This window comes from Bacteroides sp. 3_1_23 (assembly GCF_000162555.1).
GTDB lineage: Bacteria > Bacteroidota > Bacteroidia > Bacteroidales > Bacteroidaceae > Bacteroides > Bacteroides ovatus.
Map to the genome: position 1 here is coordinate 1945581 of NZ_GG774949.1, position 57671 is coordinate 2003251.

The window sequence follows — 57671 nt, forward strand, 5'->3', positions numbered from 1 at the left end:
GTTAACATATCAACTAAATTAAGTTTAAAATTAAGTTAAGGTCTGGTGTAGAATCAATGACGCTTCGTTTTTGGGGGGAGTACATTGATTTTTTCGTTTGCAAAATTACGCTTTTCCGTTCAATCTATCGATACAATCGTCCGGTAAACTTCCAATATTATACAAAAAAAGGTTGCCAATCTTATCGACTGACAACCTCATCTTATATGGAGCGGAAAACGAGACTCGAACTCGCGACCCTAACCTTGGCAAGGTTATGCTCTACCAACTGAGCTATTTCCGCAAACTAAATTTCGTCATTCAGAAATCTGAAAGATTGGTGCCCAGAACAGGACTCGAACCTGCATGCCTCTCGACACACGCACCTGAAACGTGCGCGTCTACCAATTCCGCCACCTGGGCAAAGATTATTGTTCCAACATTTCAAAGAAACATGAGCGGAAAACGAGACTCGAACTCGCGACCCTAACCTTGGCAAGGTTATGCTCTACCAACTGAGCTATTTCCGCATTTTTTCGTTTGCGGTTGCAAAGGTAGGGATTTTCCGTAAACCTGCAAACATTCTGCCTACTTTTTTCACAGAAATCTGTTCACTTTGCACCTACCGCAAAACAATCATTTTGATTATCAACTCATTCGGTCACGATAATCTTCATAAGAAAATTGCTTGTATATTTCAGCTTTCCCCTCTTTTGTCCAGATGGCAATGGCAGGATGATGAATTCCGTTAAACATATTTGTCTTGACCATCGTATAATGAATCATATCTTCGAACACGATACGCTCTCCGATTTGCAACTCGTGATCGAAGCTCCACAGTCCCATATAATCACCGCTCAAACAAGAATTTCCTCCGAGACGATAAATATATTTTCCTTCATTTCCCATCTCTGCGCCACGCACGGCAGGTTGATATGGCATTTCCAGGCAGTCCGGCATGTGGCAAGTGAAACTAACATTCAAAATTGCCGTCTTGATGCCACGACTTTCCACAATATCCACCACTTCGGAAGCCAGCACTCCCGTCTGCCAGGTAAAGGCCGAACCGGGCTCCAGAACAATGCGTAAATGAGAATAGCGTGCTTTTAATCCTTGCAACAGCCTTATCAAATGTTCGGTATCATAGTCCTTACGAGTCATCAGGTGTCCACCACCCAGATTCAACCATTTAATCTGTGGAAACCAATGGGCAAATTTAGCTTCAAGATGTTCCAACGTACGTTCCAACTCATAAGAAGAAGATTCACAGTGACAATGACAATGAAAGCCTTCAATGCCTTGCGGTAATACATCAGGCAACAAATCGGCCGTTATCCCAAAACGTGTGCCAGGTGCACATGGATTATAAAGTTCGGTTTCCACTTCCGAATATTCAGGATTTACGCGAATACCACAAGAAATGCCACTTCCTTCTGCAACCACCATCGGATAGAAGCGTTCAAACTGCTGCATTGAGTTGAATGTGATATGACTGCTGCAACGCATGATTTCCGGGAAATCCTGTTCCGTATAAGCAGGAGAATAGGTATGCGCCTTGCTACCAAATTCTTCCAACGCCAGGCGGGCTTCATATACCGAACTGGCCGTTGAATGATTGATATATTCACGGAATATAGGGAAAGAGCGCCACATGGCGAACGACTTGAAAGCAAGAATAATTTCCACTCCCGCCCTGTCGGCTACACTTTTTATCAAACTCAAATTCTTTCTTAAAAGTTCTTCTTCCATGATGTAGCAAGGAGAAGGGAACTGGTTAAAATCTATCATATATAAAATTATTATCTGGACTAATCGCTTTACGAACGTGGGTACAAAAATACAAATTCAAAAGCAAAGAGGGATTGTTTTATTTTTAATTAAGATATTGGTTTTCGCGAACTTTTTCTTATTTTTACACCTTATATATTATAGTAAGTATTATATCATCCTAAATACCTGATTAAAAATGAATAAAGATTTAAGAAAAGTAGTGATTCTGCTGGCACATCCTAACATCAAGGAATCACAAGCAAACAAAGCATTAGTTGATGCTGTCAGTGACATGGAAGGAGTAGCAGTTTTCAATCTTTACGAGCTGTCGCAAGAAATCGCTTTCAATGTAGATGAATGGAGTAAAATCATTTCCGATGCCTCGGCTGTCATCTATCAATTTCCTTTCTATTGGATGTCTGCGCCGTCATTACTAAAGAAATGGCAAGATGAAGTCTTTACTTTTCTATCCAAGACTCCGGCTGTCGCCGGCAAATCGTTGACAGTGGTAACGACCACGGGATCCGAATACGAAGCGTATCGCAGTGGCGGCAGAAACCGCTTCACGATGGACGAGTTATTACGTCCTTATCAGGTAAGTGCCATTCATTCGGGAATGTCATGGCAAACCCCTATTGTAGTCTACGGAATGGGAACAGCAGATGCGGGAAAGAATATTGCTGAAGGAGCTAATTTGTATAAACAACGTGTGGAGATGCTTATCGGTAGCAGTAATGCAGGGAACAATTGGTAAGATTTATAAAGCGTAGCTTTAGATAGGATAAAGCTACGCTTTACAGTTGCTAAAGCATAGCTTTAGGTTTCACCAAACACTTCTTTTTCAATGTAAACACTGGCAGGAAAATAAACACTCCGATTACAGACATTATTAATCCTCCGATAGTGCCTGCTGCCAATGGAAACCAGAAGCCTTCTTTTTCCATGCCTACCATAAAAGGGACAAATCCCAAGATGGTAGAAGTCACCGTCAGAAAGATAGGAATCACTTTAGTATTCCAGGCTTTCACATAAGCCCGAAGCGGTGAAAGACGCGGGAAGCGTTTACGAACGGAATTATATTCATTCAAGATATAAATGCTCGCATTAACCGTAATACCACAAAGCAAAACAAAAGAAGCAAATCCTCCCTGGTCAAAATTCAATTTGAACCAATAGAATGTCAGAAACACGCCGATATAAGATACCGGAATCACAAAAATTATTGCCAATGGCTGTTTCAAAGAATTGAACAGTATACTCGTAATAAAAAAAATAATAGCAATCACAATCAAAAGCAAACGATATTGCTTGTTGTCCTTTCTACCCCAAGACCAGTTATTATCCTCCGATTTTGCAGTATATCCCATCGGGAGAATCTCGTTAAACTCTTCCAGATCTTTTTTCAATAGTTTATTTCCCTGTTCCGAAGAACCGATATACTCATATTGCAAACACAGCCGATACTGTTGATTCTCCTTAGCCACTTCCTGTGGCATCTGTCCTTTTTCCACAGTTGCCAATTCAGAAAGCTTATATTCCCTCTCTCCTATTTGAAAAGGATAAAACTGCATTGCCCACACATCCCTATCTTCCGACTGACACGAAGAAAGTTTTATCTTTTCCGTCCCCTCTTCCGCCATTACCGAACCTATTTCCATATTTCGCCCATATATCGGGTGAATAGCAGAAAATAACCTTCCGGCTCCAATCCCCTCCTCTGCCATCCGCTGTTTTTTCAGATTAAAGTAGAATTCCATATAATCATCTTTCCACCAGGAGAAATCAGATCCGATCGTCACTTCCCGAATCCGGCGGTGAGACAATAACTTTGCTTTTAATTTTTCAACCCAATCATACAGTGCATCGTAATTATATCCATACATTTTCACCCGGAAAGAACCCGCATTCTCACGTACATCATTACTGAACCCCTGATCTTGTAAACCATATATACTCCAATTTCCACCTCCCAGTTGAAGCGCCTTGCTAATCATATTCGCTTTCAACGTATAGGGAAAACCGCTTTTCTGGTGTTCTTTCGAAAAATAGATGTGGATAGATGACCTGCGAGCACTTTCTACAGATGTCTGGAATTGCTTAATCTCTTTAAATTCGCTCAAATAAGTTTCCATCCTCTTCATCAGTGTATTCATCTGCTCAAGTGTACTTCCATTCGGCAAATTAGCATTGGCATGAAGCACTACTTCTTCATTACGTGAAAAGTAACTCCCTTCATATACCTTTTGCACAAATAACCTTAAAGTACCTCCCAACACCTTATCTACTATCGGTTTCACCTTTTCTTTATAAGTGGTGGTCCCCAACGTTTGATTATAAGTTCTCGCCCATCTATCATCACCTTTCATCTTTTCCGGCAATCGAAATACCGGTAGTCCGAATACCAACAATAACAAAATACATACCGCCACCCTCCAACGGCAAAGTATTTGTATCAGCCACCTGTAACAACGACTGAAATAAACCGGAAGCCGACGTATTCTTGAACGTATCCACACAAAGCAACGCACCTCCCCAATTTTCCATTTAACTATTGAAAGAGAAGGTTTCTTTCTTCGTTTCAATCCTATTTTATCAATTAGAGAAGGAACAAAAAATAAAGCAACCAGCAGTGATACTCCCAGATTTATAATCACTACCGCAGCAAAATCCTGTAAATTAAGACGTATCTTCTCATCCAGAAAAAAGATGATAACCAAAGCTCCCATCGTGGTCAACGTGGCTGCAAGAATGGACATAAACGCTTTCCGATCTCTACGCCGCAAATAATGATCGCTCATTACAATTGTATTATCTATCACCAAATTTAATGAAACCGTAATACCCGCCAAAGAATACAATTGCATTTCCAATCCGAACGCATAATAAAGAATGACAGCTATTGCCATATTAACAGCCAGACTGATTACAATCAAAAAAAGATATTTAGGACTAAAGGTGATCAACAATACAAACAGGAGCAAAATCGCTACAGTCATTCCCGTACGCAAATAAATTTTCCCCAGTTCTTCCTGAATAAATTCCGTTGCGTCGTAACTGGTGTGAATCTCATATCCTGCCGGAAGTAATAGCTGGTTATCATCCATAAATGCTTTTACCTTTTCACTCAATGCCAATTGATTTGCTGTTTCCTCTGCAACAATCGACAGATAAATTGAATTCAGCCCATTAATCCGATAATAATTTTGCGGCTGCTCCTCCATACGGGAAACCTTCACCAGCTCATTCAGACCTATGATTTTACCATCTTTCATTTTTACCTTTATCCGCTCCGCATTAAACTCTCTGCCCTCCTGCTCGGGAACCAATGCCAAACGTATCCACTGTCTGCCCGAAGCACCCTGTTCCACATCATAAGTACCCAAAAATTCCTTTTGATAATGCAACCGGACAGCCTGACGAATATCATCCGTATTTATTCCAAGCGCACGCAATTGTTCCGAATCATACTCCAATCGCCATTCCATCGGAGTAGCTCCGCTAAGATTGATTTTATAAATTCCCGGAATCTGTGCAAGACGCGTTTTTATATGTTCTTCCGCATACTGCTGAATTAAGAAAGGAGTAGCGGGTGCATTGATCGTAAATGCCATAAAAGGCCCCTGATTACTCTGCCCCGGACTGTGCATCTGAATATACGGATAGCTCACCCCATCCGGTAATTCCGGCCACGTCTGACGAATAATAGTAGAAGCTTCAAAGCGGGCAACCGCTGCATCCACATGTTTATCCAAATTCACACTGACACTTCCCCATCCGTTTCCTGAAGTGGAAGAAATCCCTCGAATACCCTTCACACGGGCAAGCATTGCCTCTAACTTACTGGTAGCCGTCATTTCCACCACACGTGCTGAAGTACCGGGCATACTGAATCTCACCGTGAAGCCGGGTAAGGTCCGCGATGGATTCAATTTGACAGGCAGCAATGGAATGAGTGCTAACCCAACCAATGCCACACAGACAAAAGCCACAATCAATGTGAAAGCGGAAGCCTTAGGAGATTTTACTATTTCAGAATCTATATTTTGCATTTTCGTCATTTAACCAACTTTCCTCCATTAAAATCAAACCTGTCCGAAAGTGAAAGTTTCGCAGCAAAATCAAATAACGTAAGTCTCCGTATCTTATAATAATTCAGCCAGTAGTTCTGCAAGGCAGAGATAAAATTACGTTGTGCCTGCTGCTGCCTGTTGAGTGAAAGTGTCAGGCTGTTTATATCCGCTTTGCCGATGATAAAACGCTGTTTAGTCTCATTATAAGCAAGTATAGACAGATCCAACGCTTCTTCCGCACTGGCTATCAATTGCTGCTGGATATTAAAATCACTTACCGTCATAATCACTTCCTCCTCGATGCTAATCTCATCCTGACGTGCCGAGATCTTCACTACATTCAGATTATTTCTTGCCATATTATACTTACCCTTACGAACACCCCAGTCCAATAACGGAATAGAAACACTGACTGCCACCAAATCCTGCTGCATCGGTTTATGATACACATCTCCAAAATTATCTGCTACCTGATTAAAACCGATACTGGCATTCACACTTGCGTTAAAGCGAGATTCTTTCTTCGTCTTATCTACATTCCGTTCCGCTTCAAGTACATTCTGTTTCAGTTCCAACAATTGCGGGTTATTATTCCTGCCCCACCTCAAAGCCTCATCTACCAGAATATCCACCATCTCCGGGCGGGAAGGAAGTTCCAGTTTGATTTGCGTATTCTTATCCAGATTGAGAAAAGAAGCCAGTGAAAACATAGCCCGTTTCAGGTCACTTGCTTTATTCTGCAACGTATTCTGCGCATTCACACGATCCAGTTTCAATGTCAACAAATCAGCCTGTGAGATAGCTGCAATTCGATGGCGTTGTTGCCCGATACGATACAATGTGTCCGTAGAAGCCAAGTTTTCTTTAGCAAGATTATATTCTGCCTGCGCCATAGCCAAAGAGAAAAAATAATTCGTAGCCGTTTCCGACACCTTTTCCACATTATAGAGAAATTCCTTTTTCACACGCTCATACTTCAACGGTTCTATCCTCCGTTCCCATTTGAAGGAGTTATATCCTACCAGACTTTGCGAATATCCGATTCGTATAGGAACACTCGTAAGTTGCGTAGCACTGTTACTTCCGAAGTTACGCATATAGGCAAGATTCGATTCCAGATAAAAAGTACCTCCGGTTAAATCAAAATTCTGTTTTACACTCAATCCTCCATAAGCATAGTAAGACTGTTGCGTACGGTATACATCCAAATCCTGTCCCGAATCGTATCGTTTCGTAATATCCCGGTTATATTGTGCCGGAGTAACATCCAGCGTCAAGCTAGGCAACCGATTTGCCCGAAAAGTCCTATACTCCCAATAACCGGATAAATACATATTCTGCGTACGGAATGATTCCAGCGAACTGTCGTTAGCTAGAGAAATTGTCCTGTTCAAATCCAATACCAGGTGTTTCTGCGCTCGAAGCTGGGATTCACCACAGAGGACACAGAGGACACAAAGGAAAACAGGAATTCTTTTCTTTAATCTATTCATAACTCTCATTTTTGGACTAATACTTAATACTTATTTTCTTGTTACGGTAAATAAACCAGTAAAGTAACGGTATGATAAATAAGCTCACCGTCGTACCAATCGACATTGTTCCTATCATAGCTATAGACAACGGTTTTTGTAACTCCGAACCCATATCTGAAGAAAAAAGCAGTGGCACCATTGCGAAGATGGTAGTCAGTGAAGTCATGATAATCGGTCGCAAACGCCTGCGGCCAGCTTCATGTATCGCTTCTAATAACGGAACACCCGCTTTACGCAATTCATTGATAGCATCCAGCTTCAGAATAGAGTCATTGATTACAATACCGCAGGTAACGATCAACCCGATAGCAGACATCAAATTCAGCGTATGTCCGCAAATCCAGAGTAAAAGCAGTGCAAATGCGAGGTCAATCGGTATCTCCGCCAAAACAAGCAAAGGCTGCAAAAAGCTTTCAAACTGTGCGGCAAGAATAAAATACATCAATAACAGCGAAATAAATAAAATCACCACCAGTTCATCCAACATCTCACTGTTAGAAAAGAAACTGCCGGAGAATCCAGTATCCCAGTCTTTCATATCTTCTGCCGTTTGTTTCACCTCCTTTATCAGTTTGTTTCCGTCCTGTACGCCATAAAAATCAAAAGGAACATATTCCCCGTTACGTCCGGCAGTAATACTCTTCAAGTCCTCGGCAGGAGTAACCGTCACCAGTTCCCGGAGTGGAATGTACTCTCTGTTTCCTCTATTGTCCGGTTCAGTCTGTATTAGTGCTTCCTGTAATATTTCATTCACCGTCTTCTCACTGCCCGCAACGTTGATCGGAAGATATTGCTGGTAAGAATGCAACATAGTCACACTATTTTCTCGGAAAGCTGTTTTCAAGACTCTATAAAGTTCATTGTAAGCAACACGGTAAAGCAATAGTTTCTCCTTATTGATACTTAGGTTCAGTTGGTTCTCAAAGGCAATGCCTGTAGGAGCAATTCCCGTCCTACGGGCTAACTCCAGCTCCACATTCCGGATCGTTTCCGCTTCCGGTGCTTTTGCCTTATTACGGGTGTAAAATTCAGCTATGATATCCGGTTCTCCCGTGACAAAGAGTTTCTCAAATACAGTCTCCGGTGGAGAGAAAGAAATAACGGAAAGTGGATAACGTTCTTTCAGTTTATGGTATATCTCCTGCTGCAAAGGAATGATTGTTTCTGATGTTTCCGTTCGGAAATAAAGTTCTGCTTCGGAAGAAGAAAGTTCCCTTTCACGATTCAGAAGAAAATCCTGCCTGCCAACAGATGCCGTGTGCTCCAATACCTGTTCTTTTAAATCCCTAAAAAGCTCATCCACACGCCGCCTGTTTTCATCCACATGAATATTCTCATTCCACTCGATTCGGGCAATCAATTCATTCTCTTCTATATCAGGCATCCGCTGCTTGTCGATAAAGAAAAAGAAAAATATACAAAGCGGGATGGAGACAACACAAAACAATACACTAAACGTTTTGTGACGGAACACCCAATCTACACCGGCATCATAAAAACGGTCCAATGTGTGATCCTTTATCGGGTTATTGAATTTAAAAGAAAGCCATTTCCATTTCCGGGTATGAATACCTGTCCGATAGACCAGCAGATAAAGCACCGGAAGAAGCATAATACCAGTAAAATACGAAACCATCAATCCCACTGTAACCGAAAAAGCCTGATCATAGAAGATAGCTCCGGCAATACCACTCATAAAAATCAATGGAGCAAACACGGCAATGGTAGTCAGGGAAGAACTTAACATAGGAGTCACCACTTCACTAGTTCCTGTTATACAGGCACGACGCAATGAATAGCCCCGCTCCCGGTATTGGGATATATTTTCTGTCACAATAATCGAACTGTCAATCATCATACCCAATGCCAGAATTAATCCGGCAAGCGAAATGATATTCAGGGACATATTACACAGATAGAAGAAAACAAAACTAATCACGATAGAGACTACCATACTAAGTCCGATCACCAACGGAGATTTCACATCTCCCAAAAACAGGACAGCTACCAGACAGATAAAAAGGAAACCTAAAGTTAGATTCTGTTGCAGATTTGAGATCGTGTAATCCAACAATTCTGTCTGGTTGCGGCTAATACTAAAATCAATATCAGGATACACCTGTCTAAAATGCTCCATCGTCCTTACCAGAGACTGCTTCATCTTATCCATATTCTCGTCCGCCTGCTTGATAACAGCCAGCGTCACCGCCCTTTTCCCATTCGACACAGATACGCCTTTTTCTTTTACGGGCACGATAGTAACTTTGCAGAAGTCCTTTAGTTGGACAATGCGGTCTCCCTTACGCAGGTATATATTTTTCACATCTTCTGCGGTACGCAACAGAGTGGAGAATTTTATATTATATTCATAGTATCCGTCGCGTACTGTCATACTACCCGGCTCCACATTATTGGCAGCCAAAGCCGATTCAATATCTTCAATGGAAAACCCCATCATAGCCAGCTTATCCTCATCGGGTACAATCTGTACCTGACGCTCCACCAATCCGGTCACGTCTACCATAGCCACTTCTTCGAGCTGCTCTATCCTTCGCTTGATCACCGATTCGGCAAATTCACACAAATCAAGGAAAGACTGCTGTCCTATCGTACTATAAGCACTATCATTCTTTAAGGTCAGATTCAGGTAAAACACGGGGATATCCGTTGCGCTTGCCTTAATAACTTTCGGGCGTTCAGTATCCTTGGGAAGATAATTCATTGCAGCGTCTATTTTTTCATTGACCTCTATAAAGGCAAGATCCGTATTAGTACCGAAATCAAAAGACAGATGGATCATACCTGCTCCGTCTCTCGATTCACTATGAATATCTTTCAATGTAGACACCTGAATCAGTTGTCCCCGTAAAGGTTTCACAATCGTGTTTTCCAGTTCACGGGCAGAGGTATTGGCGGCAGACACCTGTATTGTTATCTCCGGAATGGCAATATCCGGAAGCAATGATATAGGCAAAGTATTATATGTCACTAGCCCGATTATGAAACAGGCAGTAAAAGCCATCAATACGGCAATAGGACGCTGGATTAAAAATTTTATCATGTTTTTCTATCTATCAATTAACTCCACTAATCACTCATCACTGACCCGTTAATCACTGACCTTTACTGCCGCTTCATGTGCCAGATTCAGATTTCCGGTCACAATAATCGTATCTCCTTCCAGTAACCCCTCTTCAATCCCTTTCTGTGATTTATCCGAAACAACATATTCCGTTGCATTTTCCAATCCCGTATGTACATAATTCCACATAGCCTTACCTTCTTGTAAAGTAAATACCACTTGCTTACCGGAGCGTAACACAACAGCCGTTTTAGGAATGACCAATTGTTGCCCTAAACTTCTTCTGACACTTACTCTTACATTCATACCACTGAACAGTTTTCCTTGTCCGTTTACTACAGCCTTCACCTTTACCATTCCGTTCGAATCTACCAATGGATTGATTTCAGATACGCTGCCTTCAAACGAATCTCCTCCGGCATAAGGAGTAATCATCACCTTATCACCTGTTTTAATAAAAGCCAACTCATTCTCCAACACTGTAAAATCAGCTTCCATCCCACGGGTATCAATAACCGTACAAAACACCTCGGAAGTATTAGCTAAATTATATGGTTTAGAAAACAGATTAGCCACTATCCCATCGAAAGGAGCAACCAATGTAGCATGTTCTGTTTCCCTTTTCACCAATTCATATTGAGATCTCGACTGCTCATATCCGCTCTTCACTTTCGCAAGTTTCATTGTTTCCACAGGAACTTTGCTAAAATCTTCGGAGGTATATCCCTGTCCGATCAATACATCTTTCAGTTCCAACTCGGCTTTCAACAAAGCATCTTCCGCTTGGGAAAGCTTTTGCTCCAAGCGAAATTTATCAAGTTCAGCTAAGTTCTGTCCTTTATGTACGCGGTCACCATTCTTCACATAAATACGAGCAATAACTTCACTTGTCTCAAAACGAAGATCAGCCTGTCCGAGAGCACTTACTTTACCGTTACTGACCAATTCGTGATGAAAATCACGTCTCTTTAGTATTTGAGTAGTGACTTCATTCTTAGCATCAGGAAGAACAGTGGAAACACCTTGTTCCTGTTTGTCGGCACTATTTTTTTTGTCAGAGCAAGAGGACGTTCCAGTCCAAACCAAACATAGCATCAACCATATACAATCATATTTTCTCATAATAATATCTTTATTGCTATCAATTACACATCATCTATTTAGGATAAACAAAGTCTATAGTCAAATCATCCGTATTATTTTCTGTATCCAGCATATTATCTACAAAAAGAACAATACCACTATAAGAGACACACCAACCTGTAAAATAATTATATCTATGTTTTGCCAACTTTACTTCATATACTTTTTTCATCTCATCATCAAACAACATTAAATATAAATCACGATCATTGATCAATTTCTCAATCCCCATATCAGCATCAAACTCTACTTTATCAATATGCAAACGGGCATACATTTTATATTGAGGAATATACATTACATCATAAAAATAAGGATTCTCCAACCTATGCCTTTCCAATGCAGCATAATCTTTTCCGGAAGTACATTCTGCCACAATATTAGAAGTATAGTTACTTTCTGCCATAACAGAGTTTCGTTCATTAGTAACTATATTCAAAGTATAAATGGAAGATTCAGCCGGATAATTATAGATAATATTTTCACCTACATAATTGACATTAGGAAAAGACATATAAGAATACCCTGCGCTCATATCAGGAATAATATTTGATGGCGACAAATAATAGATAGCAACATCTTTCTCTTTATTAATAAAGACTTCCTTGACCGCAAAGACCTTAGAAGACAAGTTTTGTGTTAAAAACATCAAAGATTGACGGTTCTTATTATAATATAAACGGGAAGTATGGATGGCATAATTAGTATTTATCAATAATTGCTCCTTATCATCCAGATACTCTCTCAAATCCACTATATTTTTTACAGTTCCTCTGCTGTCAACGAGAAAAACATGTTCAGAATCATCAGATACCCACACTGAATCTAATGAATGTACATATATGCCTGACAAACGAGATATAGCATGAGGACCTTTGGCGGGCAACGTTACTTGAGTTACCTGTTTTGATTCCAAATCCAGGTAATCTAATGAATGTAATCTATAATTATATCCGATAAGGATATTCACAGAATCTCCATGAACAGGAGAAGACAAATAATAAGACTTTAGCTGCAGCACATCTTGTTGAGGAAAATGTATTTCTTCCGTTTGCAGTGCAACTTCATTATTTACTATTGTTCCATCTGATCTCTTACCAGTACAGGATATCAATAGCATACAAGATAGGAAAAGCAACAAACTATTTTCTACTGTTCTCATTGTGTTCTATTTTTACGTTTTATACAACTACAAAAATAACATAACTAAAATACGATATCCTGATTATCAATAATAAATCTTCGTATAAGAATAAGATATAACCATTGTTAACTGTGCTCATTCATATTTCATCATATTTATCAGTTTATTTGTTTCAATAATTTCTTTACTTCCGCTCTCATCTCTTTTACCGCTGTCGATTGAACCTTTGGTTCTTTTGTCAGTACAACCTCAACCATACGCTTTAATTTCTCAGGTTGTTGGTTTTCCGGCTCCGCATACAGCTTTGCCAGAAGATAATACGGATAAATTCGTCCCGGAAGTCGATGCGTAGACCGAATCAGACTCTCTTCCGCTTTCTCATACTTTCCTACTGCCTGATAGTTCTTACCTATAATATTCAGAATCATTGGGTCATTACTATACTCCATGGCTTCTTTCAACACTTTTGTAGAGCTATCATATTGTTTCAATTTATGCAAACAATACCCGTATTCAAAAAGAAAGGCTCCCCGATTCTTCAATTCGGGATACAACGTCTCATATTCTTCTTTAGCTGATTGATATGCTCCGATATTATAGAGCATTTTACTACGATACCAGTTCTTACATGCATCATATTGATTGTTTTTCCAATAATATGCCCCTAATAGAATTATTATCGAAATAAAAAATAATAGCATTATCTTCGAGCGTCCAATAACACAAGCAGCCAGCAGAAAATAGAAGGTCACTGCAAATCCGGGAATCTGCATCGGATAAGAAGAAAAAGCAAATACCAACACTGCAATTATACCTCCACAAAGACCTATTCGTCCTTCCCTACTCCCCTTCCAAAGACAAAACGCAATTATTAATAAAACGACAAATAAAAAAGGAATCCCATATTCTGTTGCTACTTGAAGATATTCATTAAAAGCACATTCCGGACTACCCGCCACCAATTCTTCCGTTTCCGAATACTCTTCGTTTGCAAAATAACTCTCCTGTGCCCTGCCATAAGCTGAAACAAAATTCCCAGTTCCATGTCCTATAAGAGGACTTTCAGCAATAGCAAGAGTACTAATTTTCCACATGAACAGGCGCCCATTGGCGGAAGTTGCTTTTAACTGAAAAAGTGAGTAACCAATCACTATGAATATAATGCTTCCTGCAATACAGGCCAACACAACTTTTCTCTTATATATCTTTCTAATCTCCTTTAGTTTACTTCCCCATGAAATGTGCATTCCATACACCCATGCGCCCGATACGGCGGCGGCAATCCAAGCCGAACGACTCATTCCGGCAGGTAGCACACAAAGAATCAACAGCATCACTCCTAATGCCATGTAATACTTTCCCTGTTCTATCCATGTACGTTCCGTCTTTTCTTTCAAATTTAGCCATTCATGCAGGCAAAGCGGAAATATCATTGCCAAATATCCCGAGTAAGGTCCCGGATTATAGAAAAACCCTGTAAGTGCATATAAGGAATGATTAGAAACAGCGAAACCATATATTTGCCTCAAGCCCCATATAGCTTCAATCCCTCCCAATATAATCAATACCCACGTCACTATTGACGGAAAAGACAGATATTGTTTCTTATTCAAGCAAAGAAAAGGCAAACAACACACAGCAAAAACAACAGTCATGCGTCCCAACCATAGTTTTTGATAGGCCATTTCACCAACAGATATGTCGTTCGGAGTAGGAAAAGCTACTACACACAGGATTAACGCAACTCCTAAGAGTGCTATCAAACCCGCCATACCTTTCCTTTCAATTTTTATCAACTTTAATTTGACTTTCATGTTCTTCAATTATCTGACTACTGCCCGATAAAAAGCAATAACCGGATTATCTCCCTCTACATCATACGTTTTAAATAAATCCGGATAATCCTCAAGAGGATTTTCAGAAAAAGCATAATCGAGATACTCTGGTGTCAATATGCTGTAAAAGCAATCCTTATAAATACCGTCAATCGTATCAATTAAAGATGAATCCAGAAATTTAATCCTTTTGGCACAGTATACTTGTTTACTCTCTTCTACATTATATAAACAAGACCAAATATATCCATCCTTCACAAAACGAAAAAACAATAATCCGCCATACTCATATATATCAGTTATACCTAAGGAGTATCCTGAACGCAACAAACTCATTTCATTAGGTCTCTCTTCTATCATCGATGCTGGCAAGGGGTTCGGCAAATTAATCCGAAAACGCGGAACAACACTATCTTCATGAATCTGATAAACAATATTATCAAAATCCCTACAATAATACAACTTCGAATTATTATCATACAAATTGTGTCCTGAAGGCGAAAATGGATAGTCTTCTTTATTATTTTCATGTTTAAAGTATCGTTTCCCTATGGTAATGCCATCCTTTGACGCTAACAGGTAATAATGCAAAGAAATATCATCTTGATAGTTTCGATGTAAACGGTTATGATAAAAGAAGTATCCTCCCCAATAGGCTATTTCAGCCGGTGTAGGTTTATTAAACTTCTCACTTTTGACAAACCTACCATCCTCGGTCGAATAAAACATCAACGACTGTTTCATATTATCATAAATCACCAGTTGATGCAAACTAGCATTTACTGCAAAAGCATTTATATCCGTATATTCTCCGGGACCCTGCCCTCTAGCATTCAATTGAAATAACAATTCACCGGACATATCATAACATACAATGCCTACTACAAGATCCCATAAATAAATTCGTTCATCCGCAATCTGGATCTTTTTAATACGGCTTAACAAAGGAATCGCCGATAGTTTAACGTAAGATACCTGTTGCAATATAGTTTCCAGCTTATCATAAGTTTCTCCTGTCATTTCAACGATAACGTCCTGTGGACTAGACAGAGAGACAACTCCGGGGCCGATACTTAAAGACGTTTTATTATGAGTACACGACACAGTAAGACAAACTACCATTATTATAATAATACACTTATTCATTTTTTAATTACATTCCACAAGCTCTGGGTGTACAAGAATTAGGAGTTACACAAAATTCGCATATTCTTTCTATGCTGGCAGTATGCCACGGACCTTGCTGATAATCACATGCAATTGTCCTAGGAGCTGTCCAAGTCTTATCGCCATTCTCACGACTATTTGCCAACGCTTCAACATTAGACAGAACCAAATCAGATAATGTCTCTTTTTTAAACGAATTACAAATATTAGTACCAATCATCACTAGTAATGTAATTCCTAAAGCCATTTTTAAATAAATTTTCTTTTTCATACGTAACTAATTTTATATTAAATCTGATAGTCAATATGCCTTTATTTGATTTTCTTCATCATCCTATCCCAACGAGGTTTCTCCGTAAATTTGTCTTCTGAATACCAGATACGGGTAGCCTTGCCTACAATATATTCTTCCGGCAGCATCCCCCAATACCTTGAATCCTGCGAATTAGCCATATTATCACCAGATACAAAATAATAATTCTTTTCAAAACGATATCGAGAAATCAGACTGTCTCCCAATAACACCTGTCCGTCTTTCAGACGCAATTTCTTCTTTTGTTCCCAACCTATCAATTGCTTATACAAATGATAAGTAGTGCGGTCCATTTCTACCACATGTCCTTTCTGTGGAACAGGCAATGGTCCGAATTCACGAATATTCCACTTAAGTTGTTTGTTATATGGAAATGTACCAAAGACAATCCCGTGCTGCTTCGGATGCTGCAAATTTGCAATATACTGTTGAGCCTGATAATTCCCCACCTGTTCATTGCAACCACGTATCTTATAAAATCCTCCTCTGATTTCCAATGTGTCTCCGGGCAGAGCGATACACCGCTTCACATAATACTGCATCACGTCCATTCGAATACTATCCCAACGATTTTGCTGATAAGGAAAATTAAAAACCAATATATCATTTCTCTTAAAGTTTCCCCATCCGGGCATCCGATGAATAGTGAAGTCTTCATTATCTAAAGCAGCAAACACATTAAATAACCTAGCTCCCTTTATCATCTTATTAACCAGTATCCGATCTCCATCCTTTAGTACCGGTTCCATAGAATCCGAAGGTATTTTAAACGAGGTAAAACAAAATAGTTGTACCAAGAAGAGAATGAGCACCATGCAGAATACGAAAAATGCCAGATTCTCTAATATTGCCAAAATTTTCCTCACTTTGCTCATACGCTTTCTTTCAGTTGAATTAGTTTACGATAAGCCATAAGCCCCAACACGCATTTCACACGTTCATCATCCTCATTTAATAATCCTTCGCAAGGATAAACGTCTTTTTCCATCTTCTCTCGCAAATAATCCGCCCATAAACACAATAGATTCCAATGTGCATCAGCATAACTGAAATCCTGTTCCACTTCTACAATCACAGCCATCATCATCAACATGTCAGCAGCTACCGCCACTGCATTATCATCCAATTTTACCTGCTTATTAATAATAGGGTACAAACCTATATCATAAGGCGGATATCTCTTTACCCAATGATTATCTTCACAATATTCAAATATAGGATCCAATAGGCTTTTCATCCAGTCGATACGATTAAAATAGAGCAAAGTAGAAAAACTCTCATAAGCCTCCCTGATATTACCTAAAGTATCTCCAAAGCAAAATATTTTATTCTCTGATGATAACACAAATCTATGGGAAGATATAAAATTACGATAAGAAGGAAGCATCTGCCCTGCAAATGTTTCACCACCTACTTGAAAAGCTCTGGCACTCCACTGACAATCCTGTTTATCGCATTCTTCTTTAAGTTCCTGCCATCTATCTCCAACAGATTTCATTAATTCTTTTATTTCGCCTGTTCTATTTTTCTTCCAAAGAGGGGACAAACTTTCACCCCCATATTGTAAAGTCTGCCCTTCCTCATACCCTATTAGCAATGCACCTTTATCCTCATTCTTTGCGCTTAACTTTTGAGATAAAATAACATGACCATCCTCACTAGAGAAAGTTGATTCATTCGCCTCCATAGCTAAATATAAACTGTCGGACTTGGCAAAACGCCAATTCTGTTCACACCAACTATCCACCTTGCTCCTACCCAATAACCACTCCATATCTACATCAAACAGAATTTCCACTGTATGCTCCTTTTCATCTTTTGCATGAATCTGATAAGAAAGAAAACCTACAGGCCATCCTGTCATATCCCATTTCTCCGACAAGGAAGGTGAAACAAAATCAATCAGAAGCTCCACATCTCCACATTGAAAAACATAATGAGTCTGTGTAGCCTGCATATTCATTTGTTTCAATATTGCAGGTTTCACATCAACATAAGTCTTATTTTCCACATATAAACCAAAATCCAAAAAAGCAGTACCTTCCGCATTACCCCCATAAGCTGCTATAACATTATCACCATTAATAATTTGAGCTACTGTTTCATCCGTTAAACGATAGCATCCCGTTTGAGGAAGAAATGCTTCTTCTCCTAACAAATATTCTCCATTACAATAAAGCTTTATCTGATCATCATAAATATAACGGAGATAGACTTTGCGTTCTTTTAAAGTATCTTTGTTAGCAATGGTAATGTGCCTGCGAACATATATATTTTTCGCTCCCCATACTGTATGGGCTTGAAACTTCCCATTTTCCGAACCGAAGGCACCTTTACCCTTATTCCACAAAGAATCATTATACTCCCTTTGTTCCCATCCTCTGCCCGGAAATAAATAAGAATATTTTCCCTGCCATCCCAGGTTCTCGTTTGAAAGAGGGGCTAGAGAGGATATACGTAACGAATCTCCTCCTAAAAAACGGTAAGATTTACCATCCACCTTTAAAATACCCGTCAACGGAAACATTTTCCCCGATCTTAAGCACGGATAGGTTTTATTTAAAGTATCTTCTGTTGCCTTTATGGTAAAACCGGGAGCTATAGCCAACAACGTATGTCCGGAGAAAGAAATATCAAAAGGAGGACACACCTTCTTACCGGAATAAGAACAAGCACATATCAAGGAGATAATTCCTGAAAATAAAACTATCCTCCACATTACAACTTGTCTGATATTAAACTTTACCTCCATTGTTGTTCTCCATTTTCATAAACAAAAATTCTTTCATCCTTTCCACGAGTATGGTTTCGTAAAAGTAATAATGCATTTTCCGGAATATTCCGAAACACCAGTGAATCGGCAGTCGCCTTGATTGTCCCGGCAGATTGCCAGTCTCTTTCACAGTAGAATAATTCATATACATCACCAGGTCGAACATAATTATCCCTGTTCCGCGGAGTATAAACTATACGATCGACTTTTACTTCTTTTCCTAAATCCAATCCCGCCCATCCACCGGTGGGTTTGGAATAATCAAAAGAAGTCCATGTTTTCCCGTCAAAGACATTGGTATAGTCATGATCCCCATTCTGTTTTTCGTGTTCGGGAGTTCCTATTATCTTTCCCATTAAAGCAACAGTATCATTTTTCTCATAAAAGGCGACTGCTGAAACATTACAATGAGCTTTAGGTCGACCGATATATCTAAGATAACGGTATTCTTTATCAGACCAGCATTTTACAGTAGTATTCAAACGATCAGGTTTACTTTGTATAATAAACAGTGTATCTTCATCCGAAAAATCCGAATGATTGCTTCCGGTAAAAACACCCCCTATCATTCTGTTTCTAAAACTACTTTCTTCTTTAAGATTAAACTTAGCATACAAAACCATATCTTGCGTCTTTTTCCCGACGGAATAATAGTGAGGGGCATTAGTTTCTTTATCCAGATAAAAAGGATCAGTCAAGAAATGTAATGATCCTTTTTCATAAGTGGCAACTCTTAAAACTGCCCCTTTACGAACATATCGAAAAGCCAAATGACCGGCATCGTATTCTGTCCAATCAACCGGAATCCAACGATCTCTATTACTGGCACATAAATAAGCAATCCTCCCACTCCTTTTCTCTTTATACTGCTTTTCCAAAGGAATGACCAGATTCTTTTGGTATGAATACGCATAATCAAAAGTTACATCCTTAAACTTAGGAATATGCCAAAATGGATGTACCTTCTCTCCATATTGTGACATCTGTTCATGTAACTCTCTGTTTACACTAAATGTATATCTATATATCTTGGCAGTTCCTCCCTGCCGATACAAAGCACATTTGCGAACACGTGTCAAAAATGTCATAAAGTCGGACATATATCCTTCTCCGTTTTTATCCCATACTATTGTCCAAAGATGCCCGAAATTCGTATCATTACGTGCAGGTAAGTAGTCGATTGCACAAGGAATACCTAAAGCACGAAATAAGTAAATCTCAAAATCTGCCAATTCTCTACAACTACCGACTTTATATTGTACAAATTCAGGTCCGATATGTCCGAAAGAAAAGGGAGTTATAGAAGTAAAGAATGTCTTTTTATCCGGCAATCTCGCCATTAAATATCTGGCTGCCACTAATGGATCTTCTTTATCCAAGGTGTCAGACATCCGCAATGAATCTAACAATGAATTGTATTTCTTATAATATATCTCACGCCAATAAGTTAACGGTTCATCCCCTATTCGGTAAGGCAATAAGTACTCACAAAATGTTTCAAACGAAATATTCTTTCCCCACGGTTGCTCCTGCCAAACTTTAAATGCCCAATCAATATTATGGCACAAATATGCAGAATCCATTTCCATAATATCGCGTTTCTTTTTAGGTTCTTTCATTGCACCAAAGACTTTCTTGACTGAATCCGAAACTTGTTGCGCAGTTTTACCCTTACGTACTTTTAGCCAAGCATAATAAGACTTATAATTCTCTAATTGTTCTCCACTAGAATAAATGTAAAAAGGCATATTCTCTATTAAAAAACAAGCTGCTTTATATTTTAGACTATCAATAGGATTCTTCTTATAATAGTGAAGTACTTTTTGAAGTTCTTTTTTATTTCCACCTGCCGCCTGTAAAGCAACTTCTAAAGGGAGCATAGTTTTTTTTTCGTAGAATAAATACTTTCTTGCATATTGCCATTCTAACACAAATAACAAAACAAGGATAGATGGAATATATATACAAAGCTTCTTAAGCATAAATTAATCCTCATTTACTTAGTATTTCCTGTTCATGTTCTCTACTGACCTTTCTCATTTATCATAGGTCAAAACAACGCTAAAAAATGTATTTTTTTATTTCACATATATATTCATTAATACCGGATTACTATCATCAACCAAATTATATTTACGAGTAACAGTCTCCTCATAATTATTCAAAAAAGACTGAGCATTAATATAACTTATATAAAAATCAGAAGAAACTGCTGCAATCTTCGTAAATGCTTTTATTTGAGGGTCCAAAAGAGGGCAAAATAAATAACCTTCTTTCTCTTTTGCTTCATATTCCAAAAGTAAAGGTGCTCCATGGTTTCTCCATATTTCGGCCAGAAAATGTCCCTTACATTGATAGAATGAATTAACACCTGAAATTAGGCACTCATTAGTAGAATATTGTTCTCTTACCCCTCTTTCCTTTTTAAAGTCCTTTTCTAATTCAAGATCTGAATTATCTACAAAATCATCCGATATTATTTTCATATATTTGCTTACTTCATCATTATCTATCATATAAATATATGGAGAATATCTAGGATTAAAAAATAAATGATTCCCTGATTTATAAAAACTTTGGGCTTTAAATGGAGTATTAGCATTATCTGCAATACCTCTAGATGCTATTACCGGAACAAATTTCTCATTCGAATAAAATCCTAAACAAATACCGTCTTCAGTCTGAAATATATTGGTTCCCCATATCTTTCCCGTTTTTTCATCAACAGCTATTTCCATTACAGTTGCATTAGTTTTATATTCTGTAAACAGCTTGTAATCAGGATATTTATATTTTATTATTTTTCGTCCTACAATAGATGATATGTATATATTTAAATCTGCATCTATATCAAAGTCTGATATATCAGCATATTCTCCTGGTCCACTCCCTATATTATGAATTTTAGTAATATATGAACCATTATCGTCAAATAAAAAGATCATAGCTTGGACTTTATCAAAAATATAATATGTCTCATTCTTATACAATATCTTAGTTATACTAGATATTAATGATCTCTCATTTGTTTCTAATGGAACAAAAGTTACAGAATCAAATTCATGCAAATGATTCTTCTTACTACAATAGTCATATTCCAACAAAGTAAGATTCCTATCTTCTATTTCTTTTAAAGAATTATTACGAGGATTATTGCATGAAACCAACAATAATAAAAAAATATATACAATTATTTTTTTCATAAACGAGCTATAATTATGTTTCTTTTATTAAAAAGAACGTATTATTAGAAAGTAACAAGACGACCAATCGCCACATATTAATTAAACATCAGATACCTAGTAATAGATATCTGATGTTTAAAACCTAGTTAATTTGGACAATCTCTATTCCTCATCGTAGTAACACCCGAATAACATCTGTCACTATTAATACTAAGACAACCGATATGGCTATTATAGGTTGTAACAAGACACCCATCCTCCCAATGAGTTTCTTCATCACTAGTCCAACTATAGTCAGGAGTTCTACTACCTGACACATCAGTTTCACCTCCAGCTAGTGCATCTATATTAGCCAAGCTAAACAATGATAACGTTGAAGATTGAGAACCTAAATCTATTTTGATATTCAATACCGCCACAGTTACTATGGCTAAAACACATATTCCACTAAACAAAAATTTCTTCATTATCTATTTTTTTTAAGATTAAAACCTAATATAAAAATCATTATTCATTTCTTTGTTTTTCACATAAATAACACCTCCTTACTTAATATATAGCTTTTATTTACTTTGATTATTTACCTTACCTTGTATTACAAGTTTAACATATCTTCTTTCTATATTACAATATATTGTAACATTTTTCTTAAAATATCCTTCTTTATTAGGAGTAACTTACACTACAATATCGGTTGTTTTATTAGGTAAAACCGGTTGTTTTGACCAGTTAGGTACTGTACAACCACATGTAGTAGTTACATTATTCACCACCAAAGGGTTAGGTCCAATATTTTTAAGACTAAACTTTGCAGTAGTAGTCTTATTTATTTCCAGATTTTTAAGTTCCAAAATAGTTGTATCAACTGTCAATGATGTTATCAAAGACTTATCATATAAGTCTGTTTTTTCTACTCTTTTATTTTCATTTATTATTTGCTTATACAAACTCCATATTTGAGGATTCTCTGTAGGATTACCAATGCAAACGACCTTATTATATTTATCCAACAAAAAAGTCTGATATCTACTGTCTTTGGGAAATGTATTGAGTTTATCAAGTTGATTACATATATCCATATAGCAAGGATATTTAAATGAGTCCTTTCTAAATAAAAAGAATATTTCTTCGATATTTTTAGGATGAAAATAAAATTGAAAATTAACAAAACCTGCCATTTCGTCATTAACTTCCTTAATAATAGCATTCCATTTATACAAATGTAATTTACAACTAGTGCATCCTATTGAATCTGTGTATACTAGTATTTTATAAGGCGTAGAATTGGGAGAAATACACAAAGTATCCCTATCAATCGATTTACAAAAAACATCTTGAGGAAATATAATTTTCTTTCCTGTCCATTCTTTTACTATCTTTTCAATTTCCGTTGATAGTTGATCATTTTTACATCCACAAAATGTAAAACAAACTACTCCCAATATTAGAACTACACCCTTAACCATAATACAAAATAGTTATAACTAACATAATTTCTCATTTATAATAATATTGCAGCAAAATTGCTACTTTACCTATTTAATACTAAACATTACAATCGGCTGATCATCATTAACATCTGTCGCTATTATCGTTTTAGTATCTTCATCCACCCAAATACCATATATATAATGGTCGAGCACATATTTGCATAACGGTTCTCCTTCCAAACTAAATACATAAATATATTTTCCTCCATCAGGAAGCCTTCCGCTTTGTCTTGCGATCTCCTTAAAAGACGTTCCATGAAATACAGTATAAATGGCACTATCTGTTACTTGTACATCACTAAAACCCATAATACCTGTTGGCATACCATATCCATCTGATACTTTGAATTCAGGTTCACCATGCTCACCGATACGAATAATATGAGTACTATCTTTCAAATTATAAACTTCAACGACTTCTCCCAATTGGGTTACTGCCGCCAATATTCCATTGTTAGGATTGTAGTCAAGGAAGCTCCTCCATGCTTGAGCCAATGCCGGACGAGCATTTTCCAATGCTTTTTCATCAATAGTCGGAATAATCCCTATCTTATCTATAAGCCTCCCATTACGGTTAACTCGACATAAACGATTTTCACCGGAATAGTCAGGAATAATAAACATTGAATCATTATATATAGCAAAATCAAGTGGTCGAAGTATATCTTCATCCAATGTTACCGTTTCGTCACGAAGCAGTGAATCACCGGATGAAGAAAAGTCTAACCTAGTTAATTCACTTTTATTGGCATCCAATGTCCAGACTACATGATTCTGTAAACGAAAGTTCTCCATTGATAACATTTCTGTAGGTGAATCACCACGCTTCCCAAAAGAAGATAAATACTGGAAACCAGGATATTGGAATAAGTGTCCATAATGATCAAGACCATGTAAATCCATCACAATGGCTCTATCTCCTTCGATTCGTATCCTAAACGGATAACGAAGCAAGGCTGTATCAAGCTCAATCACTTCTCCTATTAATTCTCTCTCGTGCGGAAATCCCGAATAGAATAATACACCCTTTGCATATTCTTTATGCTTATGGTCACAAGAGATAAACAAGAAAAAAGAAAGAAACAGGAGAGTTATACTATTTTTCAAGGCTATATCCGGTAGCAACATATTCTACTTTAACTTTTGTAACCGGACAATCTACGGAACCACTGCCCCAACAATTAGTAGGCACATCTTGCTCATCAGCCGCCAAAGCTTCAATATTATCTAATAATAATGTATTTACTCGAGGTTCTTTTAATGAGTAATTTACAGAAAGAACCGCCATCATCAAAATAGAAAAGAATAATAGTTTCTTCATATATACTATAGTTTTATCGATTAATTAATGAAAACGAAAGTAAGCAATTGGATTGCAACTGCCAATAAATTAATCTATCCATTTCTATCTAACCGAATCTATCCGCTATATACACTATCATAGAGATAAGGCTTTCATTCAAAAAATGCCTATTTCATCGGAAATTATAGTTTTTATTTGTTCCTTCTCTTTTCCAAGTAGTATTTTTCCTAAAAACAGAATGTTATTCTTTTCTATTACATACAATTATTATTCCGATCTATCTTATTTAATCTTTTAATTTTTCTCTTATATTGATATGCACCTATATTATATAACATCTTATTACGATACCATTCCTTACAAGCACCATATTGATTATTTTTCCAATAATATGTTCCAAACAGAGCCATCATCGAAATAAAAATACTACGCTCAAGATGGCTTCAACTCCTGTAAGAGTTATCACATCTACCATATTCTTTTTTGTCATTCGTATCAATTTCAACTTTTTTCATGCTTAAATCCTATCTATAGTGATTATAGCTGCACCCTTCACTTCTCCCTATTCATCGGGGATAGGTGGTGAAGGGGATTCCTTCACCACCTCTTCACCAGTTTCTTCTTATAGCTAATCCGATTTTCATTATAGCTAATTCAATTATGCTCATAGCATCTTGTTTTTTCTTCCTAAGGTTTGAAACAAACATCGGGATGTTTGTGAAAAAGACGCTAGATGATTGAAACAAACTTTTAGACTTTTGTAAAGCACCGCTTTAAGCAGGTTAAAGCTATGCTTTGCAACTCCTAAAGCACAACTTTAGATTTTACAAAACAACACTTATCCGTAAAGGATGGGTGAAAGGTGGCCCTTCACCCGCTATCCCTCATGAATAAGGAGTTGTGAAGGGTGAAGGCTATATCGGTTTTTATCAATTTATGTTTCATTTTTCATTTGATTTTCTTCATAATTCTATCCCAACGATTTTTCTGATAAGGAAAATTAAAAACCAGTATATCATTTCTCTTAAAATTTCCCCATCCGGGCATCCGATGAATAGTGAAATCTTCATACGCTTTCTTTCAGCTGAATTAGTTTACGATAAGCCATAAGCCCCAACACGCATTTCACACGTTCATCATCCTCATTCAACAACCCTCCACAGGGATAAACTTCTTTCTTCATCTTCTCCCGCAAATAATCCGCCCATAAACACAACAGATTCCAATGCGCATCAGCATAACCGAAATCCTGTTCTGCTTCTACAATAGCAGTTATCATTATTAACATGTCAGCAGCCATCTCCACTGCATAATCATCAACTTTCACCTGACGATTAGCAATTGGGTAGATTCCTATATCATAAGGAGGATAACTTTTCCTCCAATAATCATTCTCGCAATATTCAAAAACCGGTTCCAAAAGGCCTTTCATCCAATCCATACGATTAAGAGACAATAAAATCGGAAAGTTACTATAAGATTCTCTCACATTGGCCAAAGTATCTCCAAAACAAAACAAATCACCACTTTGAGACATTACAAAACGATGCTCCGATATAAATTTTCGATAATCTAAAATCATCTGGCGTGCAAACGATGGGATTCTCGTTTGAAAAGCTCGCCTGTTCAACTGCCCATCCAACCTGTCACATTCCCTCATTAATTTCTTATAATTGTCACCGATAAACAACAAAGCATCCTTCAATTCTCTTTTTCCATCCTTATTCCAATAAGGATGTAGAATTTCCCCCTCATATTGCAAACCCTTCCCTTCATTAAAGCCAAAAAGTAATACACCCTGATCTTTCTTGTTTTTCCCCAGTTTCTGCGAAAGCAGCACATGCCCTTCATTATATGAATAAGCCGTTTCTTCAGCAGCTATCCCCATATACAAGCTATCAGACTTGACAATACACCAATCCTGTTCAGACAGGCTTTCTACTCTATTTTTCCCAAACATCCATTCTGTATCTATATCAAATAAAATTTCTACATCATGAATTTCTGATTTGCCAGAATGAATTTGATAAGAAATAAAACCTACCGGACATCCCATTAAACATTGTTCTAGTAACAAAGAAGGAGAAACAAAATCAAGGTATAACTCAACATCTCCACATTGATAAATGTAATGAGTTTGCGTCGCTTGTACATTCATTTGTTTCAATATTGCCATATCCACATCGTTATAGGTTTTATTTTCCATGTACAATCCAAAATCCAACAGAGCATTTTCTTTCGTATTCCACCCATGTGCGGCTATCACATTATCGCCATTATGTAACTTTGCAACTACTTCATCGGAGAGTTGTTTACATTCAATTCTATTGCTAAAATAATCTACCTGATAAATAGGTTCTCCATTACAATAGATTTCTGCATGGTCATCACATTTAGAACAAACATATAATTTATATCCTTCCAATTTCTTTTTATCATTTATGTTAAAATGTCTGCGAATATAAATATCGGCTACGGTCCATGTTGAGTGAATAGGATAAGGACGATTCTCTGCTCCCCAAGCTCCTAACCCGTTATACCACTCCTTATCATCATATTCTTTCCGCATCCAATCATCCTTTGGATGCAAATAAGAGTATCTAGCAGGCCACCCACAATTAATTGTAGAAAGAGGTACTAGTGGAAAAGGACGCAACGAATCACCTCCCATAAAACGATAAGATTTACCATCTACTTTTAAAATTCCGATCATCGGAAACTCCTTATTTCTTGATAACTTCGGATATTTTGTATGCAATGTATTTCCAACAGTTTGGATAGAAAAATCCGGTACCAATGCCATTAATGAATGATTGGACGCAATACATATAGGAATAACTTCATTCTCCTCTTTATCATTGCAACATGCATGTAAAGAAAAGATCATCCATAAAAATATTATTCTTATCCCCCACCCGATTTTGTTATTTATTTGCATATCTGCCTCCCGTTTTCATAAACAAAAATTCTTTCTTCCACCCCGCGAGTATGATTTCGCAATAATAAAAGTGTATTTTTAGGAACACCCGAATAAACCAATGAATCAGAAAGAGCTTGTTTCTTTCCCATTGATTTCCACTCCTTATCACAATATAATAACTCGAATGTATCCCCAGGGCGAATATAGTTATCTCTATTACGTGGTGTATAAACTATTCTATCTACCCGTACTTTCCTTCCCATATCTAACCCGCTCCAACCACCGGACGGTCTGGAATAGTTGAAAGAAGTCTTAGTTTTGCCATCAAAAACATTGTAATAATTCAATCCTTTATCGGTATCCTCCAAAGGAGTTCCTATAATGCTTCCCTTCAAAGCAGAAGTGTCATTACATTCATAAAATTCAACTTCAGCCACATTACAATACGTATTCTTGGCTCCAAAATATCTAAAATAACGATACTTCTTATCTGACCAACTCCGTACAACCGTTTTCAAACGACCGGGCACCTTTTGCACCATAAACAAAGTATCCTTCTCTGAAAAATCAGGCTGATTACTCCCTTCGAACACCCCTCCCAACATTCTTCTTCTAAGATGAATTTCTCCTTTAAAAATATTGTACTTAGAATACAATACTACATCTTGAATTTCTTCATGTTTTGAATAAAAATGAAGTTCATTGGTATGCGGATCTACATAAAAAGGATCCGTTACAAGATGGAGCACTCCTTCCTCATAAGTTGCTATCCGCATAATCATTCCTTTTTTTATATTCCTGAATGTCATGTTGTTGACGTCATATTCCGTCCAAGCAACCGGAACCCATTTATCCCGTTTACTTGCACACAAATAAGCAATCTTCCCGTTACATTTTTCTCTATATATTTTTGATGGAGGTATTTTTAATTCTTTTTTATAATAATAAGCATATTCACGAGTTACATCTACAAACTTTGGTAAACGCCAAAATGGGTATAGTTCTTCTTCATACTTTCTCATTTCTTCATACATTTTTCTATTGACGCAAAAAGTATTCCTATATACCTTGGCCGTATTCTCCTCTTTATACCACATATTTTCACATTGTCGTTCAAAGGCTTTTGGAAAATCAGCAGCAAAAGCTTCTTGATTCTTATCCCATGCAACTAGCCAAAAATGTCCGGCATTCACGCCACTACGCATAGGTACAAAGTCAACACCACAGGGTATCCCTAAGGATCGGAACAAATAGATACCAAAATCCGTTGCCTCTCTGCAACTTCCAGATATATATTGTACATATCTAGGACCAATATGTCCCATAAGCGCAGGTGATGTAGAAGTAAAATAATGTTCTTTATCCAATAATCTGTCTCTCAAATATTTTGCAGCAACAATAGGGTCTTCTTTATCCAAAACATCAGACATCCTTAATGAATCCAGCAATGAATTATATTTTTCATAATACATTTCACGCCAATATTCGAGTGTTTCATCCTCAATGCGATATGGCAATATGTACTCACAAAAAGTTTCAAAAGAAACATTTTTGCCCCATGGTTGTTCTCGCCAAACTTTAAATGCCCATTCAATATTGTTACATAAATATGCGGAGTCCACTTCTCTTATATCATGTTTCTTTTCAGGTTCTCCTAACGGACCATATACTTTCTTGACTGAATCCGCAACCTGTTTCGCTGTCTGTCCTCTACTCTTTTTCAGCCATGCATAATAAGACTTATAGTTTTCTAACTGCTTGCTTGTTGAATAAGAGTAAAAAGGCATATTTTCAATTAGAAAACAAGCAGCTTTGTATTTTAGGCTATCAGCAGGATTCTTTTGATAATGACGGAGTACTTTTTCCAATTCTTTCCTGTTGTTTTTAGCAGATTGCAAAGCAGCTCCGAGAGGAGTTATCATTTCTTCTCTGAATGTAATCCTATCTATTATTTGCCATCCTAGCCAAATAAACAGCACCAAGACTATAAATTGAATATATCCCAAATACTTCATCAAACCTTTTCTTAATTATTCATTTTGCATTTCCACTAATTTTCAAATGGAACGGAGAGCCTTCTGCATTACAATACACGGTTATCGTTTTATCGAAATGCCCAGAATGTTCAGCTTGATATTCCACCTTCACTTTCAAATTTCCACCTGGTTGAACAGGTTCTTTAGAATATTCCACTGTAGTACACCCACATGGAGTATAAATTTCTTCTACAACAAACGGATTATCACCTGAATTAGTAAATGAAAACTCTACAAATTGCTTTTTTCCCCAATTAAAAGTTCCTATATTGAACTGATATGTAGATAAAACAACTGTTGTTGGAGTTCTACTATCAATCTCCTTCAACAGAGATTTTTTCCCTGTAATAATATTCAAATAAAGTTCTTTTATCTTAGGATTATGAATAGGATTGCCAATAGCAACTACCCTATTATTCTTATCCAACAAAAATGTTTGAAAGATCGTTTCTATAGGAAAATGATTCAACTTATTGATACTATCATGCTCATCAATACATACAGGATAATCAAAGCCTTCTTTCGTTAGTAAATACTCAATATTTTTCCTGCTCATAGGATGAATAAAAAAAAGAACATTACATGAAGGACAAGTATCTTTTAGCAATTCAATAAAAGGTTTCCATGCACTAAAACTTAAGTGACACCGCATACAACCGATTGAATCGACATATGTTAATATTTTGTAGTCACAATCTCTTTCATAATACCCCATAATTGTATCTCTAGCAAATTTCGTAAAAATAGGAACACTAGGAAAATCTATTTCCTTATAAGTCCATTCTTCAACTAACCTCTTTATTTTTTTTTCATCATGCTCATAACATGAAAACAAAGAAAAACATATAACAAAAGAAATCAGAGGGATAACAATCATTCTATACATATGTTTATCTATTTTATTTTAAATCTTATTAATTCAGGATCAGGCATATTAGAGAAAGCATACAACATCTCATCTTTATTATCCACACTAATCAGTGTAACTGGCACATTCAGTTCATACTTTTTTATGGCTTCTCCATTCCAATCAAAAACATAAATTATTGTTCCTGCAAGTGTTTCTAAACCATTTTCTTTAAAATTTTTGCCTGAATAAAGTCCATATACATATTTAGGAGAAATACACAAACTTATAAATGTACTATTATTGGAAGATGAAATTGGGGCAGCTCGCATGTCCCCTTCAACTTGAGTTTTATAAATAGGGTAGTTCATTTCATATTTCTTTATTAAAGAAATATCAGTATTATTTATTTTATAAAAATGAATAATTTCAGAAGTATTTACTGCATAAACAAATTTATCCATAAATGGATTTAAACGGATAATACCTTGATAAGCCATACCACGCAACCTGTTTGCTATTTGTTTCTCATCTCCATCTTTATATGGATATTCCATAAAATGCTCTTCTTCTATTAGTCCAGTACCCCAAAGTCTGAACATACAGTCTTCGTAAAATCCCAAAGATACAAAAGTATTAAATGCTGTAGGAAACACTTTAATAGTCCCAGGAATAGTATCTTTAGTTAAAACTGAAAAGTTCGAAATTCGATTTTTCACATCTGATATGTTCATAACATTCAAAGTCTTTTTATATAAATCATAAACACTTATGGAGCTCTTACCAAATAACTGTATATCAAAAGGCATTAAGAATTCATTAACACCTTGCCCTTTCTTTCCGAAATCATATATTGAATCTAGATCATTCAAATCGACCAAATGAAATAAACCATCTTCAGACTTCTCATCGAAAACAATAATTGCTGAATCACAATATATCATATCCATTGGAGTTCCCCAAATATAACCGTTTGATGGTATCTTTTCATATTCCAAGAATATCCTATTCGTAAACAAATCGTCTATTTGACAGTCTGTTTTAACATTTTTACATGCACAAAAGAAAATCAACACAAAAACATATTTCAATTTCATAATATACTAAATTCATAATAGTTTATAGAATATTTTTATAAAGCTATATTTTAATCGGCTTTATTTATGCATAACAAATCTAGAAGTTGTCAATACACTTCAATTGGGGCTGACTAAAAAGATTTTTTCACAATTACCCCTTCTCCAGATACCTGTAGAGGGGGTAAAAATCAAGTTTTCGACCTTTTTTATTCAGCCCCAATCCCAAGAGGATATTAAAAACCAACAGTTATAGCAATAATATACAGAATTATACTGATGAAAGTATAGTTTCAAACTCTAAGTAAATGTTAACAAGCATATTTTCCATGCACTTTCATCACCTTCATTAGAATTTATTGGTATAGTTTATAGCCCCTTATAGCTAGCCCATCACTATATATCACACAAATACCTGATGTAACTACACAAAAGTCAAAATCCACTTCCGCATTATTAGCTAACGCATCAACATTACAAAGTAACAAGGCAGAAGAGCTTTTAGTATTCCAATTATATATACTAAATGTAGATATAAACAAACAAATTATACCTACTACAACATATAAACTTTTAGCTTTCATAATATTTAAATATATGGACGATATTCACCAAGGCATGCACCCCAATCTCCTAACGTTCGACAAATTTGCAATCTTGTATAAACACAACCTATGCATTCATTTCCACCTTCTTTTGCATTAGCTAAAGCTTCCACATTGCTCAACACCAAGTCAGACAACTTCACATCATTCTGCGAAGTATATACATTATATCCCGCAATAGCAGCGACAGCAACAACTGCTATCACACCTAATACTTTCTTTTTCATTCTTCAATAATCTTTAAATTACATTTTATTTTTCTCTTCTGCATCTATCATTTCAACAGAATAGCAATAGTTTGCTACATTAATTTTTATTCTTATGTTTGCATCCGAATCTTTTTTAAAGATTTAGGAGCAGGTGATATGTAAGCAAATCCTGCAAGATAAACAAACTCATCATCCTGCTCCTTTTAATCAAGTTAATTATCTCATTCAGCCAAAGTTAAACTTAAGTATTGGCTCATCATTATTTACATCTGTCGCTATTATCGTTTTCGTAGCTTCATCCACCCAAATACCATATATATAATGGTCGAGCACATATTTACATAACGGTTCTCCTTTCAAACTAAATACATAAATATATTTTCCTCCATCAGGAAGCCTTCCGCTTTGTCTTGCGATCTCCTTAAAAGACGTTCCATGAAATACAGTATAAATGGCACTATCTGTTACTTGTACATCACTAAATCCCATAATACCCGTTGGTATACCATATCCATCTGATATTTTAAATTCAGGTTCGCCATACTCACCTATACGAACAACATGAGTACTATCTTTCAAATTATAGACCTCAAGGACTTCTCCCAACTGGGTGACTACCGCCAGTATTCCATTGTTAGGATTGTAGTCAAGGAAGCTCCTCCATGCTTGGGCTAACGCCGGACGAGCATTTTCCAATGCTTTTTCATCAATAGTCGGAATAATTCCTATCTTATCTATAAGCTTACCATTACAGTTAACTCGACATAAACGATTTTCACCGGAATAATCAGGAATAATAAACATTGAATCATTATATATAGCAAAATCAAGTGGTCGAAGTATATCTTCATCCAATGTTACCGTTTCGTCACGAAGCAGTGAATCACCGGATGAAGAAAAGTCTAACCTAGTTAATTCACTTTTATTGGCATCCAATGTCCAGACTACATGATTCTGTAAACGAAAGTTCTCCAATGATAACATTTCCGTAGGTGAATCACCACGCTTGCCAAAAGAAGATAAATACTGATAACTGGGATATTGGAATAAATGTCCATAATGATCAAGACCATGTAAATCCATCACAATGGCTCTATCTCCTTCGATTCGTATCCTAAACGGATAACGAAGCAAGGCTGTATCAAGCTCAATCACTTCTCCTATTAATTCTCTCTCGTGCGGAAATCCCGAATAGAATAATACACCCTTTGCATATTCTTTATGCTTATGGTCACAAGAGATAAACAAGAAAAAAGAAAGAAACAGGAGACTTACATTATTTTTCAAGACTATATCCGGTAGCAACATATTCTACTTTAACTTTTGTAACCGGACAATCCACAGAGCCACTGCCCCAACAATTAGTAGGCACATCTTGCTCGTCAGCCGCCAAAGCTTCAATATTATCTAATAATAATGTATTTACTCGAGGTTCTTTTAATGAGTAATTTACAGAAAGAACCGCCATTATCAGAATAGAAAAGAATAATAGTTTCTTCATATATACTATAGTTTTATCGATTAATTAATGGAAACGAAAGTAGGCAATTGGATTACAACCACCAATAGATTAATCTATCCATTTCTATCTAACCGAATCTATCTACTATATATACTATCATAGAGATAAGGCTCTCATTCAAAAAAATCCCATTTCATCGGAAATTATAGTTTCTTATTTGTTCCTTCTAATTTGCAATTGATATCCAATATTTTCATATCTTTGAATCTCAATAGATGGAACATTCTCAAAAACTCTTCGCAAACGACTTATTGCATTATGAAGTCTCGGATCATTATTTGATTTATCCGACCAAAATATTTTCTTGATTTCTTCGTCTTTCAATATGTAATCTGGAGCTTCTAAAAAATGTTTTAATAAAATAGCTGTTTGTGGTAATATCTGAATTTCCTCTTTACCAAATATAAGCTTTCTCAAATCTGCATCAAACATAATACCTTGGTCCATATAATAGATATGAACAGAGGTAGGAACAACAATGTTCTTTTGCCATCTCTTTCTAAAAAATATCACTATATTAATAATAACTGCACACAGCCAATAAATAAAGCCATAAACAAAGCCTCTTACACCCACAAGAGTAAAAAATGAAAAGTAGAAAAAGCCTTTTACTTCAACCTCGCAACGATAACCTGCCGTAATATCGAATTCTGGTATACAATTTTCATGTAAAAAAGAGTCAGGGTATACACTTTCTGTAATATTTTCATCTTTATCGGATACCAAAAGCTGCAATGCAAAAGTGCCAGACAAACTTTGCTGCTTCAAATGCAGTTGCCATTTTTCATATAAAGAGTCCACTACTAAAGGATGTTTAGATAAATAAGCAGTATGTAAAAAACTTAATCGTGGATCAGATGTTACATTTTTAGAACTTTTTTCTTTATCCAAGCAGTATCCACGTTTTCCACTTTCATCTGTTATATAAACCGTATCAGGATACTCCTCCAATCGCTGTTTCCTCCCACTAGTGTAAAAATAACCATCAAAAGCATCTTCTTGTAAATGTTGCAAAAAAACTGCTTTAAAAACACTTTCCACTCTTTCACTGAACATTTTTTTTCTAGCCTCACAATATAATTGTCCTAGAATGAAAAATAATACTATCTCCAGAATAAATATTATTAGCAAAAGGCGCATCTTTTGTTTATCTTTAAATGTAATTGTACCGCTTAGTTTCGTTAGTAATTTCATAGCGTGACTTATTTTATCTGTTTGAATAGCACAAAGGTAGCATTATTTGCAATAATTGACAGACAATATAAAAACTATTTTGAGTTTTTGGTTATATCAAAAATAATCTTTCCAACCAAAGAAATTAGTCTATTTTTAAGATTCACTCTATAAATATTAAATCAAAATAAAAGCAAGAAGAGAAATAAATGCATAAATCAATGCAAGAATATACCGTTTTCAGACTAAATATTACATAAATAAGGGATAAAAAACGAATTATTTACCGCTAACTAAGCTTTGTTCCTCACCGAGGAACGACTCGTTGCCCGGTGTGCGTCGCTTCCTTCCTCACCGAGGAACAATACATTCATCGGTGAGACCCGAGTTTATCGGTATATTTTCAGCTATTTCACACTATATTCCATCCAAATCAAATATAGCAAAAAGAAAGTACTTATCAAATAATCAAACGAATATCCGCAAATATCCTCTTTACAGCAAACAATAAGCATCCAAATAACCTAAAAACAAAGCACCACGGATTCCCACAATCCCTAATTACTCACATATTTATTCGCATACAAGACTCTGTCTTAAATTCAAGCAGGAGAAACGCATCAAATATCCTATTTTTATGTATGTTCTCATTTCAAGACTTCCATATATAAAAAAATCCTATATCATGTCTAAGATGATATAGGATACTAACAATTATATAGAGGCGTTTATTACAACGCCTTTATTTCTTCTATGGACAAGCCTGTGACTTGCGAAATAACATCAAGAGGAATATTCAGAGTCTTCATATTGCTTGCAGTTTCCCTTTTCTCTTCCAGACGGCCTTCATTAATTCCTTCCACACGACCCTCTACACGACCTTCAGCATGACCCTCTGCGCGTCCTTCTTCACGACCTTCTGCACGACCTTCAGCACGTTCAGTGAATATATTATCCTTTAATATTACAATATTATCCAAATGGCGATAGTAAGCCTCAAGTTCCGCTTTAGTCATCTTGTCAAGTTTTAATCGTTCACGGGCTTCTGTTAAACCTGGAGCAGTCGCACTATCAGGAATATCACCTGTATTCAGATAATAGATCCATTCTTCCAACGGACTTTTAGCTACCTGATTAAAATCATTGACTTTCAAAATATAATATTCAGGATAAAGTTGACTTACTGTATCCACTTTAAAAGTTTGTTTTTGAAAAGGAGTCAGTTCAAGCATATCTCCCTGATGAATTCCCCGGAATTCCGTTTTACCGTGATATACGGTATCTTTACCACTACCCAAAGAAAAATAGACAATATTGACACTATATACTTTACGTACCTTATAATAGCCTTCTCCACGATTAATATACTCGGTCACTAATTTAGAAGTACCAAACAGAATACGTTGGAAATAAGCATACTCATTGTTATTCTGAACTTCAATCAAAATAAGTTCACCTTTCGAGTTTTCAGCAAGCATATCTACACGATTATACTTATCAAACTCATCTTCTTGATTGCTTTCACTCTCCAACAGTTTCTGAATGACTATCTTTTCATTCAAAAGAGTAGTTAGAAAGCCCTCAAGAACTACAAAATTGGCTTTATTACGCAATAAACGCTTCATAGCCCAATCGAAACGAATATAATTACTTGGCATAAGTTCGTCTCCTTTCTTGTTATCTTGTTTCATGCTAACAAAGGTAAGCAGAAAATGTTTGATTCCAAGTATATATGTTTCAATTTCTTTCTACTAAGAATATTCTATCTTCCACTGTCCCAAAGTCCGCGTTACACTATCGAAATTCACTCCAACTTTAACAACCTTACGATGGTCTATCTCATAAGGTATGGCATATTGTTTACTATTAATTTGTGCCAACGCTTCTTCGGGAGTTCCGTCTACCTTAAACTCAAGCACATAAATTGCATCGGGCATCTTGATTACCACATCGGCCCTACCAATGGCATTCTTAACCTCTACATCCACATATTGCCCCATCAAACGGAATAACAAATAGAATATGGTTTGATAGTGTTTTTCCTGATTGTTTTCCAAATCATAAGGTATGGAAGAAAAGAAAGAACGAGTACGAAGAAGACACTGCTCAATATCACCTTTCATCAGGTCTCTTACAAAAGAGACTACATAAAAGTTACTTTCTCGTGTCGGTTGATTGAGATAGGAAGGGATCAGAGTCTCAATAAAGCCTATTTTAACTTCTTCGTTCGGATAACCTAATGTGTATGTACGAAAAAGAGGTTCATATCCTTTGATAGTCAAATAACCACTCTGATAAAGTACAGGAATCGGATCGGTGATAACCTCTGTCGCTTTATCAAAATCTTCGTCTTTCACTTCCATCTTTTCCAATAGATTAAGACTGAAGTCCATTCGCTGTAACATTTCAATCAAGAAAGTAGGCGTGCCGGTAGAAAACCAAAAGCTCTTATAATCTCTTTGCGAAAATGCATTGAAAAGGCTGAACGGATTGTAAATATCTTCACAAATCTTGCTGAAATGATAACCGTCATACTGTCGTTTCAAATGCCGACAAGCTTCTTCATAGGTTTCATTATTCGCTTGAGCTATCCTCTCAATATCCGGTTGCATCTGACTTAGCAACTCTTGCTCTGTAATACCACAAATAGCACTATAATCATCGCTCATACTGATATTCTGCAAGTTATTCAGCTCACTAAATATACTCATCTGACTGAACTTGCTGATTCCTGTCAGAAACAAGAAACGAAGATATTGCCCTTGCGCTTTAAGAGGACTGAAAAACTTCCGCATTTCAGTTCGCAATTGTCCTTGTAAAGCAGAGTCGCTATTACTATCCAATAAAGGTGCATCATATTCGTCAATCAATACAACAGCCTGCTTTCCTGTCTGTTGGTAGATTCGTTGAAGCAAACCGGTTAAACGGGCTGCATAGCTCGTTTCTTCTTCATTTTTCCCATAAGTCCTCTCCCATTCGCTTAGATAAAGATTCAATTGCTCTTGCAAATCTTCGATTGTGGTGTATTTCGTTCTACTAAAATCAATATGCAACACAGGATAAACAGTCCATTCTTTCTCTAACTGTTCCATAGCCAATCCTTCGAACAACTCTTTCTTTCCAGAAAAATAAGCTTCAAGAGTAGAGACTAGAAGACTTTTTCCAAAGCGACGCGGACGACTAAGGAAATAAATCTTATTTGTATGAGTCAAATGATAAATTAATGCAGTTTTATCAATATACACACAATCATTATTACGTAAATCCTCAAAATTCTGTATTCCGATAGGATATCTTCTAAATGTCTCTTTCATACCACTCTAATGCTTTTATTGGAAATATGAACAAAGATACGAAATAAAATGATTACATGACACTTAATATTATTATAAAACCCTACAATATCATTCAATTGCATTGTTCGATTCACATAAACTTATCTAAAGAACTATCTTATTAATAGCCATTAAAATAGTGACGCTATCCCACCAATATAGTGACGGTATATGCTTAGGATAGCGTCACTATCCAAGGCAAATACCGTCACTATATTTAAACCGAATATTTCGGGCTTTTAACTCTAGTTTCCGCGCTGTGTAGGCAAGGTAAACTCTTGCGAATCACAAATCACTCCATTCTCGTCCGCCACTGCGACACGGAATGTCACTTCACCGTCTTTCAATTTTTCACCTGCATGAATGGAAGCGGTATAACGGATGCCTTCACCCGGAAGAATTTCCTCCACCATCACGGAAGGAGAAATGCCGAGATGCTTCACCTTCCCCACCGTTTCTACCACAGGAACTACATTATAAACAGGATTTCTCCCTTCATTCATAATCTCAAAGATTATCTTGCTATTCTCTCCCGCATCAATCACATGGCTACGATTATCATCAATGAAACGGATTTTGCGCAATTTTAATTGAGAAATAGGCTGTTGCACTTGCGGCTGTTTCTTATACTTTTGCACACGGACTTCCCTCACTTCAGGAATATACGCATCTTTCTCTATCTGTTCTTGCCTCGGTGCCGTCAACGCGTTTCCAATAGCCGCACCGGCAATAGTTCCTACAATATTTCCAATAGCAGAACCACGGTAACCGCCCCTCCAGCCATGATTATTATCTCCGATAAGTCCGCCTATCGAACTTCCCAGACTACCTCCGATAGAAGCACCTGCCATGATAGCTCCCGGATTTCCCATACGCCCCGACGCACATCCACTCACAATCAAAGCGGAAAGCAAAATTACTGTTAGTTGTTTCTTCATGAGTCTCTCTATTTAGTGTTATTATTTATTCTACCACTTTAAAACGAGCGAAACGTAATAATAGTTGCTTGTCTCCCGCATTTTTAAAATGAATAGTTGCTTTCGCATTGTCTCCCGTTCCTTCTACTTTAATCACTTCACCCAATCCGAAACGTTCGTGCTCTATCATCTGTCCGGCCTGTACTCCTGCTACCGATGGCGAAGTGGAAGAGGTTGCCTGTGCACCGCTACTTGGGCTAACAGTACTAACTTTCTTCAAATTCCTCGGTACGCTGGAAGCAATGATCTGTGCTTTCGGACGTTCACGCTGTTCGGAAGATGTACTTCCGAAAGGAGCACGCGACGGAGAAGCAGAACGGGTGAATCCTCCTTCAATCTCTCTACGGAAACGTCCTGCACCTTCATCGACAGCACGGCTCACTCCTGCCTCATGCGGCAATTGCAAGTAATGAACATCGATATCACGCAAGAAACGACTGGGGCTTCCAAATTCCATCTTTCCATAACGGAAACGGGTTTTGGCAAAAGACAGATAACAATGTTCCTCCGCACGAGTAATAGCTACATAGAACAAACGACGTTCTTCTTCCAGTGCCCGGGGAGAATCTCCTACCATCCCACTGGGAAACAGGTTTTCTTCCAGACCGACCACAAATACATTCTTAAACTCCAATCCTTTAGCCGAATGAACTGTCATCAACGTTATCCTTTCCCCATCATCCGCCTTGTCGGAATCCTGATCGGTAAGCAATGCAATCTCCGAAAGGAAATCGGTAAGAGACACATTCGGATTACCCTCCTCCTGGCGCAAAGCACAGAAGTCATTCATACCATTCACCAACTCTTCTATATTCTCTTTACGACTTAGATTCTCGGGTGATGTGTCCTGACAAACATCATTGATAATGCCGGACTGACGGATGATATTCGTTCCTATTTCATAAGCGTTCTTATCTGCCTGATCGACAATGAAACCTTCTATCAATTCACGAAAGCCTTGCAGTTTTGCATGCGTTCCTTTATTTATATCCAGTCCGTAACTCAATGGTTCGCAGAGTGCCGCCCAAAGACTTACACCATGATCGGTAGCTGCCGATATAATCTTCCCGACCGTCGTATCTCCAATGCCACGCACCGGATAATTAATAATCCGCTTGAATGCTTCTTCATCATTCGGATTCACTACCAAACGGAAATAAGCAATCACATCTTTTATCTCTTTTCGCTGGTAGAACGAAAGTCCTCCGTAAATCTTATAAGGTATACTCTGTTTCCGAAGAGCCTCTTCAAAAATACGGCTTTGTGCATTCGTACGATACAGGATGGCAAAATCAGCATATCCGTAGCGATACTCCCGTCGTAGCTCTGCAATCTTATTAGCTACAATATCTCCCTCTTCCACATCGCTATACGCCTGAAATACGCCGATAGGTTCCCCCTTTTCTTTCTCCGAAAACACGGCTTTCCGTATCTGGCGTTCATTCTTCTCAATCAAGCTATTGGCAGCACAAACAATGGTTTGTGTGGAACGATAATTCTGCTCCAGTTTAAAAACTTTCGTATTGGGGTAGATTTTTGTAAAATAGAGAATATTGTCAATATCCGCCCCACGGAAAGAATAGATACTTTGCGCATCGTCTCCCACTACACAGACCCGTTGATTTTCTTTAGTCAGTTGCAGGACAATGCTATGCTGCGCATAATTCGTATCCTGATACTCGTCCACCAATACATAACGGAACTGATCGCGATAACGTGCCAGCACTTCCGGAAAGTCACGAAACAGAATATAGGTATATACCAATAAATCATCAAAATCCATCGCTCCCGCCTGACGGCATCTGTCCCAATAACGAGTATAGATATCACGGATAGCAGGCATCTTGGCAGCCATATCTCCTTCGTAAGCCTCTTTATTGGCAGCGTATCCCGTAGGAGTGACCAAATGGTTTTTGGCATTGGAGATGCGTGCCTGCACTACTCCCGGTTTATAAGTTTTCTCGTCCAATCCCATCTCTTTGATGATGGAACGAAGCAGGCTCTTACTATCAGCCGTATCATAGATGGTGAACTGGGAAGTGAACCCGATAAATGTTGCTTCGGCACGAAGAATCCGTGAGAAGATGGAATGGAAAGTCCCCATCCACAAATAACGTGCCCGTTCCATACCTACCTGACGGGCAATACGCTCTTTCATCTCGCGCGCCGCCTTATTCGTAAAGGTCAGTGCAAGGATATTCCACGGATTGTAGCCGTTCTCCTGTTCCAGCAAGTAAGCGATTTTATAAGTCAATACGCGCGTCTTCCCCGAACCTGCACCGGCTATCACCAGCGAAGGACCGTCATTATAAGTCACTGCAGCACACTGACTCTCGTTCAATTCATCTATATAATTGGTATTCATAACAGCATTATAAAAACAATGTGGATTTTTAACAAACCCTTGGCATTCAAATTTGTTCTCAATACAAAAGTATAATATTCATTCGAGAATGAAGGTATTTTTATGAATTTTCATCACTAACTATTTTAACCTAACACCAAAAAGCAATGAAAAGAAGTATATTTTTATCGATTATTTTGAGTTTGTTTCTGGTCGCCTGCATTCCACAGGCAATGGCACAAAAGCAGAGCCGCCTGGAAAAGCTGCTAAAGTATCTGAACGATAATGACGCCGACAAATGGCAGAAAAACCGTGATAAGATAGATGACGAGACACAAACCTATTATGCCGAGGAACTGGCATTATTGGATGTGCTCAACGGATTGTGGAACGAGCAAAGCGAACAGGCTGCCACCAACTATTTCGGATGCTACGAAAGGGCAACGAAAGCTTATTTTCCCAATATCTGTGAAGAAGAGAAAATACAACTTTCCAACGTACAAAACAAAGCGGAACTGGCTGTTATCTCCATTCTGGAAGCTTCGAAAGATCAAATCCCTTTTAGCAAGACGTTGATGGACAGTATCCAGTCAAGCGGTTATCCGGGAGATTCTACCATCTTGCAAAAGGTACGGGACATCCGTGAAATGGCTTTACTGGAAGGTATGCTGAAAACACCTACGCTGAATATTTATCAAACGTACATCACGGAATATCCGAACGGCAAATTTATCTCTCAAATCAACACTGCGGAAAACAAACGGCTTTACCAGATTGTAAAGAGTAATCCGACATCAGCGAATTTCAAGGCATTTTTTGATAACGCCAACATGCAGAAATTCTTCACGGATAAAGACACGCGTCCATTCCTTCCGGAAGTTCGCGCGTTATACGATGATTTTCTGTTTCAAGGAATCGACAGCCTCCGGGAGAAAGGAAACGCAACAGCCATCCGGCAGATTATTGACGAGTATAAGCAATCACCTTACCTGACTTCCACAGCACGTACTCATCTGGACGAACTTGAATATCTTAGTGAAAAAGCTGATTTTGAGCTTTTAAAAGCTGCCATTGTCAATTCCGAATCTTTGAGTATGCTGCAGGATTTTCTTTGCACACACAAGTATAAGGAATTTCGTGACCAGGCCAATGCACTACGGACACCGTTTATTCTGCAAACAATCATATCCACTCCTACTTCCGTGAAATACTATAATGGAGGACGATTGATTAAGTCTGCGGAAAATGACAGTACGGGAAATACCTCGACCACTTATTCGTATGACGATAAGGGGCAGCTCATTTCTACATTGTCGCTTACCGTAAAGAATGGTCAGCCAAGCAATGAAATACAAACGAACAGATTATACGATCCGCAAGGTCACTGCATCTTTGAAGTGCAAACGAATCCGAAAACCAAAACGGATCTCTACCGACGGACACGCCGTATCGGTACGGACGGGAGTATCGAGAGTGATTCGCTCAAGTATACAGATGGAAGAGTCATCATAAGTTCCTATAATAAACAGGGGTTATTGACCGAAACCAAAGAGTATAATAAGAATGGAGAACTTCAGGCGTACACCGCAAACAAATATGATGATAAAGGCAGATTGATTTCATCCCAACATCAAAACCTGCTTTTTGCCAATTCTTCGGATCAGATTATTTCACAAAAAGATGCTTATGAATACGATAAATACGGTTATCTGACACAAATCGTTTACCAACGGATTTTAGGCAATAACCAGAAAACATCGGGATGCCTGACCTGCCTGTACGATAAATACGGAAACCAGATCGATAGCAATTCTTATTATGAATATGATAATACGGGCCAATGGATCTGCCGGACCGACCGTGAGCATCCGAAAGAAGTGGAACGCATACAGTACATTTACAAATAAAGTAAGATGCTGTGAACATTTTGCAAAGGGCTTCTGTTATTATAGTATAACAAGCCAATTAAAACTTGTAACATTATGAATACTATATTAATGTCTTTAATTATGATGACCATGACTTACGAAATGCCTAAACTTCCTTACGCTAACAATGCGTTGGAACCTGTAATCAGTCAGCAAACAATAGATTTCCATTACGGAAAACATCTACAAACGTATGTAAATAATCTGAATAGCCTCGTGCCCGGAACAGAATATGAAGGTAAAACGGTAGAAGAAATCGTTGCAGCCGCACCGGATGGAGCTATATTCAATAACGCCGGACAAGTATTGAACCACAACCTGTACTTCCTGCAATTTGCCCCGAAACCTTCAAAGAAGGAGCCGGCCGGTAAACTGGGAGAAGCCATCAAACGTGACTTTGGCAGCTTTGAAAACTTCAAGAAAGAATTCAATGCAGCAGCAGTCGGATTGTTTGGTTCAGGATGGGCTTGGCTATCCGTAGATAAAGACGGTAAACTGAAAATCACTAAAGAGGGGAACGGCAGCAATCCGGTACGTGCCGGTTTGAAACCACTTCTTGGATTTGACGTTTGGGAACACTCCTATTATCTGGATTACCAGAACCGCCGTGCCGACCACGTAAACGCCCTGTGGGATATCATCGACTGGGATGTGGTTGAAAAAAGAATGTAATCAAATTTACAAGCTAAACTATACTTATGGAAAAGGTCGTTGTGTTTTTCACAGCGACCTTTTTTACAGATTAAAAAGAAACAGACTTTTATTGTATATCAGATGCATTAGTTGTATTTTTGCAACTCATAAAACAACATAACAAACAATTATGATACTGTATAAAAGAAAAAAAATACGATTTATTGTCTCCATTGCTGTACTCCTTTTCCTCCCCCTTTTCGGCAATGCTGCCACCACAGAAGAATCTGAGGAAGAAATCCTGTTTATCACCTCTTATAATTCTGACACTAAATATACCTACGATAACATCAGCACATTTATAGAGACCTACACCCAATTGGGAGGAAGATATTCGACCATGGTAGAAAATATGAATGCAACAGACTTAACGCAGGCGCATCAATGGAAAAAAACATTGACCGATATTCTGGACAAACATCCGAAAGCCAAATTAGTTATTCTCCTGGGTGGTGAAGCATGGAGCAGTTTCCTCCATCTCGAAGATGAAAAGTACAAGCAGCTTCCTGTTTTCTGTGCAATGGCATCACGCAACGGAATACGTATTCCGGAGGATTCGACCGACATCCGAAGCTATAATCCCGAAAGCATTAACTTAATGGAACGCATGAAGGAATACAACGTAAGATATTGTAGCACATACGAATATGACATTAAAAAAGATATTGAAATGATACAGGATTTCTATCCGGAAACAGAACACCTTGTATTTGTATCGGATAACACATACAACGGACTTGCCGAATTGGCATGGTTCAAGAAAAACCTGCAACATTTCCCACAGTTGTCTATCACCTACGTCGATGGCCGCATCCATACACTCGATATGGCTGCCAGTCAATTGCGCAATCTTCCCAGAAACACAGTCATGTTGCTTGGCATCTGGAGAATCGATAACCGGGGTATTACTTACATGAATAACTCCGTTTATGCTTTTTCCAAAGCCAATCCTCTCCTGCCTATGTTCAGCATGACTTCCACTGCAATAGGTTACTGGGCTATCGGAGGATATGTCCCGCAATATGAAGGAGTGGGACAAAGCATGGGAGAATATGCCTACCGCTTTTTAGACCAGAAGGAAACTGATATCAGCAGTATCAATATCTTACCCAACAGATATAAATTTGATGCGAAGAAACTAAAGGAATGGGGATTTGAAAACAAGAAGTTACCTGTTAACTCAATGGTAATCAATCAGCCCATCCCGTTCTTTGTGGCCTATAAGACAGAAGTACAATTCATCCTGATTATATTTCTCGTATTAGTAGGAAGTCTAATGATTTCGCTGTATTACTATTACCGGACTAAAATCCTGAAGAATCACCTTGAAAGAACTACGAAACAACTACGGGAAGATAAAAAGAAGTTGGAAGAGTCTGAAGTCGAATTGCGTGATGCTAAAGAGCGCGCCGAAGAAGCTAACCAACTGAAAAGTGCCTTTGTTTCGAATATGAGCCACGAGATACGGACTCCGCTAAATGCTATTGTCGGTTTCTCCAGTCTGATTATCGGTTCGGTAGAGCAGAATAACGAACTGAAAGAATACGCAGATATTGTCCAGACCAACTCCAATCTGTTGCTCCAACTGATTAGTGATGTACTGGATATATCACGCCTGGAATCAGGAAAACTGCAATTCAACTATGAATGGTGTGAGCTGGTGAACCATTGCCAGAATATGATTACTCTGACCAACCGGAACAAGACAATGGATGTAGACATTAAACTGCAAATGCCTAAAGAGCCTTACATGCTCTACACAGATCCCTTGCGCCTGCAGCAGATTATTATCAATCTGCTGAACAATGCCTTGAAATTCACTCCTGCCGGAGGAAGTATTACGCTGGATTATGAAGTGGACGAAAAAAAGCAATGTATGCTGTTCTCGGTAACTGATACCGGCACCGGAATCCCCGAAGATAAACAGGAGCTGGTATTCCAACGTTTCGAAAAGCTGAACGAGTTCGTACAGGGTACAGGATTGGGACTGGCTATCTGCAAACTGACCATCCAATATATGGGAGGTGATATCTGGATTGACAAGAATTACAAAAATGGCGCCCGATTTATCTTTTCTCATCCTATCAAAAAACAGGAATCAACAGAAAAATGAAAAAAAATCGAATGATTTAGTGTTTTTCTGTTTCTTTTTCACTTACTTTGTCCCCGTAAAGACAAAGGGGTGCCCCATGAGGGGCTGAGATTATACCCTAGGAACCTGAGGCAGTTAGTACTGACGTAGGGATTGTGTTTCTTCTTATCGCCTTTCCATTCAAGCACGCTCTTTGTATTTACTTTCAACTTATTTATTCTGATAGGACAATGAAAGTACAAGTGAACAACAAAGAGGTGGAAATTACTCCCGACTCTACCCTTACACAACTGACAGCACAGCTCGAACTTCCGGTTCAAGGCATTGCTATCGCCGTAAACAACAAAATGATTCCCCGTACCGAATGGGAGGGTTTCATATTGCATGAGAACGATAACCTGGTGATTATCAAAGCTGCTTGCGGAGGATAAGGGAATGGTCAGTCTACAATTTATCACGCATCAGACCGAACGGTACTCGTACCTCGAATCGGCACGTATGGCACTCGAAGGCGGGTGCAAATGGATCCAACTACGCATGAAAGAGGCTCCTCTCGAAGAAGTGGAGGCAGTAGCCCTGCAACTGAAACCGCTTTGTAAAGAGCACGAAGCAATCCTGGTTCTGGACGATCACGTTGAACTGGCGCGAAAGCTGGAAGTGGACGGTGTTCATCTGGGCAAAAAGGATATGCCTATCGACCAGGCCCGCCAAATTCTTGGAGAGGCTTTCATTATCGGCGGCACTGCAAATACATTCGAAGATGTTGTACAGCACTATCGTGCCGGTGCCGATTATCTTGGCATCGGTCCTTTCCGGTTTACTACCACCAAAAAGAATTTAAGCCCTGTACTGGGATTGGAAGGCTATTCCTCCATCCTTTCACAGATGAAAGAGGCGAATATCGAAATCCCCGTAGTAGCGATTGGAGGAATCACTTATGAGGATATTCCTGCCATACTTCACACAGGAGTAAACGGGATAGCCCTGTCGGGAACCATTCTCGGAGCGGATAATCCGATAGAAGAAACACGTAGAATCCTGAATCATGCGTAAAGCAATGATGTACAATCAGTAATTTAATTTATAATATATATAGAATGGAAAAGTTAGTAATTGCGGGACGCGAATTTAACTCCCGTCTTTTCCTGGGAACAGGAAAATTCAATTCCAATGAAGTAATGGAACAAGCTATTCTGGCTTCAGGCACGGAAATGGTTACTGTTGCCATGAAACGAATCGACATGGACAACAAAGAGGATGACATGCTGAAACATATTATTCATCCGAATATTCAGCTATTGCCCAATACTTCCGGTGTACGTAATGCAGAAGAGGCTGTTTTTGCAGCACAGTTGGCTCGTGAAGCCTTTGGAACAAACTGGCTGAAACTGGAAATTCACCCGGACCCACGCTATCTGCTCCCTGACTCTATCGAGACACTGAAAGCTACGGAAGAACTGGTAAAACTGGGTTTTATCGTGTTGCCTTATTGTCAGGCTGACCCTGTACTCTGCAAACGTCTGGAAGAAGCGGGCGCAGCTACCGTTATGCCGCTCGGTGCACCAATCGGTACCAATAAAGGATTGCAGACCAAAGAATTCCTGCAAATCATTATCGAACAGGCAGGTATCCCGGTAGTCGTAGATGCGGGTATCGGTGCACCCAGTCATGCTGCCGAAGCAATGGAACTGGGAGCTTCCGCTGTATTAGTTAATACCGCAATAGCCGTTGCCGGAAATCCGGTAGAAATGGCAAAAGCATTCAAAGCGGCTACAGAAGCCGGAAGACAGGCTTACGAAGCAGGATTAGGATTACAAGCCGTCGACTTCGTGGCAGAAGCAAGTTCACCTCTAACGGCTTTTCTTGATTAAAAACGAATAAACTATGGAACAAAAAATAAAATTCCCCCGCTCGCAGAAAGTCTATTTACCCGGTAAACTTTATCCGAATATCCGTGTAGCGATGCGGAAAGTGGAACAAGTGCCCAGTGTCAGCTTTGAAGGCGAAGAAAAGATAGCAACACCGAACCCGGAGATATATGTATATGATACCAGCGGACCGTTCAGCGATGCGAATATGAGCATTGATCTTAAAAAAGGACTGCCGCGTATGCGTGAAGAATGGATTGTAGGCCGTGGTGATGTGGAACAACTTCCTGAAATTACTTCAGAATACGGACAAATGAGAAGGGATGATAAAAGTCTCGATCACTTACGTTTCGAGCACATCGCTCTGCCCTATCGCGCTAAAAAAGGAGAAGCAATCACTCAAATGGCATACGCCAAAAGAGGGATTATCACCCCTGAAATGGAATATGTAGCAATCCGCGAGAACATGAATTGCGAAGAATTGGGAATCAAGACCCACATTACTCCAGAATTTGTCCGTCAGGAGATTGCAGAGGGACGTGCCGTATTACCGGCCAATATCAACCACCCGGAAGCTGAACCGATGATTATCGGACGCAACTTCCTTGTGAAAATCAATACGAATATCGGAAATTCGGCTACTACCTCAAGCATAGATGAAGAAGTGGAGAAAGCATTGTGGAGCTGCAAATGGGGTGGCGATACCTTGATGGATCTTTCCACAGGAGAAAATATCCATGAAACACGCGAATGGATTATCCGTAATTGTCCCGTACCCGTCGGCACGGTTCCTATTTATCAGGCACTTGAAAAGGTGAACGGCATAGTGGAAGACCTCACCTGGGAAATCTACCGGGATACATTGATTGAACAATGCGAACAAGGTGTAGATTACTTCACCATTCATGCAGGGATCCGCCGCCATAATGTTCATCTTGCCGATAAGCGGTTGTGCGGTATTGTCAGCCGTGGAGGAAGCATAATGAGTAAATGGTGTCTCGTACACGATCAGGAAAGTTTCTTATACGATCACTTTGATGATATTTGTGATATTCTGGCACAATATGATGTAGCCGTTTCTTTAGGCGACGGACTTCGTCCGGGTTCTATCTACGATGCGAACGATGAAGCGCAGTTTGCCGAACTGGATACCATGGGAGAATTAGTGCTTCGTGCCTGGGATAAGAATGTTCAGGCATTTATTGAAGGCCCCGGACACGTTCCGATGCATAAAATCAAAGAGAACATGGAACGTCAGATTGAAAAATGCCATGACGCCCCATTCTATACACTCGGCCCGTTGGTGACGGATATTGCTCCCGGATACGACCATATCACTTCTGCTATCGGTGCCGCACAAATCGGATGGCTGGGTACGGCTATGCTTTGTTATGTCACTCCGAAAGAACACCTTGCCTTACCCGACAAAGAGGATGTACGCGTAGGAGTCATTACCTACAAGATAGCCGCTCATGCCGCTGACCTGGCAAAAGGACACCCGGGTGCACAGGTACGAGACAACGCATTGAGTAAAGCTCGCTATGAGTTCCGCTGGAAAGATCAGTTCGACCTGTCTCTCGACCCGGAGCGGGCGCAGACCTATTTCCGTGCAGGACATCATATCGATGGAGAATATTGTACGATGTGCGGACCTAATTTCTGTGCAATGAGATTGTCACGCGATTTAAAGAAAAGCGCTAAAACCAACAAATAATGAGTGGGGAGAAACAGAAAGTCAGCCCACTGACCGAACCTGCCCTCCCCTCATTTCAATTTTCAATTTTTAATTCTCAATTTAATAAGAATGTTCTCCGACGAATTAGAAAAAATATCCTGGGAAGAGACGACAAAAGCCATCTATTCCAAAACAGATGCCGACGTACGCCGTGCATTGGGTAAAAAAGAGCATCTGGATGTCAACGACTTTATGGCGCTGATTTCACCTGCCGCCACTCCTTATCTGGAAGTGATGGCACGCCTTAGTCAGAAATATACGATGGAACGGTTCGGTAAGACTATCTCCATGTTCGTACCGCTCTACCTGACTAATTCATGTACCAACTCCTGCGTCTATTGCGGTTTCCACATCAGCAATCCGATGAAGAGAACGATACTGACAGAGGAAGAGATTGTCAACGAATACAAAGCCATCAAACGACTGGCTCCTTTTGAAAATCTACTGCTCGTAACCGGTGAAAACCCTGCCGCAGCAGGTGTTCCCTACATTGCCCGGGCGCTGGATTTGGCAAAACCTTATTTCAGCAACCTGCAAATTGAAGTAATGCCCCTTAAAGCAGAAGAATATCAGGAACTGACTAATCATGGTCTGAATGGAGTGATCTGTTTTCAAGAGACTTACCATAAAGCAAATTACAAGACATATCATCCGAGAGGCATGAAGTCTAAATTCGAATGGCGTGTAGACGGCTTCGACCGTATGGGACAGGCAGGTGTACATAAGATTGGCATGGGTGTCCTGATCGGCTTGGAGGAATGGCGAACTGACGTTACGATGATGGCTTATCATCTACGTTATTTGCAAAAGCATTACTGGAAAACGAAATACAGCGTAAATTTCCCACGTATGCGCCCGTCTGAAAATGGCGGCTTCCAACCGAATGTAGTCATGAACGACCGGGAACTGGCTCAACTTACATTCGCGATGCGAATCTTCGACCACGACGTAGACATCTCCTATTCCACCCGTGAAAGTGCAGAAATCCGAAATCACATGGCAACGCTCGGTGTTACAACCATGAGTGCGGAGAGTAAAACTGAACCGGGAGGATATTACAGTTATCCTCAAACCCTGGAACAATTTCACGTAAGTGATGAGCGAAAGGCGGTTGAAGTGGAACGTGACTTGAAGAAACTAGGTCGCGAACCAGTTTGGAAAGATTGGGATCAGTCTTTTGATTTTAAAAGATAGGCAGATGCGATACGATAGACAAATCATACTTCCCGAAATCGGAGAAGAAGGTCAGAAGAAACTGCAGGAAGCCAAAGTGCTTATTGTAGGTGTGGGAGGGCTAGGCTCTCCCATCGCTCTCTACCTAGCAGGCGCCGGTGTGGGATGTCTCGGACTGGTAGATGACGATTTGGTAAGCATCACTAACCTGCAACGACAAGTTCTCTATTCCGAAAAAGAATTGGGCAAACCGAAAGCTATCTGTGCAGCGGAACGGCTCTCCGCTCTCAACAGCGAGATCAGAATACATCCCTACTCTACCCGGTTAACGAAAGAAAATGCTTATCATATCATTCAGGAATATGATATAGTAGTCGACGGCTGTGATAACTTTGCCACCCGCTACCTGATTAACGATATCTGCATTGAACAGAAAAAGCCATACGTATATGGTGCTATCTGCGGCTTTGAAGGACAGGTTTCTGTATTCAACTATGGAAATCAGAAAAAGAACTACCGGGATCTTTATCCCGACGAAGAAGAAATGCAACGAATGCCTCCTCCGCCCAAAGGTGTGATGGGAGTTACTCCTGCTATTGTAGGAAGCGTTGAAGCTACGGAAGTGCTGAAAATAATCTGTGATTTTGGTAATGTTTTAGCCGGTGAACTATGGACAATCGACCTGCGGACATGGCAATCTAACAAATTTTCACTATAAAGGTTGGTTTCTGACATAGTTAATTAGTAACTTTGCTAAGCAATCCAATTTTAACAAAAGAAATGAAACTAATTGTAGTTACCACCCCTACCTTCTTCGTCGAAGAAGATAAGATTATTACCGCTCTTTTCGAAGAGGGGCTGGATGTCCTACATCTTAGGAAGCCGGAAACTCCGGCTATGTATTCGGAACGGCTATTGACACTTATTCCGGATAAATATCACCGCCGTATCGTCACGCATGAACATTTCTATTTGAAAGAAGAATTTAATCTGATGGGTATCCACCTGAATGCACGTAATCCCAAAGAGCCGCATGATTATTATGGTCACATCAGCTGTTCGTGCCATTCAGTGGAGGAGGTAAAAAACAGAAAGCATTTTTACGACTATGTTTTTATGAGTCCTATTTATGATAGTATCTCTAAAGTGAATTACTATTCAACATATACTGCCGAAGAATTGCGTGAAGCACAAAGAGCCAAAATTATCGATTCGAAAGTGATGGCATTGGGAGGTATCAATGAAGATAATTTGCTGGAGATTAAAGATTTCGGTTTCGGAGGAGCTGTCGTATTAGGAGATCTTTGGAACAAATTCGACGCCTGTCAGGATCAGAACTATTTAGCCGTAATCGAGCACTTTAAAAAGTTGAAAAAGCTATCAGATTAATAAAAAGCCGATAGTAAACTGACTGTACATTCCTATTGTATATCCAATAAAGGAAATGACTTTCTCAATCATAAAATAAAAAAGCCGCTGCGAATTGTCTTCTGCAACGGCTTTCTGTATTTTCGGTGTTTTCTTATCAGAACTTATATCCCACGATAATAGAGAAGTTCATGTTTTTAGGATTACCAACTTTTTCCACATCAACCAGACCAAATTGACCATCCAAGCCTGCAATGATTCTACCAAATTCCAATGCAACTCCTACACCAAGACCTGCATCAAAACGCTTCAAAGCATCATCACCAAAAGTGTCGACTTTACGTTCTGTGTCATTACCTAAGTCAAACTTTGTTTTACCGGCAATGCCACAAGCAAAATAAGGACCTGCATTCACCACCAGATTAGTATTATCTGCTACATTGAAACGTGCAGCAGCCATTACTGGCAATTCCAAATACATTGCATTAATGCTATTGCCATCTTTCTTTGCACCTTTACTAGTTAATAATAATGAAGGTTGCAGTGACCATGTATCAGTAAAAGCATATTCAAAACCTCCACCAAGTTTGAATCCAACCTTTGCATTCAGATCAAGATCACCGGTGTAATTACTAAAGTTCATACCTACTTTGGCATTCCAACCTGTAATTTGAGAGAAACCTGCCACTGAAATCAGTGCAAATAAAACAAACAAAACACTCTTCTTCATAATTTTAAAGTTTTAAATTAATACTAAAGGTTTCTATTGACCTCATTGTTTAACAATACAAATGTATAATTGTAATTTGTATTAAACAACTTTTTCGTTAACAAGTGCGCAATTTATAGAGATTATACATAAAAAAAGGGAATTCCCTATTTTTGAGAACTCCCTTTCCTAATTTGTTGATTTGTTTTCTTCTTATTAGAATGCGTAATGGAAACCAATTGAAAGATCTTCACTAGTAAGTTCAAGACCAAAAGAATCTCCAAGCGTATTTATATTTCTACGATATCCCAGGAAACCATACTTGGCAATGAAAGAGAAGTGATCGTTCAATTTAACAGCAATACCCGGTCTAAGTCCCACTTGTCCGGCTTTAGTAGTGTCTCCGTCTTTAACCTTCACGAAGCCGAGAGCAGCAGTTCCGTCCAGAAACAGGCGAACCGCACCGGTTTCACAGTAAGACCAACGAATGTATGGAGCAACAATTACTGAATTTTTTGTTAGTCCACCATTATAATTATGTGAATAATCCAATTCAGCACCCAATGCCCATGTTTCATTAAAGTTGTATCCAACTTCCGGAGCAACTTTAAAAGAAGTAGTGTTGCCTGTGCTGTTACGCCAAACGTTCAAAGATCCGCCTACGTAAATGTCTTGTGCTTTTACAGCGATAGTTGCTAACATTACAACTACCAATAATAAACCCTTTTTCATTTTCTTTGTTTTTTAAATTAAACGTTAGACCCCAATTCGGTCGATTTCTGGGGTGCAAATGTAAAGCTGTTTTTATGATTAAACAAACATTTAGTTAGTTTTTTATAATAAATACCAAATAAATATTGGGTGGTAAACGGACATCAGTACCCAACAGGCATAAAATAAAATAGACTGCAAATACTTTCACAAGTATTTACAGTCTATTTATCAGATAGTTAAGTACCTAACCAGCGTATTTGACTATCCTTCTATTGCTGCTTGCGCCGCCGCCAATCTGGCAATCGGCACTCTGAATGGAGAACAACTAACGTAGTTCAAACCTACCCGGTGACAGAATTTCACTGAAGAAGGCTCACCACCATGTTCACCACAAATACCACATTTCAGATCCGGACGGATAGCACGGCCCTTTTCTGTAGCCATACGTACCAACTGTCCCACACCATTCTGATCGAGAACCTGGAACGGGTCTACTTTCAAAATCTTCTTTTCCAGATAAACAGGAAGGAAAGAAGCTATATCATCACGAGAATAACCGAAGGTCATCTGCGTTAAGTCATTTGTACCGAATGAGAAGAACTCGGCAGAAGAAGCGATACGGTCGGCAGTCAAAGCGGCACGCGGAATTTCGATCATTGTACCCACTTTGAAGTCAATGCTATCTCCTACTTCCTCAAACAACTTCTTAGCTTCCGCACGGATTACATTTTCCTGCTCCTTGAATTCATACAAGATACCAGTTAATGGAACCATGATTTCCGGATGAGTTTCCACTCCTTCTTTCTTCAATTCGAGTGCAGCACCCAAGATGGCACGTGTCTGCATCTGCGTAATTTCAGGATAAGTATTTCCCAGACGGCAACCACGGTGACCCAACATCGGGTTATGCTCACACAATGATTCTACACGTTGCTGGATATATTGCAGGCTCACACCCATAGTATCTGCCATTTCCTGCTGTCCCTTCAAATCGTGAGGAACGAACTCATGCAAAGGAGGATCGAGCAAACGAACCGTTACCGGACAACCAGCCATTGCTTTAAAGATACCCTTAAAGTCTTCTTGTTGATATGGAAGAATCTTAGCCAATGCTTTACGACGTCCTTCCGCATTTTCCGCCAAAATCATTTCACGCATTGCCTTGATCTTTTCACCTTCGAAGAACATGTGTTCCGTACGGCAAAGCCCAATACCTACTGCACCGAAGTTACGAGCCACTTCCGCATCATGAGGAGTATCTGCATTCGTACGTACCTGCAGACGAGTATACTTATCAGCCAGCGTCATTAATTCGGCAAAGTCACCGGAAAGTTCTGCAGCCTGTGTTTCTACCTTACCATTATAAACTACACCTGTACTTCCGTTCAGAGAGATATAATCGCCTTCTTTCAACACAACACCGTCAATTTCTACGGTACGGTTTTTATAATCGATATTCAATGCACCTGCACCTGATACACAACATTTACCCATACCACGAGCCACAACAGCAGCATGAGAAGTCATACCGCCACGAGCCGTAAGAATACCTTCGGCAACTGCCATACCGGCCAAGTCTTCCGGAGAAGTTTCGATACGAACCATTACCACACGTTTACCGGCAGCATGCCATTCAGCAGCGTCGTCAGCAAAGAACACCACCTGACCGGTTGCAGCACCCGGAGAAGCCGGAAGACCACGAGTCAACACTTTGGCTTTCTTCAAAGCATCCTTATCGAATACAGGGTGAAGCAATTCATCGAGTTTATTCGGTTCCACGCGCATCAAAGCAGTCTTTTCGTCAATCATGCCCTGACGGAGCAAATCCATAGCGATCTTCACCATAGCAGCACCTGTACGCTTACCGTTACGTGTCTGAAGGAACCAGAGTTTACCTTCTTGTACGGTGAACTCCATGTCCTGCATATCTTTATAATGATTTTCCAGTTTAGTCTGGAGAGCATCTAATTCTTTATAGATTTCCGGCATTGCCTCTTCCATGGAAGGGAACTTCGCTGCGCGAACATCTTCGGTCACACCAGCCAATACAGCCCAACGTTGAGAACCAATCTTGGTGATCTGTTGCGGAGTACGGATACCGGCCACTACGTCTTCACCTTGTGCGTTAATCAGATATTCACCATTGAAAAGGTCTTCACCCGTACCGGCATCACGTGAGAAACAAACACCAGTAGCCGAAGTTTCACCCATATTACCGAACACCATAGCCTGTACATTGACAGCTGTACCCCATTCATCAGGTATACTTTCCATCTTACGGTAAAGGATAGCGCGTTCATTCATCCATGAATCAAATACGGCACATATAGCTCCCCAAAGTTGTTCGTATGCACCAGTCGGGAAATCTTTTCCGGTCTGTTCCTTTACGGCAGCCTTAAATTTCTTTACGAGTTCCTGCAAGTCTTCCACTTTCAACTCGTTATCCAGTTCTACCCCTTTCGCTTTCTTCACCTCTTCAATGATTGCTTCGAACGGGTCGATATCATCTTTATTGGTAGGCTTCATGCCCAATACTACGTCACCGTACATCTGCACAAAACGACGATAAGAGTCCCATGCAAAGCGTGCATTACCTGTCTTACGGATAATACCTTCTACCACTTCGTCATTCAATCCCAAGTTCAGAATCGTATCCATCATACCCGGCATAGATGCGCGCGCACCGGAACGTACAGACACCAACAAAGGATTTTCAACGTCACCGAATTTAGATTTCATCAACGTTTCCACGTGAGTGATCGCTTTTACCACTTCATCTTTCAGTAGCTCAACCACTTTATCACGTCCTAACGTATTGTATTCCGTACAAACATCTGTAGTTATTGTGAATCCGGGAGGGACAGGAATTCCGATTAAATTCATTTCTGCAAGGTTGGCTCCCTTACCACCGAGCAAATTCTTCATGTCAGCCTTTCCTTCTGCCTGACCATTACCAAAGGTATAAACTCTTTTTTTATCCATAATATTGTGTTTAAAGTTACATTATGATTTTTTTCTGTTCGCAAATCTAAGGATATTTCGCAAACTTGAAAACTTTTTGCGAAAAAACTTTCTATCAAAATGCAATTTCGACATTACAATCCGGAATATTTCTGTATACCCGAATTTTTTCCAAAAAAAATACCTACTTTTGCAAAGTAATTATTAGACTGGTGTAAAAGTGGCAAGAAAGAAAAAAGAGCTTCCCTTATTGGAGAAGGTAACAATCATGGATGTGGCTGCCGAAGGAAAAGCCATCGCAAAAGTAAACGACCTGGTGATTTTTGTTCCCTATGTAGTGCCGGGTGATGTCGTAGACCTGCAAATCAAGCGTAAAAAGAATAAATATGCCGAAGCTGAAGCGGTGAAGTTTCACGAGCTGTCGCCCAATCGCGCTGTTCCTTTCTGCCAACACTATGGCGTATGCGGTGGCTGCAAGTGGCAAGTGCTCCCCTATTCGGAGCAGATCAGATATAAGCAAAAGCAAGTGGAAGATAATTTGAGACGTATCGGGAAAATCGAACTTCCCGAAATTTCTCCGATTCTCGGTTCTGACAA

Annotated in this window: 45 protein-coding genes, 3 tRNA genes, 1 pseudogene and 1 riboswitch (1 of these 50 only partly in view); of the genes and pseudogenes, 12 read left to right on the forward strand and 37 right to left on the reverse strand. The window is 38.7% G+C overall.

Annotated features, from left to right (window positions below; translation table 11 throughout):
* Positions 1–207: 207 nt before the first annotated feature.
* The 4 genes from HMPREF9010_RS16605 to nspC form a co-directional block, all read right to left on the reverse strand.
* Positions 208–283 (reverse strand) — tRNA-Gly (locus tag HMPREF9010_RS16605).
* Between the two features lie 34 nt (positions 284–317).
* Positions 318–402: transfer RNA gene (locus HMPREF9010_RS16600), tRNA-Leu, on the reverse strand.
* 34 nt (positions 403–436) lie between these two features.
* Positions 437–509, reverse strand: a tRNA-Gly gene (locus tag HMPREF9010_RS16595).
* 118 nt (positions 510–627) lie between these two features.
* A complete protein-coding gene (nspC, locus tag HMPREF9010_RS16590) occupies positions 628–1767 on the reverse strand; it encodes a carboxynorspermidine decarboxylase (RefSeq protein ID WP_008648094.1) in 1140 nt (379 codons plus the stop codon).
* Between the two features lie 178 nt (positions 1768–1945).
* Between nspC and HMPREF9010_RS16585 the strand changes: the two genes are divergently transcribed.
* Positions 1946–2503, forward strand: a complete 558-nt coding sequence (locus tag HMPREF9010_RS16585; protein WP_004312279.1) for an NAD(P)H-dependent oxidoreductase — start codon at positions 1946–1948, stop codon at positions 2501–2503.
* A gap of 49 nt (positions 2504–2552) precedes the next feature.
* Here HMPREF9010_RS16585 and HMPREF9010_RS16580 read toward each other — a convergent pair whose 3' ends face one another.
* The 30 genes and pseudogenes from HMPREF9010_RS16580 to HMPREF9010_RS16445 all read right to left on the reverse strand — a co-directional run bounded on the left by HMPREF9010_RS16580 (position 2553) and on the right by HMPREF9010_RS16445 (position 41854).
* Entirely contained in the window at positions 2553–5798 is a 3246-nt protein-coding gene (locus tag HMPREF9010_RS16580) for an efflux RND transporter permease subunit (RefSeq protein ID WP_032852625.1), read from the reverse strand.
* Between the two features lie 5 nt (positions 5799–5803).
* Positions 5804–7312: a TolC family protein gene (locus HMPREF9010_RS16575; protein WP_083792321.1), complete on the reverse strand. Its 1509-nt coding sequence runs from the start codon at positions 7310–7312 to the stop codon at positions 5804–5806.
* Positions 7313–7328: 16 nt separating this feature from the next.
* Positions 7329–10415, reverse strand: a complete 3087-nt coding sequence (locus tag HMPREF9010_RS16570) for an efflux RND transporter permease subunit (RefSeq protein ID WP_004312282.1) — start codon at positions 10413–10415, stop codon at positions 7329–7331.
* Between the two features lie 48 nt (positions 10416–10463).
* Complete coding sequence (locus tag HMPREF9010_RS16565) at positions 10464–11558, reverse strand: efflux RND transporter periplasmic adaptor subunit (protein WP_004312283.1); 1095 nt, start codon at positions 11556–11558, stop codon at positions 10464–10466.
* A 34-nt stretch (positions 11559–11592) separates the two neighbouring features.
* Entirely contained in the window at positions 11593–12741 is a 1149-nt protein-coding gene (locus HMPREF9010_RS16560; protein WP_004312284.1) for a hypothetical protein, read from the reverse strand.
* A 140-nt stretch (positions 12742–12881) separates the two neighbouring features.
* Positions 12882–14537: an O-antigen ligase family protein gene (locus HMPREF9010_RS16555; RefSeq protein WP_008648099.1), complete on the reverse strand. Its 1656-nt coding sequence runs from the start codon at positions 14535–14537 to the stop codon at positions 12882–12884.
* 9 nt (positions 14538–14546) lie between these two features.
* Entirely contained in the window at positions 14547–15704 is a 1158-nt protein-coding gene (locus HMPREF9010_RS16550) for a 6-bladed beta-propeller (protein ID WP_008648100.1), read from the reverse strand.
* Between the two features lie 7 nt (positions 15705–15711).
* Positions 15712–15996: an NVEALA domain-containing protein gene (locus HMPREF9010_RS16545; RefSeq protein WP_008648102.1), complete on the reverse strand. Its 285-nt coding sequence runs from the start codon at positions 15994–15996 to the stop codon at positions 15712–15714.
* Positions 15997–16037: 41 nt separating this feature from the next.
* On the reverse strand, positions 16038–16913 hold the full coding sequence (lepB, locus tag HMPREF9010_RS16540) for a signal peptidase I (protein WP_004312287.1): 876 nt from the start codon (positions 16911–16913) through the stop codon (positions 16038–16040).
* Positions 16910–18790 (reverse strand): DUF5127 domain-containing protein, encoded by a 1881-nt coding sequence (locus HMPREF9010_RS16535; RefSeq protein ID WP_004312288.1) that lies wholly within the window; start codon positions 18788–18790, stop codon positions 16910–16912. Before HMPREF9010_RS16535 ends, lepB begins: the two co-directional genes overlap by 4 nt.
* Entirely contained in the window at positions 18781–20691 is a 1911-nt protein-coding gene (locus HMPREF9010_RS16530) for a transglutaminase domain-containing protein (protein WP_157453725.1), read from the reverse strand. The genes HMPREF9010_RS16535 and HMPREF9010_RS16530 overlap by 10 nt, the downstream gene beginning before the upstream one ends.
* Before the next feature lie 198 nt (positions 20692–20889).
* Positions 20890–22014, reverse strand: a complete 1125-nt coding sequence (locus HMPREF9010_RS16525) for a 6-bladed beta-propeller (RefSeq protein ID WP_004312290.1) — start codon at positions 22012–22014, stop codon at positions 20890–20892.
* A gap of 128 nt (positions 22015–22142) precedes the next feature.
* A complete protein-coding gene (locus HMPREF9010_RS16520; protein WP_008648115.1) occupies positions 22143–22463 on the reverse strand; it encodes a hypothetical protein in 321 nt (106 codons plus the stop codon).
* Between the two features lie 210 nt (positions 22464–22673).
* Positions 22674–23462: a DUF1573 domain-containing protein gene (locus HMPREF9010_RS16515; RefSeq protein ID WP_050428260.1), complete on the reverse strand. Its 789-nt coding sequence runs from the start codon at positions 23460–23462 to the stop codon at positions 22674–22676.
* A 69-nt stretch (positions 23463–23531) separates the two neighbouring features.
* Positions 23532–24614 carry a BF3164 family lipoprotein gene (locus HMPREF9010_RS16510; protein WP_008648117.1) on the reverse strand — a complete coding sequence of 361 codons (1083 nt, stop codon included), beginning with the start codon at positions 24612–24614 and terminating at the stop codon, positions 23532–23534.
* The gene (locus HMPREF9010_RS16505; protein WP_004312293.1) at positions 24583–24807 is read right to left on the reverse strand and encodes an NVEALA domain-containing protein; all 225 of its coding nucleotides are present in this window, start codon (positions 24805–24807) and stop codon (positions 24583–24585) included. The genes HMPREF9010_RS16510 and HMPREF9010_RS16505 overlap by 32 nt, the downstream gene beginning before the upstream one ends.
* 948 nt (positions 24808–25755) lie before the next feature.
* Positions 25756–25857 (reverse strand): annotated as a pseudogene (locus tag HMPREF9010_RS26495) (signal peptidase I); the annotation flags it as partial.
* The gene (locus tag HMPREF9010_RS16500) at positions 25856–27676 is read right to left on the reverse strand and encodes a glutaminase domain-containing protein (protein WP_229077687.1); all 1821 of its coding nucleotides are present in this window, start codon (positions 27674–27676) and stop codon (positions 25856–25858) included. The gene HMPREF9010_RS16500 and the pseudogene HMPREF9010_RS26495, both read right to left, overlap by 2 nt.
* 41 nt (positions 27677–27717) lie before the next feature.
* A complete protein-coding gene (locus tag HMPREF9010_RS16495) occupies positions 27718–29724 on the reverse strand; it encodes a hypothetical protein (protein WP_032849629.1) in 2007 nt (668 codons plus the stop codon).
* A gap of 19 nt (positions 29725–29743) precedes the next feature.
* Complete coding sequence (locus HMPREF9010_RS16490; RefSeq protein WP_008648125.1) at positions 29744–30631, reverse strand: DUF1573 domain-containing protein; 888 nt, start codon at positions 30629–30631, stop codon at positions 29744–29746.
* 8 nt (positions 30632–30639) lie between these two features.
* Positions 30640–31689, reverse strand: a complete 1050-nt coding sequence (locus HMPREF9010_RS16485) for a BF3164 family lipoprotein (protein WP_008648127.1) — start codon at positions 31687–31689, stop codon at positions 30640–30642.
* Positions 31690–32024: 335 nt separating this feature from the next.
* A complete protein-coding gene (locus HMPREF9010_RS25325; protein WP_008648128.1) occupies positions 32025–32252 on the reverse strand; it encodes a hypothetical protein in 228 nt (75 codons plus the stop codon).
* A 5-nt stretch (positions 32253–32257) separates the two neighbouring features.
* Positions 32258–32500, reverse strand: coding sequence for an NVEALA domain-containing protein (locus HMPREF9010_RS16480; RefSeq protein ID WP_004312299.1), 243 nt, complete (start codon positions 32498–32500; stop codon positions 32258–32260).
* Positions 32501–32707: 207 nt separating this feature from the next.
* Positions 32708–33790 carry a BF3164 family lipoprotein gene (locus tag HMPREF9010_RS16475; RefSeq protein ID WP_008648129.1) on the reverse strand — a complete coding sequence of 361 codons (1083 nt, stop codon included), beginning with the start codon at positions 33788–33790 and terminating at the stop codon, positions 32708–32710.
* Entirely contained in the window at positions 33759–33983 is a 225-nt protein-coding gene (locus HMPREF9010_RS16470) for an NVEALA domain-containing protein (protein ID WP_004312301.1), read from the reverse strand. Before HMPREF9010_RS16470 ends, HMPREF9010_RS16475 begins: the two co-directional genes overlap by 32 nt.
* Positions 33984–34157: 174 nt before the next feature.
* On the reverse strand, positions 34158–35198 hold the full coding sequence (locus tag HMPREF9010_RS16465; protein WP_008648130.1) for a transcriptional regulator: 1041 nt from the start codon (positions 35196–35198) through the stop codon (positions 34158–34160).
* A gap of 710 nt (positions 35199–35908) precedes the next feature.
* Positions 35909–36868, reverse strand: a complete 960-nt coding sequence (locus tag HMPREF9010_RS16460) for a PD-(D/E)XK nuclease family transposase (protein ID WP_032852512.1) — start codon at positions 36866–36868, stop codon at positions 35909–35911.
* 60 nt (positions 36869–36928) lie between these two features.
* Positions 36929–38491, reverse strand: coding sequence for an ATP-binding protein (locus tag HMPREF9010_RS16455; RefSeq protein WP_008648133.1), 1563 nt, complete (start codon positions 38489–38491; stop codon positions 36929–36931).
* A gap of 266 nt (positions 38492–38757) precedes the next feature.
* On the reverse strand, positions 38758–39450 hold the full coding sequence (locus HMPREF9010_RS16450; RefSeq protein ID WP_008648135.1) for a hypothetical protein: 693 nt from the start codon (positions 39448–39450) through the stop codon (positions 38758–38760).
* Positions 39451–39475: 25 nt separating this feature from the next.
* Positions 39476–41854: an ATP-dependent helicase gene (locus HMPREF9010_RS16445; RefSeq protein ID WP_008648142.1), complete on the reverse strand. Its 2379-nt coding sequence runs from the start codon at positions 41852–41854 to the stop codon at positions 39476–39478.
* Positions 41855–42000: 146 nt separating this feature from the next.
* Between HMPREF9010_RS16445 and HMPREF9010_RS16440 the strand changes: the two genes are divergently transcribed.
* The 10 genes from HMPREF9010_RS16440 to HMPREF9010_RS16395 all read left to right on the forward strand — a co-directional run bounded on the left by HMPREF9010_RS16440 (position 42001) and on the right by HMPREF9010_RS16395 (position 52711).
* Complete coding sequence (locus HMPREF9010_RS16440) at positions 42001–43740, forward strand: hypothetical protein (RefSeq protein ID WP_004312307.1); 1740 nt, start codon at positions 42001–42003, stop codon at positions 43738–43740.
* A gap of 75 nt (positions 43741–43815) precedes the next feature.
* Positions 43816–44433, forward strand: coding sequence for a superoxide dismutase (locus tag HMPREF9010_RS16435; RefSeq protein WP_004295710.1), 618 nt, complete (start codon positions 43816–43818; stop codon positions 44431–44433).
* A gap of 151 nt (positions 44434–44584) precedes the next feature.
* Complete coding sequence (locus HMPREF9010_RS16430) at positions 44585–46567, forward strand: sensor histidine kinase (RefSeq protein ID WP_008648147.1); 1983 nt, start codon at positions 44585–44587, stop codon at positions 46565–46567.
* A gap of 55 nt (positions 46568–46622) precedes the next feature.
* Positions 46623–46716, forward strand: a riboswitch (TPP riboswitch).
* A 60-nt stretch (positions 46717–46776) separates the two neighbouring features.
* Positions 46777–46977 carry a sulfur carrier protein ThiS gene (gene thiS, locus HMPREF9010_RS16425; protein WP_004303537.1) on the forward strand — a complete coding sequence of 67 codons (201 nt, stop codon included), beginning with the start codon at positions 46777–46779 and terminating at the stop codon, positions 46975–46977.
* Between the two features lie 4 nt (positions 46978–46981).
* Entirely contained in the window at positions 46982–47599 is a 618-nt protein-coding gene (locus tag HMPREF9010_RS16420) for a thiamine phosphate synthase (RefSeq protein ID WP_004312310.1), read from the forward strand.
* Between the two features lie 44 nt (positions 47600–47643).
* The gene (locus HMPREF9010_RS16415; protein ID WP_004295706.1) at positions 47644–48417 is read left to right on the forward strand and encodes a thiazole synthase; all 774 of its coding nucleotides are present in this window, start codon (positions 47644–47646) and stop codon (positions 48415–48417) included.
* A 13-nt stretch (positions 48418–48430) separates the two neighbouring features.
* A complete protein-coding gene (thiC, locus tag HMPREF9010_RS16410; protein WP_008648148.1) occupies positions 48431–50128 on the forward strand; it encodes a phosphomethylpyrimidine synthase ThiC in 1698 nt (565 codons plus the stop codon).
* Positions 50129–50218: 90 nt separating this feature from the next.
* Positions 50219–51343, forward strand: coding sequence for a 2-iminoacetate synthase ThiH (thiH, locus tag HMPREF9010_RS16405; protein ID WP_004295704.1), 1125 nt, complete (start codon positions 50219–50221; stop codon positions 51341–51343).
* Positions 51344–51347: 4 nt separating this feature from the next.
* Complete coding sequence (locus HMPREF9010_RS16400) at positions 51348–52040, forward strand: HesA/MoeB/ThiF family protein (protein ID WP_008648149.1); 693 nt, start codon at positions 51348–51350, stop codon at positions 52038–52040.
* Positions 52041–52102: 62 nt separating this feature from the next.
* On the forward strand, positions 52103–52711 hold the full coding sequence (locus tag HMPREF9010_RS16395; RefSeq protein ID WP_004295702.1) for a thiamine phosphate synthase: 609 nt from the start codon (positions 52103–52105) through the stop codon (positions 52709–52711).
* 136 nt (positions 52712–52847) lie between these two features.
* Here HMPREF9010_RS16395 and HMPREF9010_RS16390 read toward each other — a convergent pair whose 3' ends face one another.
* The 3 genes from HMPREF9010_RS16390 to ppdK form a co-directional block, all read right to left on the reverse strand.
* On the reverse strand, positions 52848–53420 hold the full coding sequence (locus HMPREF9010_RS16390) for a porin family protein (protein ID WP_008648150.1): 573 nt from the start codon (positions 53418–53420) through the stop codon (positions 52848–52850).
* A gap of 195 nt (positions 53421–53615) precedes the next feature.
* Positions 53616–54131 (reverse strand): outer membrane beta-barrel protein, encoded by a 516-nt coding sequence (locus tag HMPREF9010_RS16385; RefSeq protein ID WP_004295700.1) that lies wholly within the window; start codon positions 54129–54131, stop codon positions 53616–53618.
* Between the two features lie 243 nt (positions 54132–54374).
* Positions 54375–57095, reverse strand: a complete 2721-nt coding sequence (gene ppdK, locus HMPREF9010_RS16380) for a pyruvate, phosphate dikinase (protein ID WP_004317964.1) — start codon at positions 57093–57095, stop codon at positions 54375–54377.
* Positions 57096–57342: 247 nt separating this feature from the next.
* Between ppdK and rlmD the strand changes: the two genes are divergently transcribed.
* Positions 57343–57671 carry the beginning of a 23S rRNA (uracil(1939)-C(5))-methyltransferase RlmD gene (gene rlmD, locus HMPREF9010_RS16375; protein WP_217622112.1) on the forward strand. It continues 1042 nt past the right edge of the window, so only the first 329 of its 1371 coding nucleotides appear in the window; its start codon is at positions 57343–57345; the stop codon falls past the right edge of the window.

Coding starts and splice junctions, on each gene's coding strand:
- HMPREF9010_RS16440 (WP_004312307.1), top strand. CDS start 42,001: ATGAAAAGAAGTATATTTTTATCGATTATTTTGAGTTTGTTTCTGGTC.
- HMPREF9010_RS16495 (WP_032849629.1), bottom strand. CDS start 29,724: ATGAAGTATTTGGGATATATTCAATTTATAGTCTTGGTGCTGTTTATT.
- HMPREF9010_RS16565 (WP_004312283.1), bottom strand. CDS start 11,558: ATGAGAAAATATGATTGTATATGGTTGATGCTATGTTTGGTTTGGACT.
- HMPREF9010_RS16550 (WP_008648100.1), bottom strand. CDS start 15,704: ATGAATAAGTGTATTATTATAATAATGGTAGTTTGTCTTACTGTGTCG.
- HMPREF9010_RS16520 (WP_008648115.1), bottom strand. CDS start 22,463: ATGAAGAAATTTTTGTTTAGTGGAATATGTGTTTTAGCCATAGTAACT.
- HMPREF9010_RS16430 (WP_008648147.1), top strand. CDS start 44,585: ATGATACTGTATAAAAGAAAAAAAATACGATTTATTGTCTCCATTGCT.
- HMPREF9010_RS16525 (WP_004312290.1), bottom strand. CDS start 22,014: ATGAAAAAAATAATTGTATATATTTTTTTATTATTGTTGGTTTCATGC.
- HMPREF9010_RS16415 (WP_004295706.1), top strand. CDS start 47,644: ATGGAAAAGTTAGTAATTGCGGGACGCGAATTTAACTCCCGTCTTTTC.
- HMPREF9010_RS16390 (WP_008648150.1), bottom strand. CDS start 53,420: ATGAAGAAGAGTGTTTTGTTTGTTTTATTTGCACTGATTTCAGTGGCA.
- HMPREF9010_RS16385 (WP_004295700.1), bottom strand. CDS start 54,131: ATGAAAAAGGGTTTATTATTGGTAGTTGTAATGTTAGCAACTATCGCT.
- HMPREF9010_RS16460 (WP_032852512.1), bottom strand. CDS start 36,868: ATGAAACAAGATAACAAGAAAGGAGACGAACTTATGCCAAGTAATTAT.
- HMPREF9010_RS16420 (WP_004312310.1), top strand. CDS start 46,982: ATGGTCAGTCTACAATTTATCACGCATCAGACCGAACGGTACTCGTAC.
- HMPREF9010_RS16515 (WP_050428260.1), bottom strand. CDS start 23,462: ATGGTTAAGGGTGTAGTTCTAATATTGGGAGTAGTTTGTTTTACATTT.
- HMPREF9010_RS25325 (WP_008648128.1), bottom strand. CDS start 32,252: ATGAAAGCTAAAAGTTTATATGTTGTAGTAGGTATAATTTGTTTGTTT.
- HMPREF9010_RS16455 (WP_008648133.1), bottom strand. CDS start 38,491: ATGAAAGAGACATTTAGAAGATATCCTATCGGAATACAGAATTTTGAG.
- HMPREF9010_RS16575 (WP_083792321.1), bottom strand. CDS start 7,312: ATGAATAGATTAAAGAAAAGAATTCCTGTTTTCCTTTGTGTCCTCTGT.
- HMPREF9010_RS16470 (WP_004312301.1), bottom strand. CDS start 33,983: ATGAAGAAACTATTATTCTTTTCTATTCTGATAATGGCGGTTCTTTCT.
- HMPREF9010_RS16535 (WP_004312288.1), bottom strand. CDS start 18,790: ATGGAGGTAAAGTTTAATATCAGACAAGTTGTAATGTGGAGGATAGTT.
- HMPREF9010_RS16545 (WP_008648102.1), bottom strand. CDS start 15,996: ATGAAAAAGAAAATTTATTTAAAAATGGCTTTAGGAATTACATTACTA.
- HMPREF9010_RS16505 (WP_004312293.1), bottom strand. CDS start 24,807: ATGAAGAAACTATTATTCTTTTCTATTTTGATGATGGCGGTTCTTTCT.
- HMPREF9010_RS16555 (WP_008648099.1), bottom strand. CDS start 14,537: ATGAAAGTCAAATTAAAGTTGATAAAAATTGAAAGGAAAGGTATGGCG.
- HMPREF9010_RS16400 (WP_008648149.1), top strand. CDS start 51,348: ATGCGATACGATAGACAAATCATACTTCCCGAAATCGGAGAAGAAGGT.
- HMPREF9010_RS16580 (WP_032852625.1), bottom strand. CDS start 5,798: ATGCAAAATATAGATTCTGAAATAGTAAAATCTCCTAAGGCTTCCGCT.
- HMPREF9010_RS16570 (WP_004312282.1), bottom strand. CDS start 10,415: ATGATAAAATTTTTAATCCAGCGTCCTATTGCCGTATTGATGGCTTTT.
- ppdK (WP_004317964.1), bottom strand. CDS start 57,095: ATGGATAAAAAAAGAGTTTATACCTTTGGTAATGGTCAGGCAGAAGGA.
- HMPREF9010_RS16510 (WP_008648117.1), bottom strand. CDS start 24,614: ATGTTGCTACCGGATATAGCCTTGAAAAATAGTATAACTCTCCTGTTT.
- HMPREF9010_RS16490 (WP_008648125.1), bottom strand. CDS start 30,631: ATGTATAGAATGATTGTTATCCCTCTGATTTCTTTTGTTATATGTTTT.
- HMPREF9010_RS16450 (WP_008648135.1), bottom strand. CDS start 39,450: ATGAAGAAACAACTAACAGTAATTTTGCTTTCCGCTTTGATTGTGAGT.
- HMPREF9010_RS16500 (WP_229077687.1), bottom strand. CDS start 27,676: ATGATCTTTTCTTTACATGCATGTTGCAATGATAAAGAGGAGAATGAA.
- thiS (WP_004303537.1), top strand. CDS start 46,777: ATGAAAGTACAAGTGAACAACAAAGAGGTGGAAATTACTCCCGACTCT.
- HMPREF9010_RS16395 (WP_004295702.1), top strand. CDS start 52,103: ATGAAACTAATTGTAGTTACCACCCCTACCTTCTTCGTCGAAGAAGAT.
- HMPREF9010_RS16475 (WP_008648129.1), bottom strand. CDS start 33,790: ATGTTGCTACCGGATATAGTCTTGAAAAATAATGTAAGTCTCCTGTTT.
- HMPREF9010_RS16560 (WP_004312284.1), bottom strand. CDS start 12,741: ATGAGAACAGTAGAAAATAGTTTGTTGCTTTTCCTATCTTGTATGCTA.
- HMPREF9010_RS16485 (WP_008648127.1), bottom strand. CDS start 31,689: ATGAAATTGAAATATGTTTTTGTGTTGATTTTCTTTTGTGCATGTAAA.
- lepB (WP_004312287.1), bottom strand. CDS start 16,913: ATGAGCAAAGTGAGGAAAATTTTGGCAATATTAGAGAATCTGGCATTT.
- HMPREF9010_RS16585 (WP_004312279.1), top strand. CDS start 1,946: ATGAATAAAGATTTAAGAAAAGTAGTGATTCTGCTGGCACATCCTAAC.
- HMPREF9010_RS16480 (WP_004312299.1), bottom strand. CDS start 32,500: ATGAAAAAGAAAGTATTAGGTGTGATAGCAGTTGTTGCTGTCGCTGCT.
- HMPREF9010_RS16435 (WP_004295710.1), top strand. CDS start 43,816: ATGAATACTATATTAATGTCTTTAATTATGATGACCATGACTTACGAA.
- HMPREF9010_RS16445 (WP_008648142.1), bottom strand. CDS start 41,854: ATGAATACCAATTATATAGATGAATTGAACGAGAGTCAGTGTGCTGCA.
- nspC (WP_008648094.1), bottom strand. CDS start 1,767: ATGATAGATTTTAACCAGTTCCCTTCTCCTTGCTACATCATGGAAGAA.
- thiH (WP_004295704.1), top strand. CDS start 50,219: ATGTTCTCCGACGAATTAGAAAAAATATCCTGGGAAGAGACGACAAAA.
- thiC (WP_008648148.1), top strand. CDS start 48,431: ATGGAACAAAAAATAAAATTCCCCCGCTCGCAGAAAGTCTATTTACCC.
- HMPREF9010_RS16530 (WP_157453725.1), bottom strand. CDS start 20,691: ATGCTCCCTTTAGAAGTTGCTTTACAGGCGGCAGGTGGAAATAAAAAA.
- HMPREF9010_RS16465 (WP_008648130.1), bottom strand. CDS start 35,198: ATGAAATTACTAACGAAACTAAGCGGTACAATTACATTTAAAGATAAA.